This window comes from Pelistega suis (assembly GCF_013133795.1).
Classification (GTDB): Bacteria; Pseudomonadota; Gammaproteobacteria; order Burkholderiales; family Burkholderiaceae_B; genus Taylorella; species Taylorella suis.
Window position 1 is genome coordinate 57,672 of record NZ_JABGBN010000009.1, and the last position, 56,116, is coordinate 113,787.

General features: G+C 41.1%; 51 protein-coding genes (1 of these 51 running past the window's edge). 35 read left to right on the forward strand and 16 right to left on the reverse strand.

Going from position 1 to position 56,116, the window contains the following annotated elements:
- Window positions 1-1,353, forward strand: partial view of an aminoacyl-histidine dipeptidase gene (locus HKX39_RS09645; RefSeq protein WP_171681117.1) — the 3' portion only. Its footprint begins 93 nt before the window's first position; 1,353 of the gene's 1,446 nt are visible here — the last part of the coding sequence; the start codon falls outside the window, past its left edge; it ends in the stop codon at window positions 1,351-1,353.
- Window positions 1,354-1,464: 111 nt separating this feature from the next.
- On the opposite strand, the gene HKX39_RS09650 is transcribed toward HKX39_RS09645, so the two are convergent.
- Both HKX39_RS09650 and glnK read right to left on the reverse strand, forming a co-directional pair.
- Window positions 1,465-2,691: an ammonium transporter gene (locus HKX39_RS09650; RefSeq protein ID WP_171681118.1), complete on the reverse strand. Its 1,227-nt coding sequence runs from the start codon at window positions 2,689-2,691 to the stop codon at window positions 1,465-1,467.
- A 37-nt stretch (window positions 2,692-2,728) separates the two neighbouring features.
- Entirely contained in the window at window positions 2,729-3,067 is a 339-nt protein-coding gene (gene glnK / locus HKX39_RS09655; protein WP_171681119.1) for a P-II family nitrogen regulator, read from the reverse strand.
- A gap of 341 nt (window positions 3,068-3,408) precedes the next feature.
- Here glnK and HKX39_RS09660 point away from each other — a divergent pair, with 341 nt between their 5' ends.
- The 4 genes from HKX39_RS09660 (at window position 3,409) to HKX39_RS09675 (ending at window position 5,906) form a co-directional block, all read left to right on the forward strand.
- Window positions 3,409-3,618 carry a cold-shock protein gene (locus HKX39_RS09660; RefSeq protein WP_171681120.1) on the forward strand — a complete coding sequence of 70 codons (210 nt, stop codon included), beginning with the start codon at window positions 3,409-3,411 and terminating at the stop codon, window positions 3,616-3,618.
- Between the two features lie 180 nt (window positions 3,619-3,798).
- The gene (locus HKX39_RS09665) at window positions 3,799-4,650 is read left to right on the forward strand and encodes an energy transducer TonB (RefSeq protein ID WP_171681121.1); all 852 of its coding nucleotides are present in this window, start codon (window positions 3,799-3,801) and stop codon (window positions 4,648-4,650) included.
- A 14-nt stretch (window positions 4,651-4,664) separates the two neighbouring features.
- A complete protein-coding gene (locus HKX39_RS09670) occupies window positions 4,665-5,450 on the forward strand; it encodes a MotA/TolQ/ExbB proton channel family protein (RefSeq protein ID WP_171681122.1) in 786 nt (261 codons plus the stop codon).
- Complete coding sequence (locus tag HKX39_RS09675) at window positions 5,451-5,906, forward strand: ExbD/TolR family protein (protein WP_171681123.1); 456 nt, start codon at window positions 5,451-5,453, stop codon at window positions 5,904-5,906.
- A 79-nt stretch (window positions 5,907-5,985) separates the two neighbouring features.
- Here the strand turns inward: HKX39_RS09675 and HKX39_RS09680 are convergent, their stop codons facing one another.
- From HKX39_RS09680 to glnE, 5 genes are all read right to left on the reverse strand, one after another.
- Window positions 5,986-6,744 carry an amino acid ABC transporter ATP-binding protein gene (locus HKX39_RS09680; RefSeq protein WP_171681124.1) on the reverse strand — a complete coding sequence of 253 codons (759 nt, stop codon included), beginning with the start codon at window positions 6,742-6,744 and terminating at the stop codon, window positions 5,986-5,988.
- 11 nt (window positions 6,745-6,755) lie between these two features.
- The gene (locus tag HKX39_RS09685) at window positions 6,756-7,472 is read right to left on the reverse strand and encodes an amino acid ABC transporter permease (RefSeq protein WP_171681125.1); all 717 of its coding nucleotides are present in this window, start codon (window positions 7,470-7,472) and stop codon (window positions 6,756-6,758) included.
- A complete protein-coding gene (locus HKX39_RS09690) occupies window positions 7,462-8,244 on the reverse strand; it encodes an amino acid ABC transporter substrate-binding protein (RefSeq protein ID WP_171681126.1) in 783 nt (260 codons plus the stop codon). The genes HKX39_RS09685 and HKX39_RS09690 overlap by 11 nt, the downstream gene beginning before the upstream one ends.
- Window positions 8,245-8,391: 147 nt before the next feature.
- Window positions 8,392-9,060, reverse strand: coding sequence for an epoxyqueuosine reductase QueH (locus tag HKX39_RS09695; protein ID WP_171681163.1), 669 nt, complete (start codon window positions 9,058-9,060; stop codon window positions 8,392-8,394).
- 77 nt (window positions 9,061-9,137) lie between these two features.
- The gene (gene glnE, locus HKX39_RS09700; protein WP_171681127.1) at window positions 9,138-11,903 is read right to left on the reverse strand and encodes a bifunctional [glutamate--ammonia ligase]-adenylyl-L-tyrosine phosphorylase/[glutamate--ammonia-ligase] adenylyltransferase; all 2,766 of its coding nucleotides are present in this window, start codon (window positions 11,901-11,903) and stop codon (window positions 9,138-9,140) included.
- Between the two features lie 84 nt (window positions 11,904-11,987).
- Here glnE and HKX39_RS09705 point away from each other — a divergent pair, with 84 nt between their 5' ends.
- Together HKX39_RS09705 and HKX39_RS09710 are read left to right on the forward strand one after the other, a co-directional pair.
- The gene (locus HKX39_RS09705) at window positions 11,988-15,563 is read left to right on the forward strand and encodes a YhdP family protein (protein WP_171681128.1); all 3,576 of its coding nucleotides are present in this window, start codon (window positions 11,988-11,990) and stop codon (window positions 15,561-15,563) included.
- A gap of 1 nt (window position 15,564) precedes the next feature.
- Complete coding sequence (locus tag HKX39_RS09710) at window positions 15,565-16,938, forward strand: L-serine ammonia-lyase (protein ID WP_171681129.1); 1,374 nt, start codon at window positions 15,565-15,567, stop codon at window positions 16,936-16,938.
- 9 nt (window positions 16,939-16,947) lie between these two features.
- Here the strand turns inward: HKX39_RS09710 and HKX39_RS09715 are convergent, their stop codons facing one another.
- Window positions 16,948-17,376 carry a hypothetical protein gene (locus HKX39_RS09715; protein ID WP_171681130.1) on the reverse strand — a complete coding sequence of 143 codons (429 nt, stop codon included), beginning with the start codon at window positions 17,374-17,376 and terminating at the stop codon, window positions 16,948-16,950.
- A 167-nt stretch (window positions 17,377-17,543) separates the two neighbouring features.
- On the opposite strand from HKX39_RS09715, the gene HKX39_RS10775 reads away from it, so the two are divergent.
- From HKX39_RS10775 to lon, 5 genes are all read left to right on the forward strand, one after another.
- Complete coding sequence (locus HKX39_RS10775) at window positions 17,544-17,675, forward strand: hypothetical protein (protein ID WP_281356484.1); 132 nt, start codon at window positions 17,544-17,546, stop codon at window positions 17,673-17,675.
- Window positions 17,676-17,781: 106 nt separating this feature from the next.
- The gene (gene tig / locus HKX39_RS09720) at window positions 17,782-19,086 is read left to right on the forward strand and encodes a trigger factor (RefSeq protein WP_171681131.1); all 1,305 of its coding nucleotides are present in this window, start codon (window positions 17,782-17,784) and stop codon (window positions 19,084-19,086) included.
- A 2-nt stretch (window positions 19,087-19,088) separates the two neighbouring features.
- On the forward strand, window positions 19,089-19,742 hold the full coding sequence (clpP, locus tag HKX39_RS09725; RefSeq protein WP_171681164.1) for an ATP-dependent Clp endopeptidase proteolytic subunit ClpP: 654 nt from the start codon (window positions 19,089-19,091) through the stop codon (window positions 19,740-19,742).
- A 65-nt stretch (window positions 19,743-19,807) separates the two neighbouring features.
- A complete protein-coding gene (gene clpX / locus HKX39_RS09730) occupies window positions 19,808-21,058 on the forward strand; it encodes an ATP-dependent Clp protease ATP-binding subunit ClpX (protein ID WP_171681132.1) in 1,251 nt (416 codons plus the stop codon).
- Window positions 21,059-21,256: 198 nt separating this feature from the next.
- Window positions 21,257-23,734 (forward strand): endopeptidase La, encoded by a 2,478-nt coding sequence (lon, locus tag HKX39_RS09735; RefSeq protein WP_171681133.1) that lies wholly within the window; start codon window positions 21,257-21,259, stop codon window positions 23,732-23,734.
- A 103-nt stretch (window positions 23,735-23,837) separates the two neighbouring features.
- Here lon and HKX39_RS09740 read toward each other — a convergent pair whose 3' ends face one another.
- Both HKX39_RS09740 and HKX39_RS09745 read right to left on the reverse strand, forming a co-directional pair.
- Window positions 23,838-24,644 carry an amidohydrolase family protein gene (locus HKX39_RS09740; RefSeq protein WP_171681134.1) on the reverse strand — a complete coding sequence of 269 codons (807 nt, stop codon included), beginning with the start codon at window positions 24,642-24,644 and terminating at the stop codon, window positions 23,838-23,840.
- 15 nt (window positions 24,645-24,659) lie between these two features.
- Window positions 24,660-25,949: an SLC13 family permease gene (locus HKX39_RS09745; protein WP_171681135.1), complete on the reverse strand. Its 1,290-nt coding sequence runs from the start codon at window positions 25,947-25,949 to the stop codon at window positions 24,660-24,662.
- A gap of 66 nt (window positions 25,950-26,015) precedes the next feature.
- Here HKX39_RS09745 and HKX39_RS09750 point away from each other — a divergent pair, with 66 nt between their 5' ends.
- The gene (locus HKX39_RS09750; protein WP_216605087.1) at window positions 26,016-26,810 is read left to right on the forward strand and encodes a GntR family transcriptional regulator; all 795 of its coding nucleotides are present in this window, start codon (window positions 26,016-26,018) and stop codon (window positions 26,808-26,810) included.
- A gap of 24 nt (window positions 26,811-26,834) precedes the next feature.
- On the opposite strand, the gene HKX39_RS09755 is transcribed toward HKX39_RS09750, so the two are convergent.
- On the reverse strand, window positions 26,835-27,398 hold the full coding sequence (locus tag HKX39_RS09755) for a hypothetical protein (protein ID WP_171681136.1): 564 nt from the start codon (window positions 27,396-27,398) through the stop codon (window positions 26,835-26,837).
- Between the two features lie 386 nt (window positions 27,399-27,784).
- Between HKX39_RS09755 and thrS the strand changes: the two genes are divergently transcribed.
- The 7 genes from thrS (at window position 27,785) to HKX39_RS09790 (ending at window position 34,561) form a co-directional block, all read left to right on the forward strand.
- Window positions 27,785-29,719 (forward strand): threonine--tRNA ligase, encoded by a 1,935-nt coding sequence (thrS, locus tag HKX39_RS09760; RefSeq protein ID WP_171681137.1) that lies wholly within the window; start codon window positions 27,785-27,787, stop codon window positions 29,717-29,719.
- Window positions 29,720-29,975: 256 nt separating this feature from the next.
- The gene (gene infC, locus HKX39_RS09765) at window positions 29,976-30,539 is read left to right on the forward strand and encodes a translation initiation factor IF-3 (RefSeq protein ID WP_216605088.1); all 564 of its coding nucleotides are present in this window, start codon (window positions 29,976-29,978) and stop codon (window positions 30,537-30,539) included.
- 230 nt (window positions 30,540-30,769) lie between these two features.
- Entirely contained in the window at window positions 30,770-31,726 is a 957-nt protein-coding gene (gene gshB / locus HKX39_RS09770; RefSeq protein ID WP_171681138.1) for a glutathione synthase, read from the forward strand.
- Complete coding sequence (locus HKX39_RS09775; protein ID WP_171681139.1) at window positions 31,727-32,140, forward strand: PTS sugar transporter subunit IIA; 414 nt, start codon at window positions 31,727-31,729, stop codon at window positions 32,138-32,140. It abuts the gene before it with no gap.
- A gap of 27 nt (window positions 32,141-32,167) precedes the next feature.
- Window positions 32,168-32,437, forward strand: coding sequence for an HPr family phosphocarrier protein (locus HKX39_RS09780; RefSeq protein ID WP_171681140.1), 270 nt, complete (start codon window positions 32,168-32,170; stop codon window positions 32,435-32,437).
- 24 nt (window positions 32,438-32,461) lie between these two features.
- Window positions 32,462-34,219 (forward strand): phosphoenolpyruvate--protein phosphotransferase, encoded by a 1,758-nt coding sequence (gene ptsP / locus HKX39_RS09785; RefSeq protein WP_246226162.1) that lies wholly within the window; start codon window positions 32,462-32,464, stop codon window positions 34,217-34,219.
- An 18-nt stretch (window positions 34,220-34,237) separates the two neighbouring features.
- On the forward strand, window positions 34,238-34,561 hold the full coding sequence (locus HKX39_RS09790; RefSeq protein ID WP_171681141.1) for a hypothetical protein: 324 nt from the start codon (window positions 34,238-34,240) through the stop codon (window positions 34,559-34,561).
- A gap of 2 nt (window positions 34,562-34,563) precedes the next feature.
- On the opposite strand, the gene HKX39_RS09795 is transcribed toward HKX39_RS09790, so the two are convergent.
- Window positions 34,564-36,219: a sigma-54 interaction domain-containing protein gene (locus HKX39_RS09795; protein WP_171681142.1), complete on the reverse strand. Its 1,656-nt coding sequence runs from the start codon at window positions 36,217-36,219 to the stop codon at window positions 34,564-34,566.
- Window positions 36,220-36,356: 137 nt separating this feature from the next.
- On the opposite strand from HKX39_RS09795, the gene HKX39_RS09800 reads away from it, so the two are divergent.
- Together HKX39_RS09800 and HKX39_RS09805 are read left to right on the forward strand one after the other, a co-directional pair.
- The gene (locus tag HKX39_RS09800) at window positions 36,357-37,904 is read left to right on the forward strand and encodes an acyl-CoA carboxylase subunit beta (protein WP_171681143.1); all 1,548 of its coding nucleotides are present in this window, start codon (window positions 36,357-36,359) and stop codon (window positions 37,902-37,904) included.
- Between the two features lie 17 nt (window positions 37,905-37,921).
- Window positions 37,922-38,134 carry an acyl-CoA carboxylase biotin carboxyl carrier protein subunit gene (locus tag HKX39_RS09805; protein WP_171681144.1) on the forward strand — a complete coding sequence of 71 codons (213 nt, stop codon included), beginning with the start codon at window positions 37,922-37,924 and terminating at the stop codon, window positions 38,132-38,134.
- A 77-nt stretch (window positions 38,135-38,211) separates the two neighbouring features.
- Here HKX39_RS09805 and HKX39_RS09810 read toward each other — a convergent pair whose 3' ends face one another.
- Window positions 38,212-38,880, reverse strand: coding sequence for an LOG family protein (locus tag HKX39_RS09810; protein ID WP_171681145.1), 669 nt, complete (start codon window positions 38,878-38,880; stop codon window positions 38,212-38,214).
- Here HKX39_RS09810 and polA point away from each other — a divergent pair.
- A complete protein-coding gene (gene polA / locus HKX39_RS09815; protein WP_171681146.1) occupies window positions 38,879-41,599 on the forward strand; it encodes a DNA polymerase I in 2,721 nt (906 codons plus the stop codon). The two genes, HKX39_RS09810 and polA, sit on opposite strands and share 2 nt — an antisense overlap.
- Before the next feature lie 86 nt (window positions 41,600-41,685).
- Here polA and htpX read toward each other — a convergent pair whose 3' ends face one another.
- Window positions 41,686-42,573, reverse strand: a complete 888-nt coding sequence (gene htpX / locus HKX39_RS09820) for a protease HtpX (protein WP_171681147.1) — start codon at window positions 42,571-42,573, stop codon at window positions 41,686-41,688.
- A 173-nt stretch (window positions 42,574-42,746) separates the two neighbouring features.
- Between htpX and HKX39_RS09825 the strand changes: the two genes are divergently transcribed.
- The 3 genes from HKX39_RS09825 (at window position 42,747) to HKX39_RS09835 (ending at window position 45,804) form a co-directional block, all read left to right on the forward strand.
- Complete coding sequence (locus HKX39_RS09825) at window positions 42,747-43,616, forward strand: DMT family transporter (RefSeq protein ID WP_343043448.1); 870 nt, start codon at window positions 42,747-42,749, stop codon at window positions 43,614-43,616.
- A 36-nt stretch (window positions 43,617-43,652) separates the two neighbouring features.
- On the forward strand, window positions 43,653-44,489 hold the full coding sequence (locus HKX39_RS09830) for a sulfurtransferase (protein ID WP_171681149.1): 837 nt from the start codon (window positions 43,653-43,655) through the stop codon (window positions 44,487-44,489).
- 166 nt (window positions 44,490-44,655) lie between these two features.
- Window positions 44,656-45,804: an aromatic ring-hydroxylating oxygenase subunit alpha gene (locus HKX39_RS09835; protein ID WP_171681150.1), complete on the forward strand. Its 1,149-nt coding sequence runs from the start codon at window positions 44,656-44,658 to the stop codon at window positions 45,802-45,804.
- A gap of 120 nt (window positions 45,805-45,924) precedes the next feature.
- Here HKX39_RS09835 and HKX39_RS09840 read toward each other — a convergent pair whose 3' ends face one another.
- A complete protein-coding gene (locus HKX39_RS09840) occupies window positions 45,925-47,046 on the reverse strand; it encodes a metallophosphoesterase (RefSeq protein WP_171681151.1) in 1,122 nt (373 codons plus the stop codon).
- Window positions 47,047-47,219: 173 nt separating this feature from the next.
- Between HKX39_RS09840 and HKX39_RS09845 the strand changes: the two genes are divergently transcribed.
- The 4 genes from HKX39_RS09845 (at window position 47,220) to folE2 (ending at window position 51,497) form a co-directional block, all read left to right on the forward strand.
- Entirely contained in the window at window positions 47,220-47,498 is a 279-nt protein-coding gene (locus tag HKX39_RS09845; RefSeq protein ID WP_171681152.1) for an exodeoxyribonuclease VII small subunit, read from the forward strand.
- Window positions 47,499-47,736: 238 nt separating this feature from the next.
- Window positions 47,737-48,651, forward strand: a complete 915-nt coding sequence (locus HKX39_RS09850) for a polyprenyl synthetase family protein (RefSeq protein ID WP_343043449.1) — start codon at window positions 47,737-47,739, stop codon at window positions 48,649-48,651.
- A gap of 9 nt (window positions 48,652-48,660) precedes the next feature.
- Complete coding sequence (gene dxs / locus HKX39_RS09855; RefSeq protein WP_171681153.1) at window positions 48,661-50,520, forward strand: 1-deoxy-D-xylulose-5-phosphate synthase; 1,860 nt, start codon at window positions 48,661-48,663, stop codon at window positions 50,518-50,520.
- Between the two features lie 176 nt (window positions 50,521-50,696).
- Complete coding sequence (gene folE2 / locus HKX39_RS09860; protein WP_171681154.1) at window positions 50,697-51,497, forward strand: GTP cyclohydrolase FolE2; 801 nt, start codon at window positions 50,697-50,699, stop codon at window positions 51,495-51,497.
- A gap of 143 nt (window positions 51,498-51,640) precedes the next feature.
- Here the strand turns inward: folE2 and HKX39_RS09865 are convergent, their stop codons facing one another.
- Window positions 51,641-51,946: a c-type cytochrome gene (locus tag HKX39_RS09865; RefSeq protein ID WP_171681155.1), complete on the reverse strand. Its 306-nt coding sequence runs from the start codon at window positions 51,944-51,946 to the stop codon at window positions 51,641-51,643.
- A gap of 303 nt (window positions 51,947-52,249) precedes the next feature.
- On the opposite strand from HKX39_RS09865, the gene rpsF reads away from it, so the two are divergent.
- The 5 genes from rpsF to dnaB all read left to right on the forward strand — a co-directional run bounded on the left by rpsF (window position 52,250) and on the right by dnaB (window position 55,431).
- Entirely contained in the window at window positions 52,250-52,627 is a 378-nt protein-coding gene (rpsF, locus tag HKX39_RS09870; RefSeq protein WP_171681156.1) for a 30S ribosomal protein S6, read from the forward strand.
- A gap of 15 nt (window positions 52,628-52,642) precedes the next feature.
- Complete coding sequence (gene priB / locus HKX39_RS09875; RefSeq protein ID WP_171681157.1) at window positions 52,643-52,957, forward strand: primosomal replication protein N; 315 nt, start codon at window positions 52,643-52,645, stop codon at window positions 52,955-52,957.
- A gap of 72 nt (window positions 52,958-53,029) precedes the next feature.
- A complete protein-coding gene (gene rpsR, locus HKX39_RS09880) occupies window positions 53,030-53,305 on the forward strand; it encodes a 30S ribosomal protein S18 (protein ID WP_023951997.1) in 276 nt (91 codons plus the stop codon).
- A gap of 11 nt (window positions 53,306-53,316) precedes the next feature.
- Window positions 53,317-53,772 (forward strand): 50S ribosomal protein L9, encoded by a 456-nt coding sequence (rplI, locus tag HKX39_RS09885; protein ID WP_171681158.1) that lies wholly within the window; start codon window positions 53,317-53,319, stop codon window positions 53,770-53,772.
- Window positions 53,773-53,970: 198 nt separating this feature from the next.
- The gene (dnaB, locus tag HKX39_RS09890; protein WP_171681159.1) at window positions 53,971-55,431 is read left to right on the forward strand and encodes a replicative DNA helicase; all 1,461 of its coding nucleotides are present in this window, start codon (window positions 53,971-53,973) and stop codon (window positions 55,429-55,431) included.
- Window positions 55,432-56,116 lie beyond the last annotated feature (685 nt).

Consider the following 56,116-nt stretch of genomic DNA (forward strand, 5'->3'; position numbering starts at 1 on the left):
GCATTGGGTGATTTTATTGTGCAACAGGCACAGCAAAAGGGTCTCAATGTTCAACGTGATTCGATTGGTAATATTTTAATTAAAAAAGCCGGTACGCAAGGACTTGAAAATCGTGCGCGAGTAGCGATTCAAGCACATATCGACATGGTGGCACAAAAGGGCACGACAAGTATCCATAATTTTGAAACTGACCCTATTCAGATGAGCATTCAGGATGGATGGGTTTTTGCCAATGATACAACGCTTGGTGCGGATAATGGTATTGGTGCGGCGATGGGCTTGGCATTAGCTTTTTCTGATGATATTCCTCATCCACCGATTGACTTAGTCCTGACAGTCGAAGAAGAAACGGGTATGGGGGGAGCGAGAGCGATTTCTGCAGAATGGTTAAGTGCGCCTTATCTGGTTAATTTGGATTCAGAAGATGAGGGAATTTTATTTATCGGTTGTGCAGGTGGTCGTGATGCGACTTTTTCATTACCGTTCCAACCAGTAGCGGGTACAGGTTATGCTTATACCGTGCAAGTATCTGGTCTAAAAGGGGGGCACTCAGGCATTGATATTGATTCGGGACGTGCCAATGCAAATTTATTATTAGCACGAGTGTTGCATGAAATTGCAAAATTGGGTAGCTGGCAATTAGCAGATATTAAGGGTGGCTCACTACGTAATGTGATTCCTCGTGAGGCAAGTGCAACGATTGTATGTGCTTCGCCACTTGCTACGGATGTTTTGACAACTATCACAGCAACGATTAAACAAGAATTAGCGGCAGTAGAACCAAATATTGAAGTCTCGCTAGAAGCTTTAACTGAAGTTCCTCCAGCATGTTCAGCAACGGATAGTCAAAAGATGTTAAACCTCATTCGTAGCATTCCTAATGGTGTATTGCGTATGAGTGATGACTTTAAAGGAGTCGTTGAGACATCTATTAGCATGGGTGTACTCTTGATTAAAGAGGGTGAGTTAGTTATTCGCTGTCTGATGCGTTCGCTATTAGAAACTCCCAAAGATGATGTATCTGCACGCTTGCAGGCTTTGGCAGATTTAGCAGGTGCTAAATTGGTGTTAGCAGCGGATTATCCTGGTTGGAAACCAGAACCTAATTCTCCATTATTAGCACTTTGTCAGGACTTATTTACACGTTTCTATGGACAAGCACCGGCGATTGAAGTGATGCATGCGGGTCTTGAATGTGGTATCTTAAAAGGACATGCCCCACAGATGGAGATGATTTCTTTTGGACCTAATATTCGTGCCGCTCATTCACCACGGGAGTGTGTGGAAATTGCTTCAGTAGAAAAATGCTGGAATGTTTTTTTAGAGTTGATGGCGACGTCACCAGAGAAGTAAGTCTGGTACAAATTATTTGAGTGCCGCTCATACAAAAACTCGGGTTAATTAGATAGCCCGAGTTTTTTTATGAGGCATATGGGAGGGTATGCCTCGGTGATAGGGTGGAGCTTATTTTTGGTAAGCTTGTTCACCGTGAGAAGAGAGGTCAAGACCTTGACGTTCATCATCCACTGTCACACGGATACCACCAGTAATTAGACCAGCAATTTTAAGTGCTACTATTGCAACGACACCACTAATCACGGCTGCAATCAACATACCTTCGACTTGTAACCATAATTGACCTGGGATATCTGCTAATGTTTCTAGGCCGGGACCACCTAGTGGTTTTGCATTAAAGATACCCGTTAAGATACCACCAACAATACCACCAACGCCGTGGATACCGAATACGTCAAGAGTATCATCCGCTTTGAGCAGACGTTTTAGTGTATGAACACCCCATACGCAAGCAGCACCTGTGATGGCGCCGATAATTAAAGCGCCTACTGGACCCACTAGAGCAGCAGCTGGTGTGATGCCTACTAAACCTGCTACAGCACCTGATGCACCACCCAATAATGATCCTTTACCACGTAGTAATGCTTCGCAAGCTAACCATGCTAATACACCTGCTGCGGTTGCAATAATCGTGTTAAAGAAAGCTAATGCCATATCGTTGCTTGCACCTAGTGCAGAACCTGCATTGAAGCCGAACCAACCTACCCATAATAGGCATGCACCGATAAAAGTCATTGGCAGATTATGTGGTTGCATGGCCTCTTTACCATAACCTAGGCGAGGGCCGACATAGTAAGCGGCAACAAGTGCAGCAACACCCGCATTGATATGTACTACAGTACCGCCAGCAAAATCTAATGCATCACCAGCAAGATAGCCATCACCAGCCCAAATCATATGAGCGACAGGGATATAAGCAAACGTCATCCAGATACCAATAAAGATGAGTACAGCACTAAACTTCATGCGTTCTGCAAAACCACCGACAATCAGTGCGCAAGTAATACCAGCAAACGTTGCTTGGAATGAGGCAAAACTTAACTCAGGAATGGCACCAGATAATTCAAAAGTACCGTTAGGAATATCGTACATACCAGAGAAGAATGCACGAGAAAGGTTACCAAAGAATGGAGTGCCTTCTGTAAAAGCAAGTGAGTAACCATAAGCGAACCATAAAACGAGCACTAATGAAAAAACAGCTAAAACTTGTGCTAATACAGAAAGAATATTTTTGGCGCGGACGAGACCACCATAAAAGAGAGCAAGTCCGGGAACGACCATCATTAAAACTAGGACAGTTGAAATACTGACCCATACTAAATCTGCACTGTTCATTTTTACTTCCTTTTAAATAAGTCATTAATCTTGAGGGTTATAGTGCTGAGTCGCCAGACTCTGCTGTACGGATACGAATAGCTTGTTCTAAATGGCTAACAAAAATTTTGCCGTCGCCAATTTTTCCCGTGGTAGCGGATTGGCAGATAGCCTCGATAGCGGAATCGACTTGATCATCACGGATAGCGATTTCTAATTTCACTTTAGGTAAAAAATCGACCACATACTCTGCACCACGGTAGAGCTCTGTATGACCTTTTTGACGACCAAAGCCTTTTACTTCAGTAATGGTTAGGCCTTGGATGCCAACATCAGCGAGTGCCGTACGTACATCGTCTAATTTGAACGGTTTAATAATGGCCGTAACTAATTTCATATAAAACTCCTTAGTAAAAATTGAAGATTGATTTGCTTTACCTTTAGCAAATACCGTGCCAACTTTTAAATGGCCGAAATGAGTAGGAGAGATGTGCATTTATTGGTATCAAATGATTAAAAAGAGTGCGTAAATGCACGGTTTTGGTGCGTTGCGGTGCAAAGTGGTTCAAATTGGTGATAAAACAACAGCTTAGATTTACATTGACTTTCATTCAAATAGCGTGCATAGTGGATACTTGATTTTCAAGTAGTAGCTATACCGCATCTTTGTCGTTGGACCTAATGCTTTTGTTCTCTTGGGGGTCCTTTTTATTATTTATTTTCTCAAGAGGAAAAATTATGTCTGCACAATTAGGCAAAGTGAAATGGTTTAATAACGAAAAAGGTTTTGGTTTTATCACACCACAAAACGGTGGTAAAGATTTATTCGTTCACCATTCTGATATCGTTGTAAACGGTTTCCGTACACTAAAAGAAGAACAAGTGGTTTCTTACATTGTTGCTGATGGTCCAAAAGGTCCACAAGCAAAAGAAGTAACACCACAATAATAATGGAGTAGTGGATTTATCTATGTAGGATATATCCTTTACTGTATTGAAAAAAACCAGTCTTTCTTAGACTGGTTTTTTTATATAAATTTCTAAAATAATAATATCAATAATAATTATTCTCATTTAGTAAAAATTTTGTTATAATCTTTAGCTTTATTTGTTAAGTATTTTATAAATATGTCTGTGGTTCCCCATTCCGGTACGCAAACGCCCCTTATACATCGCTTAATAGCGGCTTTTGGATCTGTTGGTTTAGTGACTGGTATGGGGGCTCTTATAGCGCTAAAGTCAGAGCCGCCGATGGTAGAGGTAAAGCAAGAGTCGGCAGTTTTTGTCTCTTTGATTGAAGAACCCGTGCCAGAATTACCAAAAGGTGAACAGACAGAAAGTTTACCTCCGCCATCAGAAGAGCCTGTATCTGAGCCGGAGCCTATTTCTGAGCCGGAGCCTATTTCTGAGCCGGAGCCTATTTCTGAGCCTGAACCAGAGCCTGAACCAGAACCAGAGCCTATTCCAGAGCCTCCTCCAGAACCAGCTCCTGTAGTGGAGCCTCCACCAAAGCCAAAGCCCAAACCGAAGGTACAAGCTAAAAAGGTTGAAAAAAGGGTAGAAAAACCTAAACCAACAAAAACGCCAGTCAAATCTGTTCCAGTGGCAACGACGAAAACAGATGCGAATGCACAGAATATAAAACCATTTGGAGTGCCTACAGGTAAGCCAAATATTACTCCTATAGGTGGTGCTATTAAGCAAGCTCCTGTTCGGGTGACCACGGTAAATTATGTTGTGAAACCTAAACCTGTTATGCCTCGTTCTTCACAAATGAGGGGAGAAAAAGGTTTAGTCATTATTCGTGTATTGATTGCGACGAATGGTTCGGTGAAAAGTGCGTCTATTCAACAAGGAACACCCTATGATGCCTTAAATAAAGAGGCATTGCGAGCAGTACAGCGAGCACGTTTTAGACCTTATGCGGAAAACGGTGTGCCACGCGAGTCAATGGCAGATATTCCAATTAATTTTAAATAAGAGGAAAATAAAAGATGTTGTCGGAAATTATAAATATTGCGGAACATATTGTTCATGGACTGACTCTACAAATTGCAGAGTCAAGCGCCCCGCAACACGATATGTTGAGCTTTATTAAACAGACAGATATGGTTGGTAAGGGCTTGTTTTGTATTTTAGTGTTAATGTCCGTGATTACATGGTATATCATTATTGTCAAAACTTTAACCAATATACGTCAGTCAAATCGTACAGAAAAGTTTTTACACCGTTTTTGGAATGCTTCGTCTTTACAGCAAGTGGATAAAGACTTACATCAATATGGAGCAGGGGATCCTTTTTCTCGTTTAGCTAATGAAGCCTTGCACGCTCATAATCATTTTAAACGTTATGGTGCGAGCAAATTGGCAGAGGCGGGTGCAGATGGCGAGTTTGTTATTCGTACAATGCGAAAAGTCATTGATGAGGAAACGGCACGCTTAGAAAATGGCTTGACGATGTTGGGCTCTATTGGTTCAACAGCACCATTTGTGGGTTTGTTTGGTACAGTATGGGGGGTTTACCATGCCCTAATAGGTATTGGTTTAACTGACGGAGTATCCATTAATAAAATTGCTGGTCCTGTGGGTGAGGCATTAATCATGACAGGTTTAGGTTTGGCGGTAGCGATTCCAGCGGTCTTGGCGTTTAATACGTTTGTGCGTCGTAACCGCGTTGTGTTGAGTCGTTTAGATGGTTTTGCCCATGATTTATTAGCCTTTTTAACCACAGGACAACAAGTGGATTCAAAAGCACAATTATCAATGAATGAGGATAAATAAATGGCTTTTGGTAGTTTTGATTCGAGTGGGTCAAAAAGTACATCAGGTACGGTATCAGAAATTAATATGGTGCCACTTATCGACGTGATGTTGGTACTCTTGGTCATTTTTATTATTACCGCACCGCTATTAGCACATTCCATCAAGATTGATGTGCCTCAGGTGAGTGCAGAAGCTGTCGCAGAAAACCCAAAATCGGTGGATATCGCCGTTGATGATAAAGGTATTATCCACGTCAATGGCTCTATAATGGAAATCGAAAACTTGAAGGAGTTTTTTGTCAATACAGCAAAAGCAGAGCCAGAAACAGATTTTCGTATACGAGCGGATATAGATGCGCGTTATGAAGTGATTGCACAAATTATGGCAGCGGCTAAAGGGTCTGGCGTGAAAAAATTAGGTTTTATTACTTCACCGAGTACGCAAGAGTCTGCAAAACCCGTGATGTCACCGTGATAAGGTCGTTGATAAAAAAGAATCACCCATTGAACGGATGATATAAAGCGTATATGTCCATACAGACATATACGCTTTTTTAGTTGGAAGCATCAGCGCGGATTTGATGCAGAAATGCTTTGGTGCGCTCATGTTGAGGGTGTTTAAATAGTTGCTCTGGAGAGCCTTGTTCGACAATTTGACCATGGTCCATCACAACCACTTTATCTGCAACATCAAGGGCAAATTTAATCTCGTGCGTAACAACCACCATAGTCCATCCCTCATTGGCAAGCGTTTTCATCGTATTGAGGACATCTTGTACTAACTCAGGGTCAAGTGCTGAGGTGGGTTCGTCAAAAAGCATGAGTTCTGGTTGAATAGCGAGCGCACGTGCAATTCCCACGCGTTGTTGCTGTCCACCAGAAAGTTGGTAAGGATAAAGATTAATTTTATCGGCTAGTCCCACCTTGCTGAGTAAGGCAATAGCTTCCTCTTGAACCACTTTAGGGTCACGTTTTTGCACTTGAATAGGACCTTCCATCACATTTTCCAGTGCTGTTTTATGAGGAAAGAGATTGTATTGTTGGAAAACCATGCCTGATTTTCGACGTAATGCTAGAATCTCTTTTTTGACGGATTTGCTAGCAAAATCAATAAAGAGAGGGTCGCTATTTTGAAATTCAATGGTTCCTTGCTCTGGAAGTTCGAGTGCATTAAGACAACGTAAGAAAGTTGTTTTGCCTGAACCAGAAGGACCGAGAATGACCACCACTTGCCCCTTTTCAATGTCGAGGTCAATCCCTCGTAAAACAGGATTGTCGCCAAATGTTTTATGAATATTGCGAACTTTAATCATGTTCTTTCCTTTTAGCGTGCTACGTAACGATCCATGCGTTTTTCAACACGAGATTGAATAATAAATAGAACAAAGCAGAAGCACCAATAGATTAAACCTGCCTCAATATAGACTGGCAAGAAATCATAAGAAGAGTTGGCTATCTGCTGGGCGACGCGGAACATTTCTGTGACTGTCACGACCGAGGCGAGTGAAGTATCCTTAAATAAACCAATAAAGCTATTACTTAGTGGAGGGACAGCCACACGAAACGCCTGTGGTGCAATGATGCGACGGAATGTTTGGAAATAAGTCATCCCAATCGTAAATCCAGCTTCCCATTGTCCTTTAGGAACGGAGGAAATGGCAGCACGTACTGTTTCAGAGCCATAAGCCCCCACATTGAGTGAGAAACCAATAATAGCAGCAGGTACAGGGTCAATAAAAATATTGAGCGCCGGCAGACCATAGAAAACGACGGAAATCTGTACTAGCATAGGCGTGCCGCGAATTAACGACACATAGCTTTTGACAAAGAAAACTAAAAAACGATGAAAGATACTATTGCTTTGATTAATACGAATTAAGGCAACAGTCACCGCAATAATCATTCCAAAAAAGAATGACACAATGGCAAGCGGTACTGAGACCAGTACCGCTGCTTTAACCATTGGGAGGAACCCGTTGATGACCAATTCCGCACGGGTTTCGGTCATAAAGGGTAGGGAGGCTAAGAAATTATTTAACACTGATATCTTTACCGAAGAATTGTTCACCAAGTTTTTTCAATGTGCCATCTGCACGTAAGTCGTCAATGGCTTGGCTAATTTTAGCAAGTGCTTCATCATTGCCTTTATTTGCAATGAGACCTGCACCTACTTTATCGCTAGCTTCCCAGAATGATTTTAAACCAGACTCAGGGTTTTTCTTTAGGTAGTCTAATAATGCTAGTGAGTCGTTGAAGGTTACATCAGCTTGTTTATTTTGAATAAGTTTTAACGCTTGAGCCATTCCGTCAACAGGAACGATTTTGGCTTCGTATTTTTGTGCTAATTCACCGTAGTTTGAGCTGAGGGTTTGACCAGCACGTAAACCTTTTACATCCTCTACTTTACTGATGCGCGTTTCATCAGCACGAGCAAGTAACATAGCACCACTCCAGCTATAAACAGAAGATTTATCAAATGTTGCTTGACGCTCAGGTGTTGTTAAGGCAACTTGGTTTGCCACTAAATCAAAGCGACCCGCTTTTAAACCAGCGAGCATTGAGTCCCAAGCGGTTTCTTTGAACTCTACTTTAACGCCTAGTTTCTCTGCTACAGCACGAGTAACTTCAACATCATAACCTGTGAGTTTGCCACTACCGTCATGGTAAGTAAAAGGAGCATAAGTGCCTTCTGTGCCAACAGTAATCGTGCCTTTGTTATTAATACGGTCAAGTAAGCTATCTGCAGCGATGGCAGGTGTTGCTACGCTAAAGGCTAAAACAGAAGTCGCTAAAAGGGCGATTTTTTTAAACATGGGATGTACCTCAAAAGCTTTAAAATAATAAAATCTTATAATAAAAAATGTCGTTATGACTATCTCGCATAACGACATCTTAATGACTTCTTCTTAAAAACAAAAGAAATAAAATATTATATTTTTATTACTTTTAATAATAAAAAATTATTCTTCAGCTTTATTAGAGTAGTATTTGACACCAATCTCAATACGTTCACGACCTTGGCTTTGACGATGACGGTTAGTATCACGTAAAGAATAAACACAACCACAGTATTCTTGTTGGTAGAATTCCTCGCGTTTACTAATTTCAATCATGCGTGCAGAGCCACCGCCTTTACGCCAGTTATATGTCCAATAAGCGAGGTCTGGGTAATGGCTAGCAGCTGTGACACCACAACCATTAATTTGATTCATATCTTTCCAGCGAGAAATCCCCAGAGAGCTACTAATACAGTCAAAACCATTCTCGTGGGCATATAAGGCAGTACGTTCAAAACGCATATCAAAGCACATGGTGCAACGCTCACCACGTTCAGGCGCATTTTCTAAGCCTTTAGCACGAGCAAACCAATTATCGACGTCATAGTCGGCATCAATAAATTCAATCCCATGCTTTTCGGCAAATCGAATATTTTCTTGTTTGCGAATCTCATATTCCTTAACGGGATGAATATTTGGGTTGTAAAAGAAAATAGAGTAGTCAATACCAGAAGCTAATAAGGCCTCCATGACTTCACCAGAGCAGGGGGCACAGCAAGAGTGTAAAAGTAATTTTTTACGGCCATCAGGAAGCTCTAATTTAGGGCGTGCTACATCACAAACTTGAACCATAGTCATTAGTGGGATATAAATAAATTAAAACGGTTATTTTAACGTAGATTCATCGCTTTTGATATTGACTGATATCCTTAATAGGCACGATTCGCAAAAACATAACGCCAAAGTGCTTTGACGGCTTCAATTTCATGGAGCATAGTATCAGGAGCCACACGCGCTTTCTCTTGACCTTGCAAGCGGATTTCATGCTGCGTTTTACGATATACGCGATAGGCATCAGCGCATTGTTTAGCTAGGTCATCTGGAATCAACGCTGCTTGTGCCGCAATTTGTAATAGGGCAATATTCCCTAAATTACCGAGTAATTGGTGATGATCTTTACTATGTCCGAGGACAAGATATTGTGTAATAAACTCAATATCTACCATACCGCCAGCGTCGTGTTTAAGATCAAATAACTCTGTAGGATTTGGATGACCGTCACGCATTTTGATACGCATTTCAACAATATCATCTTTTAGTTTTTCTAAATCACGAGTTTGGAGCAAGATGTCCTGACGAATCTTTTCGAACTTATCTCCAACAACTTTGCTACCAGCACTAAAACGACCGCGTGTTAAGGCTTGATGTTCCCATACCCATGCCATTTCATGTTGATATTTGGCAAAACCATCAATGGAAACGGCCAGTAATCCTGCGTCACCGTCTGGACGTAAGCGTAAATCAATCTCATACATACGACCAGAAGAGGTCATTGTGGATAGCCAAGTGCTGAGGCGGCGACCCAGCTTAATATAGGTTTCTGCAGCATAATCACTATCATCATCAAAAATGAGTACTAAGTCTAAGTCAGAGGAGTAACCGAGCTCTTTACCGCCTAATTTACCGTAAGCAATGATTGCAAAGTTAGGTTGTGCTGGCAGAGGGTGTTTGCTGCTTTTACGTAATTGTTCCCAAGTACGGTAGAGGCTTTCTTCTAGTAAAGTATCCGCGAGTGCAGAGAGATAATCCGCTAGATGTTCTACACTGAGTTCACCTTCTAAATCTTGGGCAAGTAATTGGAACTCAATAATTTTTTGTGTATCGCGCATTAAGTTCATTTGTCGTTCGATATCAACTTCGCCCTCGTGAATTAAGCAAGCACTTAAGTCCTGATGCAGCTGTGCAGAGATAGCTTCTAAATCAATGGGCTGTAAGAGGGTACGCCAATCAATTAAGCTATCGAGTAGTAGAGGGTTTTTGATAAGTAGTTGAGCAGCAAAAGGACTGGCCGTCATAATGCGTGCGACACGTTGTAGAATTTCTGGATACTCAACTAATAAGGCAATATAGGCACTACGTTGAGCAATCGTCTCGATGAGTTCGCAGAGGTGATTGCAGGCAAGTAGAGGATTTTTTGTTTTTGATGCTGCCTCCAAAAGAGAGGGAACTAAATTCTCTAAACGCTGACGATTACTACTAGTAAGCTGTTGTACACGATGGTTTTTAAAGAGTAACTCTAAACGATGTTGGATTTGTATTTGAATATCTGTTTCAAATAAACGAGTGGTTAGGGCTTGGCTATCTTGTGTCTCCTCTTCGCTATTTTCTTCTTCGTCTTGCATACCGAGTAAACGGAAAACATTGCGGAACGTTTGCGCTACAAATTGGCGATGCTCTGCTAAGGTCTTATCAAACATGGTGCGACTTAGTCCGACCGCTTGGGCGATAGCATTGAGTCCATCTTCATCGGCAGGAAGAAGATGGGTTTGTGCATCATCTTGATACTGGATAATATGTTCTAGGCGTCGTAAGAAGCGGTAAGCACTTTCGAGGTTTTGTTCGATTTCTGCAGAAATTAAGCCAGCTTTTTGTTCGGCATGCAGAGCCGCAAGTAAAGGGCGCAGTTGTAAGCTTGGCATACGTCCTCCACGAATAAGTTGAATGAGCTGTACAATAAACTCAATCTCTCGAATGCCGCCTTCGCCGAGTTTAATATTTTGTGATGAGTCTAAGCCTTCTTTTGCGTTGACTTTACGGTGCCATTCTTGGCTGATTTGTTCGCGTAGTTTACGTAAAGAGGAGAGTGCATCAAAGTCAAAATATTTACGATACACAAAGGGTTTGCGTAAGCTTTCTAGTACACGAAGGTCATTTTCAGGTTTGCTATCTTCAAAATATTTTACGGGGATAACTCGAGCTTTTAACCATGCATAGCGTTCCCATTCACGTCCTTGCGTAACAAGATAGTTTTCTAATGCTGCAAGACTCCATGCTAAAGGGCTACCGTCACCGTCGGGACGCAAGCGTAAGTCTGTACGAAAAACAAAACCATCGGCATCAGGATCTGAAATAATCGGCATCATACGTTGGGTAAGACGACCATAAAACTCATGGTAGCTGAGTGATCGACGCGCACCTGAGGTTTCGCCTTCGTCGCCATAAAGCATGATTAAATCAATATCTGAAGATACATTAAGCTCTTGTCCTCCCAGTTTGCCCATACCGAGAATAATCATTTCCATCGGTAAACCTGTGCTTGGATCAATAGGAGCACCGAAACTTTCGACTAAATCATGCATGACCGTGCGATAAGCCATTTGTACGGATAAGTCCGCCAAGAAGCTCATGCAGGAGGTCACTTCTTCTAGAGAAGCGAGTTGATTAATGTCGCGCACAATAAGAGAGTAGAGAATACGAGCACGTAGTTTACGTAATTGGCTACGACAAGTGGCCGTATCTGCGGGTGGAAATTGAGTGGGTGAGCCACCGAGTTCAGCTAACCATTCAAGGATTCTGTTAGGGTTTAAAGGCGTTTTTATATCGTCGAGAAGTTGGGGGATTAACTCCGGTCGAGCATCAAGACGACGCTTGAGAAAGTTGGACCAATGTAAAGGTTTTGTTAAGCTTTCCGACATTTTCTGTAAACACCAAAATGAATGATATATCAAACTATATAATACTACTGGAAGAGAAATTATTTGACGAAGTAAGAGTGTTCTGTGCCAATTTTTAGAAAAATAAGTAAGTGGGTTGCTTGGGTCTGTATTAGCATATTGTGTTTGACGGTCGTGATGATTCTAATGGGACGTTATTATTTTTCGCCTCGCATCGATCAATGGCGTCCACAGGTGATTGAATGGTTGCAGAAAAATGCACATCCCCAGTTTAGTTTGGGTGAACTATCGCTAGATTGGCAGTATTGGACGCCTAGCTTACATTTGCAGCAACTAGCTTTAGGGCCAGACGGTACATTTGCGCAAGTAGAGCATTTAACACTTGAGTTAGATATATTTTCTTCTTTATTAAATTTGCAGCCTCACGTACAAAAGGTGAATGTTAAAGGGGCAAATGTCGTGATTGAACGTAATGCCTTAGGTGAGGTACAGGTAGGGGGGAAGGTATTATCCTCGCAGAATGACACCTTAAAGGCAAAACCTATTCAAGCAGAAAGTATCGCTGAACTTCTACTGCCGTGGTTGGACTGGGGATTTGAGCGAGTACCCCGTGATATTCAAGTGCAAGAAGGGCATATCATTTGGCGTGACCAATATCAAGATAATCGCCCAGATTTGTCTTTTGCACCGGTTAATCTTCATGCTAAGCATGATCAGCAACAGTTAGATTTACAGTTAAAGGTGAGCATTGCGGAAGTGGCAAGTAGCGCGATGGCTTTAAATGCACACTTTAATCGTTCAGGAAGTGGGGAATTAAAAGTTGATTGGCAAAATTGGCACCCACAGCATTTAAAAAAGTGGTTACATTTCCCCTTGTTTATGAAAAAAGGGACTATTGAAGAAGCCAATATATCAGTATCTTTTGAAGAGCTTGCACTTAAAAAATTTTCAACTCGCTGGGTATTAAAGGATTTTCAGTTTTTAGAGAAAAGTGATGAGGATAATGGTTTAGTCTTGCAAGGTGACAAGATAACGATTGCAATTAATTCAAACAAAGGTCTTGAGTACCCTTATCATTTTGATATTAATACCCATCAATTGTATGTGCAAGCGAAAGATTTTTTCCGTCACCCGATGGATTTTAATCAAGTGCACATGCAAGGTCTATATCGTCTGAATGAACATCAAAAAACGCATTTAACATTTGATGTATTTAAGGCGCAATTGCCATATGGATCTTTGGATGTAGTAGGTACTTGGGATGCACACCCAGAGAGTGATAATGGCTTTATTCAATTGCAAGGGATGATACATCGGATGGAATTGAATAAATTGCCACATTACTTGCCTAAGGCGATAGCTACTGAATCCTTGGATTGGTTAGAAAAGGCGTTTCTTAAAGGGTATATTGAAAATGCGCAGGTTCGTGTACAGGGTAATGTAGACCATATTCCTTTTGGCTTGCGACCAGAGTCAGGGGATTTTCAAATACAAGGCCCCGTTAAAGATGTAGGTTTGCATTATCATCAATTTCCCGCTAAAGGTAATACATACTGGCCTGATATTTTTGTACCCAGTGCTGAGGTAGATTTTAATCGAGGTACGATAGGGATTAAGGGGGGTAGCTTACAGTTAGATGAGAAATATGGTTTATCGTCTATCCAAGCGAAAAATGCGCAGGTTTCTGTTCAGCATATTGAGAAGAATGCCTTGGTAGATATTCGTGCTGATATTCAAGCAACAGGTGAGAGTTTTTTACAGTTTTATCGTCAATCTCCTTTAAGGACTATCTTGTCAAATGTACTGGATAAAAGCCAGATGGCGGGTAAGGTTGAGGGTAAGTTGCAGATTGCCATTCCTGTGACTAATCCAGACGCAACTACGGTTAAAAGTTTGTTTAATCTAGAACAAGTCAGTTTTCAATTTACGCCAGATCATCCTCAATTAACGCAGGCGTCGGGTACATTAAAGATTACTGAAAAAAACGTTCAGTTAGATAATATTCAAGCGAGATTATTAGGTGGGCAGGCGAAACTGAGTGGTGGCATTGGTGCGAAAGGAGATCGTTTAAGCATAGAGGGTAATGTGACAGCACAGGGGCTTTATGAGTTTTTACCTTTGCCAGGAATCAAAAAACGGGTGAAAGGAAGTGCTTACTATACAGCTGGTTTTGATTTCCTAGGAGGGGATTATATTGATGTCACCATTAAGAGCTCGTTAAAGGGCTTGAGCGTCGATTTGCCACAAGGGTTGAGTAAGGTAAGTGAACAAACGGTACCGTTGGTCGTGCGCTTAAAAGCACCACAACAGGGTAAAGCAGAACAGTTACATGTTGATTATAACAATGCATGGTTGCAGGTGGTGTTAGAGCGTGCTAATCGTCGCTTACGACAATTTAATCGAGGCGTTGTGTCAGTAAATGCAATACCGGTTTTGCCTTCAGAGGATATGAAATTGATCGTTCGTTCTGGTGATTGGGATGTGATGACGTGGTTGGACTTTGTGGATGAGTTTAGTTCATCAAACCCATCATCAGGCAATATTTCTTTATTTCCAATGATGCGTTATTTAGATATGGATGTGGATCGTCTTTCTTTATTTGGTGCTTATATTAATAAAGCTAGTTTAGCTGCTCAACGAGAGAAAGATAATTGGATATTTGATGTAAGTTCTCCTGATGCGAAGGGGAGTGTCGTACTCAGTTTAGGCAAGCGCCTAGTTGATAGAATTCAGCTAAACTTGTCTCAGTTTACACTTCAATTTAGCGAAAAAGAAGATAAGAGTGAGCATGTCCCAACGCGCATCGATTTACCGACGATTGTTGGTGATATCGGTAGGCTTTCTTGGTCGGGCAGCGTATTGGGCAAACTGACAATGAATAGCCAAAAGACTAAAACTGACCGCTGGAATTTAAAGCAGTTAAGTCTTAGTAATGAGGTAGGAACACTTTATGCAACGGGTCATTTGCAAAGCAGCAATCAAATGACGGAGGCTGATATTCGACTGAATGCGAATGCTTTGGATTTTGGTGAGTTTCTCAAATATTTTGGGTATGAAGGTTTTTTAAAGGCAGGTAAAGGTCAGGCTAATATCAATCTACATACAGATGATGTGAGTGATATTTCGCTGAATCGTTTAAGCTTAAAAGGGGATATGCAGCTAGATAATGGTACCTTATTAAAAGTAAATTCTAGTGCGATGAAAGCGTTGGCGTTAATTTCCTTGCAATCCTTATCAAACTTGGGTAATCTGGGCAATGATACGCCAAGTGCTTTTGGTAAAGGTCTAGCATTTGATTATTTACGGAGTAATTTTGAGTTAAAAAATCAATCTGTTTATATCGAAGACTTTCGCTTAAATGGTCCTTTGGTCGCGATTGTAGCCACAGGTAACACGCATATTCCATCGCAAAATTTAAATTTCCATGCGGCCGCCATTCCTAAGATTGAAATGAGTGGGGCTACTGTGTTGACAGGTATTATCGTCAATCCTGTGGTCGGTTTAGGTGCGTTTTTATCACAATGGTTATTGTCTGAGCCACTTAATCGAGCCTTAACAGCGTATTTTAGCGTGAAGGGCACATGGGATAATCCTTTAATTAATAACAAGCCTTTGCCAAGCGAAGAAGATCTTAAAGAAAAGCGTAAGCAACAAGAACTTGATAAATTCTATAGAAATTAATATGACGTTAAGTGTTTTTGATATTTTTAAAGTAGGCGTCGGTCCCTCTAGTTCGCATACAGTAGGGCCTATGATTGCTGCTGTACGATTTGTGCGTCGCTTAGAAGAAGCGAATTTATTGGATTATGTGCATCGTTTACATATTGAATTGTTTGGCTCATTAGGGGCAACAGGTTATGGGCATGCGAGTGATACGGCTGTGATTGTGGGGCTTTTTGGATATTTACCTGATGAAGTAGACCCTGATTTAATTCCTGTGTTAGTAGAGCAAGTGCGTAGCACACAGCAGTTAGATTTATTAAATCGTGTAAAGGTGACGTTTGATTCAGAGAAAGATTTAATCTTTAACTTAAAAGATAGCTTGCCACAACATCCTAATGGTATGCGTTTCAAAGCGTTTAATGCTCAGGGCGAGCAGTTAATGAAAAAAGAATACTATTCGATTGGTGGTGGTTTTGTGATGAACTGTGATGGTTTGAAGGTCAATTTAAGTCCTGATGAACCAGTCCCTTATCCATTTAAATCAGGCAATGATTTATTAGCATTGACGAAGCAGCATAATTTAAGTATTGCACAATTAATGATGGCTAATGAGTTAGTTTACCAAACAGAACAAGAAGTAAGGGCAAAACTCTTGCATATTTGGTCTGTCATGCAAGCCTGTGTGAAGCGAGGTTGTGCTAAAGAAGGGGTGTTGCCTGGTGGTTTTAAGGTCAAACGACGTGCCCCTGCTTTATATCAGCGATTACGTGAACGCCCAGAAGAGTCACTACGAGACCCGTTATCTATGCTGGATTGGGTGAATTTGTATGCGATGGCGGTCAATGAAGAAAATGCTTCGGGAGGTCGAGTGGTGACGGCACCGACCAATGGTGCTGCAGGGATTATTCCTGCTGTATTGCATTATTATGAGCGTTTTATTCCGCATGCGAATGAACAAGGTATTATTGATTTCTTGCTGACGGCAGCTGCTATTGGCATTTTATATAAAGAAAATGCTTCTATTTCAGGTGCGGAAGTGGGTTGTCAGGGGGAAGTTGGTGTTGCTTGCTCTATGGCGGCAGGTGCTTTGGCGGCTGTTCTAGGGGGTACACCAGAGCAAGTAGAAAATGCGGCTGAAATTGGTATGGAGCATAATTTAGGGATGACCTGCGATCCTGTGGGTGGACTGGTGCAAGTGCCTTGTATTGAACGTAATGCCATGGGCGCAGTAAAAGCAATTAATGCTGCACGGTTAGCATTGAGAGGAGATGGTCAGCACCTTGTGTCTTTGGATAAAGTTATTATCACGATGAAACAGACGGGTGCTGATATGATGTCTACGTATAAAGAGACATCTCGAGCTGGTTTGGCTGTCAATGTCCCTGAGTGTTAGAGCCGAACGTTAGTCTTTTGAGCAAGAACGCTTAAATAATAAAGTATCCAAAACGTAAGCACCAAAAATAGCGAGTACAGCGATCGTTGCCCAGTGAGTGTGAGCAAAGTCACTCACAGCTAATAGGGCTGTCGCTGTACCGAATACTGCGCCTGCTACTGCACGAATAGCAAAATAAGCCCAGTTTTCATCATTAAAAGATACCTCACGTTTTATTTGGAAGCGGAGATTTTTGTGGTCTAAGCTGCAAGAAGCAACAGAAAGCATTGTACCTACCGCACCAAAAAATAAGGCAGCAAAGCTAACAGACCAAGTGATGAGCGTCACAAAAAGACCAATCACGATAAGACCAATCACAAAAGTACCGCTACTAAAAAGGGTTTCTTTAGGGGATTCATAAGTTGTATTTTCTGTGTGTTGTTCTGGTGTATTTTCCATAGTAACTCCTTTTGAATGTTCGCTTTCTGGATGGTGAGAGACAGCTATCGCCATCGAAAGTAGCTTGGCAAAACAATATCAAATTATGTCAATATTATAAACAAGGAATATCTTTCTGTGTTTTTTAAGTGTTTAATTAGGCTTAGTCTTTATTTTTAGGAAAAATAATGAAACAAGTAAAAAGAAGTGTAGTTGTGTTATTCATGGCCACTTTATTGAGTGCCTGCACATACGGTGTTGCTGCTGGTGGCGGTACAGGCGGTTTTGGAATGTCTATTGGTACAGGTATGCGCTTTTAAGAGGTTTTTGTTGAAAAAAGGCTTGTCCACTATATTTCTTTTTAAAAATGGGTAAAATAGCGGATTAAGTTCGTATTTTATATTTTGACAACAAGTAGGTTATTAAATGCAACCAACAGTACAAACATTAGAAGGCCTAGAGCGCCAAGTTGATTTAGTTGTGTCTTTAGAAGACATCGAAAAAGAAGTAAAAACGCAATTACAACGCGTAGCACGCACGGCTAAAGTTCAAGGTTTCCGTCCGGGTAAAGCACCATTAGCGGTAATTGAGCGTAGCCACGGCCCTAGCGTTCGTTATGATGTATTAAACCAAAAAGTAGCACAAGCTTTTGACGAAACTGTTAAAGCGGCAGACTTACGTGTTGCTGGTGCGCCTGCTATTGAGCCTAAAGAAGGTGCTGCAGAGGGTACAGTTGCTTTTACAGCAAAATTTGAAGTATTCCCAGAGATTACATTACCTGACTTTGCTGCCTTAGAAGTCACTCGTGTGACAACAGAGGTAGGTCAAGCTGAAGTTGATGGTACGTTAGATATTTTACGTAAACAACGTGCAACATACGATAAAGTAGAGCGCGCTGCGCAAGACGATGATCGCGTGACTGTTGATTTCGTTGGTAAGATTGACGGTGTTGAGTTTGCTGGCGGTAAAGCAGATAACTTCCCATTCGTTTTAGGTCAAGGTCGTATGCTAGCTGAGTTTGAAGCCGCAGCAAAAGGTTTAAAAGCTGGCGAAGAGAAAACTTTCCCACTAACTTTCCCTGAAGATTACCAAGGTAAAGAAGTCGCTGGTAAAACAGCTGAGTTCACTATCACAATGAAAGAAGTGGCGGCTCCAGTATTACCAGAAGTAGATGCAGAATTCGCAAAATCTTTAGGTCAAGCAGACGGTGACGTTGCTAAACTTAAAGAAGAAATCCTTAAAAATATCGAGCGCGAAGCAAAAGCACGTGCATTAGCGCGCACAAAATCTAATGTATTTGATGCCTTGGCTAAAGCTTCTACATTTGATGTGCCAAAAGCATTGGTTAATGATGATGTCAATACCCGTGTTGCACAAGCTCGTGAAGAGTTAAAAATGCGTGGTATGCCAAATGCAGATCAATTCCCTATCCCTGCAGAGACATTTGCACCAGAGTCTGAGCGTCGCGTACGTCTAGGTCTATTAGTAGGTGATATCGTTGAACAACAAAAACTACGTCCAACGATGGAACAAGTGCGTGCTCGTATCGAAGAAATCGCTCAAAACTACGAAAAACCAGAAGAAGTTGTGGCTTACTACTTAAGCAATGCGCAAAGCCGTGCAGATATGGAAAATGTAGTGTTAGAAGACAATGTGATTGAATTCGTTTTATCTAAAGCGAAAGTAACGGAGTCTAAAGTTGATTTCAAAGAAATCATGGGACAAGTATAATGATGCACCGTTTTACCGATTTTTATGCTTCCTTACACGGTGGTGAGTCGGTGACACCGACTGGATTGGGCTACATTCCTATGGTAGTAGAACAATCTGGTCGTGGTGAGCGTTCATACGATATCTATTCGCGCTTATTAAAAGAGCGTATTGTGTTTTTAGTGGGTCCTGTTAATGATCAAACGGCTAACTTAGTAGTGGCACAATTACTCTTTTTAGAGTCAGAAAACCCAGAAAAAGATATTTCGCTATACATTAACTCACCAGGTGGTGGCGTGTATGCGGGTTTAGCCATTTACGATACGATGCAGTTTATTCAGCCAGAAGTATCGACCTTATGTACAGGTATGGCAGCAAGTATGGGGGCTTTTTTATTAAATGCGGGTCAAGCAGGTAAACGTTTTAGTCTACCTAACTCTCGTATTATGATTCATCAGCCTTTAGGGGGCGCACAAGGTCAGGCGACGGATATCGAAATTCAAGCTCGTGAGATTTTGGATTTACGTGAGCGTTTGAACCAAATTATGGCAAAACATTGTGGTCAGCCTATCGAAGAAATCCGCAAGCATACCGAGCGTGATAATTATATGGCTCCCGATGAAGCATTAAAATTTGGCCTAATTGATAAGGTATTAGAAAAGCGTTCTGCGCTGTAATACAGAATACATTTGGGTTTGCAGGGTCGGTGTAATAGCCGACCTCTTTTGTTTATTGAAAATTTATGACGACTAACAAAACATCATCAAAGAATGAGCGTTGCTCTTTTTGTCACAAAACTCGTGCAGAAGTCAAAGAGTTAGTGGCAGGTCCTGCAGGTATTTATATTTGTAATGAGTGTGTAGACGCTTGTTCAGATATGATTAAGAAAGGTCAGGCAGCCAAAGCACAAAAGGCCTCCGCAAGTGAAGCTTTACCAACACCAGCAGAAATAAAGGCTTTCCTGGATCAATATGTGATTGGACAGGATATTCCTAAACGTAATTTAGCGGTTGCTGTATATAATCACTACAAGCGTTTGCGTCATATGGACGCATTGGGTGATGAGAAATCAGATGATGTTGAGTTAAGTAAAAGTAATATTTTACTCATTGGACCTACTGGTTCTGGTAAGACACTATTAGCACAGACTTTGGCTCGTCAGCTGAATGTCCCTTTTGTGATGGCAGATGCGACGACATTAACTGAGGCAGGTTACGTGGGTGAGGATGTCGAAAATATCGTTTCTAAGCTTTTACAAAACTGTGAATACGATGTCGCAAAAGCAGAGCGTGCCATTGTCTACATCGATGAAATCGATAAAATTTCTCGTAAATCGGATAATCCATCTATTACGCGTGATGTATCTGGTGAAGGTGTGCAACAAGCATTACTAAAGCTTATTGAGGGTACAGTTGCTTCTGTTCCTCCTCAGGGTGGCCGCAAACATCCAAATCAAGACTTTATTCAAGTTAATACAACTAATATTCTCTTTATTGTTGGTGGTGCATTTGATGGCTTGGAAAAGGTGATTCAAAATCGAACAGAGAAGTCTGGTATAGGTTTTGGTGCTAGTGTCCAGAGTAAGACAGATAAAGGTGTAGGCGAGCTCTTTAATCAAGTTGAGCCCGAGGATATTATTAAATTTGGTCTTATTCCTGAATTAGTCGGTCGTTTGCCTGTGGTGGCAACCTTGCAGGAACTTGATGAAGCTGCTTTGATTCAAATTTTGACAGAACCTAAAAATGCTTTAGTCAAACAGTATCAAAAACTCCTAGGTATGGAAGGTGTTGAGCTAGAAGTCACCAAAGACGCATTAAGTGCTATTGCGAAAAAAGCGATTAAACGTAAGACAGGGGCACGTGGTTTGCGTTCTATCCTAGAGTTTGCCTTGATGGGGACGATGTATGACTTACCTTCTCAAAAGAATGTGAAGAAGGTGATTTTGGATGAAGCCGCTGTAGAGACTGGACAGCCTAAAATCGACTATAAGTAATCAGACAAATAGCCTTATGATTGACGATAAACGAAAAATTACCTTGATGTTATCGTCAATTATATGAGGGCAATATTTAATGTGAGGGAGGTTAGGTGCCTCCCTCGTATTGTCTATAAAATCTGCATTTTTAGACCTTGAAAATGCTAACTCTGCCACCATATAGCTCCTACTTAGAATAGAATACAAAGGATTTACATGACGACACTAAAAAAAACACCGTCTTCGGAAGTCGTTGAATTACCGTTATTGCCTTTAAGAGATGTAGTGGTGTTTCCTCACATGGTTATCCCACTCTTTGTGGCTCGTCCTCGCTCTGTTGCTGCTTTAAATAAGGCAATGTCAGATAGTTCTAATCATATTATCTTGGTTTCTCAAAAAGCGGCTTCTATTTATGAACCGGGTCCTAATGATATTTACGAAACTGGCGTTTTAGCAAAAGTATTGCAACTTTTAAAACTCCCTGACGGTACGCTTAAAGTACTTGTTGAGGGTTTAGACCGCGTAGAAATCCAAGAGGTCAAAGAAACAGCAGATTACTATAGTGTTAAAGCCACTAAAATAGCGGTTAAAGATAGTCGTAGCGCTAAGGTTCAAGCGTTGATGAGGGCGGTGATTGCTGAGTTTGAGGCTTATGCCAAAGAAAGCAAAAAAATCATGCCAGAGGTATTAAATTCACTGAATACCATGACGAGTGCTAATCGTCTTGCCGATACCATTAGTGCCAATTTACCTGTGCAACAAGATGCCAAACAGAAACTGCTATCAACGCTTGATGTAGCAGAGCGTTTAGAAGGTTTGCTTGGTATGATTGAAGGCGAAATGGATATTATGGAAGTTGAGAGTAAGATTCAAAGTCGCGTTAAAAAGCAGATGGAAAAAAGTCAGCGCGATTATTACCTCAATGAGAAAGTCAAAGCTATTCAAAAAGAATTAGGTGAAGGTGAAGACGGCGCAGATTTAGAGGAGCTTGAGAAAAAAATTCAAGCCGCAGGTATGCCTAAAGAAGCCCATGATAAGGCGATGGCTGAGTTGAAGAAACTTAAGCTAATGTCGCCGATGTCGGCAGAGGCTTCTGTAGTGCGTAATTATATTGAGACACTAGTGGGTGTGCCTTGGAAGAAAAAAACTAAGGTGAATAATTCATTAGTTGATGCAGAAAGTACGCTAGATAGCGATCATTATGGCTTAGAAAAAGTTAAGGAACGTATTCTTGAGTATTTAGCGGTGCAACAACGCGTATCTAAAGTTAAAGCACCAATTCTGTGTTTGGTAGGTCCTCCGGGCGTTGGTAAAACCTCATTAGGTCAATCTATCGCTAAAGCGACTAACCGTCAGTATGTGCGTATGGCTCTGGGCGGTGTGCGTGATGAGTCGGAGATTCGTGGTCATCGTCGTACTTATATCGGTGCGATGCCCGGTAAGATTATTCAAAATATGAGTAAGGTTGGTGTACGTAACCCATTATTCCTTTTGGATGAGATTGATAAAATGGGGATGGATTTCCGTGGGGATCCTGCGGCTGCCTTATTAGAAGTCTTAGATCCAGAGCAAAATCATACTTTCCAAGACCATTATTTAGAAGTGGATTATGATTTATCGGATGTTATGTTTGTGGCAACGAGTAATACTTTGAATATCCCACCAGCATTATTGGATCGTATGGAAATTATTCGTCTATCTGGATATACAGAGGATGAGAAATTGCATATCGCCAAAGATCATTTGATTCCTAAATTGATGAAGAATAATGGTCTTAATGAGGGTGAGCTAGCGATTGATGATGAAGTCATTCGTGATATCGTGCGTTACTATACTCGAGAAGCGGGTGTTCGTTCGTTAGAGCGTGAGATTGGAAAAATTTGTCGCAAAGTGGTCAAAGAGGTGGTTACTCAATCCGCTAAAGCTAAACCTAAGAAAACAGCTGCTCGTACGGTAGCTAAACCTAAAGCGATTCGTATCACTAGTAAAAATCTTGATCAGTATTTGGGCGTACGTAAGTATAGTTTCGGTCTCGCTGAAAAAGAGAATCAAGTAGGACAGGTGACGGGCTTAGCATGGACTGAAGTCGGTGGTGATTTACTCACTATTGAGGCTGCTGTTATTCCGGGTAAGGGCGTTATTCAGCACACGGGCTCTTTGGGTGATGTGATGAAAGAATCAATGTCAGCAGCGCGTACGGTTATTCGTTCACGTGCTCACCGGTTGGGTTTGGCTGATAATGTCTTTGAGAAAAAAGATGTTCATATTCACGTACCAGACGGAGCGACACCGAAAGATGGTCCATCAGCAGGTATTGCAGTGACAACTGCCTTAGTGTCAGCCTTTACGAATATTCCTGTGCGTGCTGATGTGGCGATGACGGGTGAAATTACTTTACGCGGTGAAGTATTAGCTATTGGAGGACTTAAGGAAAAGTTATTAGCAGCTCATCGTGGTGGAATTAAAACGGTGTTAATCCCTCATGAGAATGTTAAAGACTTAGCTGAAATACCCGATAACGTCAAAGCGGATTTGGAAATTATCCCCGTACGTTGGATTGATCAGGTACTTGAAGTAGCGTTGGAAAAATTACCTACCCCGCTAACAGATAAGGAAATTGCGGCATTAGCACGAGAAGCGATGAAACTATCACCAGCGAGCAGTGTGAAGCGCTCATCTTCAAAACTACAGTGATTAGGCAAATAGCCTAAGTAAAAAGACGTTCATTGAATACCTTTGGGTATTTTTTGAACGTCTTTTTTATAGAACAATGAAAATTTAATGCATTATTTAAATATTAAAATTTAAAGAGTTTAATAGCGTTCTCACCTAGAATCATTTTACGTTCTTGTTCATCATTGATAATCGCTGTGAGTAAATCCCAGTTTTTCTCATAAGAGGTATCCTGTTCGTGTTGGGTATGTGGCCAATCGCTTCCCCAAACAATATTCTCTTGCATTTGACGAGCTTTAAGTTCTTGAAGAATTTTTTGTGCTCTGATAATTGCATTACTATCAGAATGAGCAATACGGTATAAGCCAGATAACTTAATCCAGTGTTGAGTTGGATTGAGTAAAGATAAGAATTGTTGGTATTCACTCTCATCTAGATTCTGATTAGCACTAGGGCGGCCTAGATGATCAATCACTACCTTAATGGAGTAGTTTCTTAAGGCGGGTAATAATTGCAAAAGATAACTTGGCGGACAATGTAGTTCAAGCTGCCAGTCTAAATCTGTCAATGTTTTAATAAGTGATGACCATTCTGAGGATAGAAGATTTGGGGGTTCTAAACCAAATAAATTAAGACGAATGCCACATACCCCTAGTTGATGATATTGTAGTAGCGTTTCTTTGCTAATATCTGTATCTACAACAATAACAGCCTTTAATCTCCCCTTAGCCTCTTTAACAGCATTGAGCATATAGCTATTGTCTGTGCCATAAAAGCTCGGTTGAATTAAGACACCATATTGAATATTGTGTTTGTCAAGATTATTTAAGAAGCCTTCCAAAGAGGCATGATAAGACGGAGTATATCGTGCATTCTTGCTGAAAGGACCTTCGGGGCTAAAAACATGTGCGTGAGTATCAACAAAATACATAATATTCTTTTCCAATTAGAGAATAAGTTGGGTGGCAATAATTGCAATGAGAGCAGCAATTACTCCGATAGGAATTGCTTGGAACAACAATTTATTGAGTAAGACATTTTTATCAACATCGGCAGGTGCTGAACTTAGAATGAGGCTTCCCCCAGACGAAAAAGGTGAAATAGATGTTGCTTGAGCACCGACAACAATAGCGATAAAGAGGATGAGGGGATTTATATCTGCTTGTGCAGCAATACTTGGCACAATAGGGAATAAAGTAGGTGCTACTACGCCAAGTGTGCTAGAGAAAATGGACATGATGGCACTAATGACACAAAAGGCAATAGGAATAAGCCATACAGGGACATTTCCAGAAATCCAAGTAGCTAATGTATTGATTACACCAGCTTGTACACCAACTCCGATTAGCATGCCCATACCACAAATCATGATTAATGTATTCCATGGTACAAGAGCAATTACTTTTTTCTCATCAGCTAGTTTCATCCAAAAACTGATGGCTGCAAAAATAATAGCTAAGAAACCAATATCTAATTTTTTATTAATCCATGAGATGGTTAGATTGTCAGGAAATATAATTTTTAAAATAGGAATAATGAGAACAATACCCATTAAAAGAAGTATGAGGTAGATGGATTGCTTTTGTTGTTGTGTAAAGGGTTCAGGCTTTTCGGCTTGAATTTCAATGGAAGATGATTGAAAGCTCCATAATGAGTAAATACTCAATAGAACAATAGGGAGCAATAAAGTAGCGATAAAGATTCCAGAGCTGTAACTAAAAGCAGTTGTTTGCGGAATATGATTGGTTTCTAATAACCCGCGAAAAATAATGCCACTTTGAGAGGTCATAAAGTTAGCACCTGCTAAGGCACCATAATTCAAAGCCATGCTACCAATGACTAAATTCATTTTTGTTTTAGTGCAGAGTAGTAGAGTTAGGGGAGCCATAAAAGCGAGAACAGTGTAAAAACCAGCGCCTAAACCAGCAATAATGGTTGCTGCAGCAAAAAGAGCTAAAGGAAGTGCATTTGGGATATTGCGGCAATGATAAAGAAGATGGTTTGCTAGCTTTTCTAATGCGCCGTTGGCTAGCGCAATATTGTAGAAAAGACTTAGAGAAAAAATAACAAAAAATATTTTAACTGGCCATTGTTTAATTAAATCATTGATGGATAAATCCATCATAAAAGCGCCGATTAGATAAGCAGCTGCAATAGCGAAAAAGCCAATGTTGATTTTTGTTATATAGCCTACTGCAATAACTAGCAGAATACTCAATAAAATAATACTAATCATTGATAAAGAGCTCCTTTAATTTTAATTGACATAATAATCTAGTCATTTAAACATATATATGATTATATGACAATACTTATCAATGATATGCTATCCTATGCTTTTGTTAATATCCTAGAAAAGAGTATTGAGCAAATGCAGAATAGTATTGTTGAGAAATTACCACGCTATGAGCAAGTACGTTATGATCTTCAGCAAAAACTCATCGCTCAGATTTGGGGGAGTGACGAGTCTATACCTAATGAGCAAGAATTAGCGGATGAATATCAAGTATCGGTGGGTACTATTCGCAAAGCAATTGATTTGTTAGTTGCCGATGGTCTATTGGTGAAACAACAAGGAAAGGGAACGTTTGTTCGATATCCTGATTTTTCATCGTCTTTAATACGTTTTTTTCGTTATCGAAACTCAACAGGAAAGCAAATAATTCCAGAGGGAGTTGTTCATAAAGTTACATACTTAGAGAATGGTGATGAAAGAATTAATGGTGTAATGCATAGGCTCATACAAGCCCCTTTGATTTATATTGAAAGAACGAGAGAGATTGGCCAAAAAGTTTTAGTCAGTGAAAAAATTTGGTTGCCTAAAGAGCATTTTTTTCAGTTATTGAATATTCCATTAAGTAACTTTGATAATTTGCTATACCCCATGTATAGAAGGGAGTGCGGTCAGCTTGTTGTCAGTGCCAAAGAGCAGTTGTCTTTTTTAACCAATTATTTTGATACGTATCTACCGCTACAACAGACAGAGTCTGCTGTGAAAATTTGTCGTTTCGCTTATGGGATCAATGGGGAGTTGCTAGAGTATCGCGAGTCTTACGGAAGAGCGTCTGAGTTTTTTTATGAAACGTTTATCCATTAGACTCGCAGAGAGTAGTCTCTCTTTTTAATTAATCGGGGCAGGAAAGCTATTATTGCTCCCTTGGCTTGGTGTAGGGAAATTGCTATTGCCGCTGTTGGATGGGGTAGGAAAGCGACTATTGCCACTACTTGGTGTCGGGAAGTTGCTATTAGCTCCATCGTTATTACGTACATTTCCGTTATTAAGAGGAATGGCCTCGTCATTGCTGTTAATTGGACGGAATCTTCTTGTGCTAGAGGATGATGTTGTGCTTTCGGTTGCCGCTGGTGCTTCTGGTACAGGCGGGAGTGCTTCACGAAGTGTAGGATTTTCTTCTAGTACTTTGCCTGCCTCTTCGTTAGTGCTTTCTGTAGTTTGCGTATCTGGAATATTTTCGGTGGGAATGGTACTAGGCGTGCTTTCAGTTGTGCTTGGTGGGGGCACTGGTGTTGTACCTGTGATTTCGCCACTAACTGTCGAGCTTGGGGTAGGCTCATTGCTGGGTACGCGATGTTCTCGCGTAAATGCACTATAAAAAGCGTTGACGATAAAAAGAATAATACTAATTGATACCAACAAGAGTACGATGTTGGTCGCACGTTTAGACATAACGAAAATCCTTTAAAGGGTATTTATTATTATAGGCAATATACCACTAAAGTAAAAAAGAGAATAAATTAGAACTTTACATTGTAAGGGTTTGTGATAAAAAACGCTTATCTATGTTAATCCAATACCACAGAACTTTACAAAAATTAGTGGTTTTTATTGCTTTAAAAAGGCTAAGTCGTGAATATCCCAAGGAAAACTGTTAAAATTCTAATATTAATTTTTAGACTTGAGACCGATATATATGAGTTATTCAACGACACGAACGATGCCTAGATTATTTTAATTCTTGTGGCCGCTCGTGCATTTGTTTTTACTCAGCATTGGTCTAATGGTAACGCGGCTACCTTGATGGTGTCGCGTTTTTTATTTTTTAAGGTTTATTCATGATTCAAATTACTTTACCCGATGGTTCAAAACGAGAGTTTGAACAGTCTCTTACTGTTGGTGAGGTGGCAAATGCAATTGCACCTAGCCTTGGCAAAGCTGCTTTAGCAGGGAAGATTAGTTTAGCGACGGGTGAGACAAAGTTAGTGGATACGAGCTTTGTTATTGGAGAAGATACGGCATTATCAATTATCACCGCTAAGGATCCAGAGGGTTTAGATTTGATTCGTCACTCAACAGCGCATTTACTGGCATATGCGGTGAAATCTTTATTTCCCGACGCGCAAGTTACTATTGGCCCTGTGATTGATAATGGCTTTTATTATGACTTCTCTTATAAACGCCCATTTACGCCAGAAGATTTAGAAAAAATCGAAAAGAAAATGGCTGAGTTGGCTAAAAAGGATGAGGTGGTTGTTCGTGAAGAATGGTTGCGTGATGATGCCGTTGCTTTCTTTAAAGAACAAGGCGAGCATTATAAAGCAGAAATTATTGCTTCAATTCCAAGCAATGAAACCATCAGTCTATACCGTGAAGGTGACTTTATCGACTTATGCCGTGGTCCTCACGTACCGTCAACAGGTAAATTAAAAGTATTTAAGTTGATGAAAGTCGCGGGTGCGTATTGGCGTGGTGATTCTAATAATGAGATGTTGCAACGTATCTACGGTACAGCGTGGGCAACCAAAGAAGACCAACAAGCGTATTTAACGATGCTTGAAGAAGCAGAGCGTCGTGATCACCGTAAATTAGGTAAAGAACTTGATTTATTCCATTTCCAAGACGAAGCGCCGGGTTTAATCTTTTGGCATCCAAAAGGTTGGAAAATTTGGCAACAAGTTGAGCAATATATGCGTAAAGTCTATGTGGATAATGGTTACCAAGAAGTTAAAGCCCCACAAATTCTTGATTTGAGCTTGTGGAAGAAAACAGGTCATTGGGATAACTATAAAGAAAATATGTTTACGACAGATTCGGAAAACCGTGAATATGGTTTAAAACCGATGAACTGTCCGGGACATGTTCAGATTTATAATGCGGGCTTACATTCTTATCGTGAGTTACCAATTCGCTATGGTGAGTTTGGGCAATGTCACCGTAATGAACCGTCAGGTTCTTTGCATGGTATGATGCGTGTTCGTGGCTTTACACAAGATGACGGTCATATTTTCTGTACTGAAAATCAATTACTAGAAGAGTGTGCAAATTTCACGGCATTATTGCAAAAAGTGTATAAAGACTTTGGGTTTACTGAAGTGCTTTATAAAGTGGCGACTCGTCCAGAAAAACGTATTGGTTCGGATGAGATTTGGGATAAAGCAGAAGAAGCCTTGATGTCTAGCTTACGCCAATCAGGTTGTGAGTTTGAAATCTCGCCAGGAGAAGGTGCATTCTATGGACCTAAGATTGAGTACACCTTAAAAGATGCCATTGGTCGTCATTGGCAATGCGGTACAATCCAGGTGGACTTCTCAATGCCAGCTCGTCTAGGTGCTGAGTACGTAGATGCGGATGATCAGCGTAAGACCCCCGTGATGTTACATCGTGCGATTTTAGGTTCTTTAGAGCGCTTTATCGGTATGCTGATTGAGAACTTTGCTGGTGCAATGCCTCCATGGTTAGCACCTGAGCAAGTGGTCATTTGCCCAATTTCAGAGCAATTTAATGAATACGCTCAAAGTATTTGTGACCAACTAAAAGCCAAGGGCTTTAGAGTAAATGCGGATTTACGTAATGAGAAGATTACCCGTAAAATCCGTGAGAATAGTATGCAGAAAATCCCATACATTCTTGTTGTTGGCGAGAAAGAGCGAGAAGCAAATGCCGTCGCTGTTCGAGCAAGAGGCAATTTAGACCTAGGCGTACTTCCAGTAGAAGATTTTATCGCTCGATTAACTAACGACGTTGAACAGCGCATTGATGTAAAAGCGTAAGCTTTTCGGCGAACAGGTCTTCTTTGAAGACCTGTTCGTCAAAATATAAAAAGAAAGCGGAGGCTTTTTAGGAGAAAGCGGAGGCTTTTTAGGAGAAAGCGGAGGCTTTTTAGGAGAAAGCGGAGGCTTTTTTAGGAGAAAGCGGAGGCTTTTTTAGGAGAAAGCGGAGGCTTTTTTAGGAGAAAGCGGAGGCTTTTTTAAGCGTAAGCTTGATTGAATTGATAGGAGTTCTTTACGAGAAAGTGAAGAACATTCTTTGCAAAGGCAAAGAGATTTTTTTAACTTTTTAAGGAGTGCTAACATCGCAGCCGAAAAGACACACCAAATTAATGGTGAAATTCGTAGCCCTGAAGTTCGTTTAATTGGTTTAGAGGGCGAACAATTAGGTGTTGTTTCTATTAAAGAAGCATTAAGTAAAGCAGAAGAGGCAGATACTGATTTAGTTGAAATTGCCCCGAATGCCTCACCGCCAGTATGTCGTTTGATGGATTATGGTAAGTTCCGTTACCAAGAGCAAAAACGCTTACAGGAAGCCAAAGCTAAACAAAAAGTTGTACAAGTGAAGGAATTAAAATTCCGTCCGGGTACAGACGAGGGTGATTACCAAGTTAAGTTACGTAATCTAAAACGTTTTATTGAGGATGGTGATAAGGTCAAAGTCACACTACGCTTCCGTGGTCGTGAAATGGCTCACCAAGAACTCGGCATGAAAGTGTTAGAACGAATTCGTGACGATTTAGGCGATTTAGTTGCTGTTGAAGCTATGCCAAAACTCGAAGGTCGTCAGATGGTGATGGTGGTTGCTCCGAAGAAGAAATAACTTCGGTGAGCGAAGCGAGCCAAAGTTCTTTTTCGAGAGAGTAGTCGGTTGTCATGGTATAGCAGGTTGCTCCGAAGAAGAAATAACTTCGGTGAGCGAAGCGAGCCAAAGTTCTTCTTCGGATTGAGGGGGGACTTCGGTGAGCGAGAACATGAGGAGTGCTGGTTGCTCCTTACTTAATCAAGGGTAGCGTTTAACGGTTACCCTGTTTGTGTTGGTGGGAAAGTACGATGCAAGTATTGTTTGTGATTGATCCAATTGCCTCTTTAAAAGCGTATAAAGATAGCTCTGTTGCGATGATGTACGCCTTTGCAGCGAAAGGACACGAAATTTTTATTACTGAGCAACAAGACTTGTATATTAAAGGACAAGTATGGGCTCGTACTCAAGCTATTCAAGTTATTGAGCAAGCTAATTTAGAGGAGCATGCTTGGTGGCAAGAGGTAGGGAGTGTACAAGAGCGTAATTTGGCTGACTTTGATGCTGTGATTATGCGCAAAGATCCTCCTTTTGATATGGAGTATGCGTATAGTTGTCATTTGCTTGCTTACGCTGAGAAGTTTGGTGCAAAAGTCTTTAACTCTGGTGTCGCCATGTTAAACCATCCTGAGAAATTAACGATTACCGAATTTTCTCAGTTTACGTCCCCCACATTGGTCACACGTGATATGGCACGTGTTAAAGCATTCCATCAAGAGCATGAGGATATTGTGGTTAAGCCTCTTGACGGTATGGGGGGAATGGGTATTTTCCGTTTGCAGAAAAAAGAACCCAATTTGAGTTCTATCTTGGAAATGCTTTCTCGCAATGGTCAAGAGACAATTATGGCACAACGTTATATCCCTGATATTGTGAAGGGAGATAAGCGTATTCTTATTATCAATGGAAAACCTGTTCCGTATTGTTTGGCACGCATTCCGCTTGCAGGCGAAACACGAGGAAATTTAGCTGCAGGTGGGCGAGGTGTGGCTCAACCATTGAGTGAGCGTGACTGGGAAATTGCTAATACATTAGCACCTATTTTGAAGGAACGAGGTTTATTCTTGGTAGGGCTAGATGTGATTGGTGATTACCTAACTGAAGTTAACGTGACAAGTCCAACGTGCTTTGTAGAGATTACGCAGCAAACTGATTTTCATGTGGCGAACTTTTTTGTTGAGCAATTAGAAAGCGTGTTAGGTGCTTAAATGAATACCTTGATTGTTGTTGTTATGCATACGCCATTAGCCTCAGCTTTAAAGGACGTAGCGTTACATGTTTTTCCAGCAGCCAAAGATGTATTGGTTTATGATATTTTGCCAGAAGATGATCCAGATGTTATGCAAGAAAAGATTGTGAATGACATCAGAATGCAATACGCTTCTGTGCAAAATATACTATTGTTTAGTGATTTAATTGGTGCGACACCAGCAAATATTAGCATGCGTATTGCTAAAACATTACATCAACAGGGGAAGCAAGCTGCCTTTTTTGGTGGTACAAATGTTTGTATGTTGTTAAATGCTGTACGTTATGAGAATTTATCCATCGAAGAATTAAGGACTAAAATTCTTGAGGGTGGGCAAAAGGGAATGCAATCCTTGGATTGCTCCTGTTATTAAAAAAAGAATAAGGTTTTGGAGTTTATTATGCCTTCCGTAAATATTGAGATTATTAATCGTTTGGGCTTACATGCACGTGCGGCCTCAAAATTAACCCAATTAGCCTCTACGTTTAAAAGTGAAATCTTTATTTCTAAAGCACAACAACGCGTGAATGCTAAGAGCATCATGGGGGTGATGTTGCTAGCTGCAGGTAAAGGAATGACGGTTACTGTGGATGCTGAGGGCGAAGATGCTGAGCAGGCTTTAGAAGCAATTGCGGCACTATTTAATGACCGTTTTGGTGAGCCAGATTAATTTGTAGATACATAGGTGCATTATATGGAGCAAACAGTAGCAAAAATACCAGATATGGTAATGGCGTTACACGGTAAAGGCGTTGCCAAGGGAATTGCTATTGGTCATGCTGTGATTATGGGTGCTGCGTTACTTGAAGTAAAGCATCATCTTGTTTCTGTTGATGATATTGAGAGTGAATGTACTCGTCTTGATCAGGCTTTGCAAGCAGTAGCTGCGGATCTTGACTATATCAAGAATAATTTGCCTGAAGATGCACCGATTGAATTAGCCCCTGTTTTAACAGTACATAGCCTATTGCTTGCTGACCCTATGCTAGCAAGCGAAACCAAACAAATTATTCGGACACATCGTTACAACGCAGAGTGGGCCTTATCGACACAAGGGCAAATGCTAGCGAGTCAGTTTGGGCAAATGGAAGATGAGTATTTGCGTGAACGTGCTAGTGATGTGAATCAAGTGATTGAGCGCGTATTATCTTTTATGTCTGGTGTTAAAAGTTTTGATTTAAAAAACTTACCGGCGACGTGTGAAGATGATTTTCCTTTTATCGTTGTAGCGCATGATATTTCACCAGCGGATATGTTGAATTTGCGTGAGAAGCATTTTGCTGCGTTTATCACAGATGCTGGTGGCCCAACCTCTCATACCGCTATTGTGGCACGTAGTATGCATGTACCTGCGGTAGTCGGGATGAAAAATGTCCGTTCTTTAGTACGCGATCGAGAAATATTGATTGTAGATGGCGATGAAGGTTTAGTGATTGTCAACCCATCACCACTCATTCTGGAACAATATCGTCAGAAACAGCGTCAATACCAAACAGAGCGAGAGTTTTTACTCCTACAGAAAGATGAGCCAGCGGTAACAGTAGACGGTGTACATATTGAATTAGAAGCGAATATTGAATTACCAGAGGAAGCCGATGCGGCCTTGGAAATGGGTGCCACAGGGATTGGACTTTATCGTAGTGAGTTCTTGTTTATGAATCGCGAGACACTGCCTAGTGAACAAGAACAATATGAGGCGTATTCGCATGTATTAAAAACGATGGGTATGGATAAACCAGTCACCATCCGTACATTGGATATTGGTTCAGATAAAACCTTGCATAATGAGGCGACAGTTGCGGTCAATCCCGCATTAGGTTTACGAGCAGTACGCTATTGTCTCGCCCATCCAGAAATGTTTCTCACACAATTAAGAGCCTTATTGAGAGCCTCGGTGCATGGACGTTTGCGAATTCTGATTCCTATGATTTCACATTTGCATGAGGTCTATGAAGTCAAACGTTATCTGACTCAAGCACAAAATGAATTAATGTCAGAGGGATATGCGATTGGTGAGAAAGTTGAGTTAGGTGCGATGGTGGAAATTCCAGCTATTGCGATTGCTATTGAGCCCTTTCTCAAAGAGCTAGACTTTGTTTCTATCGGTACGAATGACTTGATTCAATATACCTTGGCAGTTGACCGTGTAGACGATGAAGTAGTGAGCCTTTATGATTCTGTACATCCAGCGGTATTACGTTTGATTCACAATACTATCCAAGCAGGTGATCGAGCGGGTAAGCCTGTATGTGTCTGTGGTGAAATGGCTGGTGATACCAATTACACAAAATTATTATTAGGTTTGGGATTAAAAAGTTTTTCTATGCATCCTGCACATATTCCAGAGGTTAAGCAGATTGTTCGTCATGCGCATACGAATGTTTTACGCACGCGAGTGGCTCGGACATTGAACCATGGTGAAATCATTGACTTGGATGCGGTGAATGCCTAGAAATAGTGGTATATGATGATGAAAAAGACTATTCGCTATCTATTGCCATTGAGCCTATTGCTGTTATGTAGTGCTTGCTCCCGTATCCTTTATGAAGAAACGGATATACATTACGTAGAGCGTTGTGACACACAGTCTTGTGATAATGCTTTAGCGCGTTTGAAATCGCAATGTCATGGTGAGGTGGTAGATGCCTACTTTAAACGGAAATCTGCAATTGTCCAATGCCGTCCTGCTAAACCTGTCGATCCTAAGGCACAAGGGACACCTGAAGTCAAACCTCAGGATGCTCATGTTACGCCCAAAGTGGAAGAGGCGGTAAAGAAAGAGATTCAGAAATAGTGCTAGTCTTTTTCATAGAGTTTGAGGATTTTATATAAATAAGAGCGAGAAATGCCTAAACTCTTGGCCGCTTTGCTTTTATGCCCTTGAAAGCGTTGAATAGCCTCAACGATGGCATGATACTCTATTTGTTTAATAGGTTTAGGTTGAGAATATTCTGCGTCTATTTTATGGTCTAAAGAGGTGGTAGATGCCGAGGGTACCATCTCAAATGGTGCGCCTCTTTCAAAGTTTTCTATGAGCAGTTCTTTACTATCACAAAAGACTAAAGCCTCTTCGATTTTTTGTTTGAGTTGACGAATATTCCCAGGCCATTCTTTTTGAGCTAAATAACGATAAATGCTGGGTGAACAGCAAGGAGTGGGGAGGTTATTACGACGGCAAAAGTTCTGAATAAAATGAGGGACGAGTAAAGGAATATCTTCTAAGCGTTGTTGTAGCGCCGGTAAGCGGAGAGTGACACCGCTAATACGATAAAATAAATCCAGACGGAATTTGCCTGCCTCGATAAGTTCTTGAATATTTCGATGCGTGGCGGTTATAAGTCTGAAATTTACTTTTTTCGTTTTATTTGAGCCAATTTTCTGTATGGTTCTGTCTTCCAAGACGCGGAGTAGCTTTAGTTGAATTTCTAGAGGAATATCGCCAACCTCGTCTAAGAAAAGTGTGCCACCTTCAGCTTCTTCGAATTTGCCTTTTTGACCTTCTTTTTTACCCCCTGTAAATGCCCCGGGTTCATAACCAAATAGTTCTGCCTCAATAAGTGTGGTGGGAATAGCCGCTAAATTTAAGCTAATCATAGGTTTGTCTTGATGGCCGTGAGTTGCTTCATGAATGGCTTTAGCAACCAATTCTTTTCCTGTGCCACTATTACCTAAAATCAGTACCGAAACGTCTAAATTAGAAATCGTTAAAATTTCTCTTTTGATGCGTTGAATAGGAGGGCTTTCACCAATAATGAGCGATAGAGCGGGTTGTATTTGCTTTTTTAAATTCGCGACGGTTTTTTCATAGGTTTTTAATTGTTCTCGCATATTCGCAAATTCTTTTGGCTCGGTAAACACAAGCTGTCCAATCGCCCCGACGACTTTACCCTCTTGACGAATAGGAATGCGATTGACAATTCTAGATTCTCCGTCCAGTACTTGTAGCTGTGCGAGTTCAGCTACACCGGATTTTGCTACTTCATGTAAGCGAGAATTTGGGATAACTGTCTTAGCAGATTGATTAATTGCTTCGCCTCTGGAGAGTTGCCAATAGGCTTCATTAGACGTGCTTAAATAAGAAATTTCTCCTTTGTGATTGGCAACACTCAGGGCGATATGGGGGCTACTGACAAAATAATTCAAGATGGGTAAAGCAAAAGGTACTGCAGCAATAAAGTCAACTAACTCATGTTCTGTTTTTGCCTCTCTAATAAAGATAATTTGCATATCTTCACTGCTTAATGATATGCATACGTAGGGAATAGTTACCTCATTGACAGTAATATGAATAGTGTTGAGTGAGGCTTTTTCCGGTGTAAAAGAGGAAGGTCGCTTCAACGTTAGCACTTCTTGTTGAATATGGCTATCCGTGCCAAGCCCAAGCGCAAAGCAAATATGTTGTTCAGCATTCAAAACAATCAGTCCAAGAGAATTTGTCTTTATTGAGGACATTTTTGTCTCCTTTTTTGTCTTTATTAAATACATTACTGTAGAAAAATAGCGTTGTCATTAAGGGATTACCTTATAAAAAGAGTTTGGCACGCTATTTGCTTGAGGTTGTATCGTAGACAATAAGGAGGAAGACAGATATGTCATGGCAACCAGAAATCGACGAGCTTGAATATAGAAAAAAGTTGGCACTGGCTTTAGGAGGACCAGAAAAGGTTAAACGTCATAAAGACGCAGGGAAGCTGACTGTTCGCGAGAGAGTGGATTTATACGTTGATAAGGAGTCTTTTCGTGAAATAGGTAGCCTAACAGGGCGAGGACAATATGATGCACAAGGCAAGTTAGTCGGATTTACCCCTTCTAATTTAGTCATGGGACGCGCGATGGTAAATGGCTCCCCAGTAGTCGTTGTTGGCGATGATTTTACGGTGCGTGGAGGTGCAAATGACGGTGTCGTAGGGGACAAATTAATTTATGCCGAACGGATGGCTCATGATTTGCAAATACCGATGGTGCGATTAGTAGATGGTACAGGAGGTGGTGGTTCTGTTAAAAATATTGAACTCAAAGGGCATACATTAATTCCAACGATGAAAGTTTGGGAACATGTGGTTGAGAACTTGATGACCGTACCCGTTGTTGCGATGGCTTTGGGGTCTGTAGCGGGTATGGGGGCAGCCAGAGTAGCAGCTAGTCATTATTCCGTTATGGTGAAAGGGACGTCACAATTATTTAATGCCGGTCCACCTGTCGTCGCCAAAATCGGTGAAGTAATTGATAAAAATGATTTAGGTGGCAGTCAAATTCATACACGAAATGGCGTAGTGGATGATGAAGTCAATAGCGAGCAAGAAGCTTTTGAACGGACAAGAAAGTTTTTGTCCTATTTGCCGAAGTCGGTATTCGATTTAGCACCAAGAGCCGAGGTACAGGATGATCCCTATCGTCAAGAAGAGTGGTTGATTGAAGCCATTCCTAGAGATCCACGTAAAGTTTATAAAATTAGACCTATTGTAGAAGCGATTGTGGATAAGGGAAGCTTTTTTGAGATAGGTAAACATTGGGGAAAAGCTATCGTAACGGGCTTAGCGCGCGTAGATGGTTGGAGTGTGGCTATCGTGGCTAGTGACCCGTATTTTTATGGGGGTGGCTGGGATAAAGATACGACTGAAAAATTTACACGCTTTATTGATTTAGCCCAAACCTTTCATATACCAGTCATTAATTTTGTAGATATTGCAGGTTTTCAGATTGGGTCTGCAGCAGAAAAAGCAGGCATTATGCGTTATGGGGTCAGAGCCTTATCAGCGGTGTATCAAGCGACAATACCTTGGTGTTCATTTATTATCCGAAGAGCCTATGGCGTAGCTGCTGCTGGACATCAACATATGGGACGACATAATTTCCGCTATGCATGGCCTTCGGGGAATTGGGGATCTTTGCCGATTGAGGGAGGGCTTGATGTCGCTTATAAAGCAGAAATTGAGGGAGCAGATGATCCTGTTCAAAAAAGACAAGAAATTGAGCAAAGAGTGCGTCGCTTAACATCCCCATTTTTAAGTGCAGAAGCGTTTGTTATTGAGGATATTATTGATCCTCGAGAAACTCGACGCTTGGCGTGTGAATTTGTGAATACGGTGATTCCTTTATTAAAACCGGGAAGAAATCAGTTTGGATATAGACCTTAATGTTGTAGGAGATTTAAATGAAAAAAATAGAAAGTATTGTTAGTGGTATCGTGGTCAAAATTATGGTGCAAGAAGGTAGCGTCTTAAGTGCGGGTGATGAAGCATTGATTGTAGAATCAATGAAAATGGAAATCCCTTTGGAGGTTGAGGTATCTGGTGAAGTAGCAGAAATCTTAGTCCAAGAGGGGGATATGGTAGAAGAAGGGCAGGAGCTCATACGGCTTAAGTAGTTTGTTTCGTAAGCCGTTTAAGCAAAGTCATAAAGGATTTTTCCCAGATGCTTGCTGAGGGAAAAATCCTTGTTCCATCAACATAATCCCAAGCAATGTGGCCCCTTGGCGTTTTCTTCAACCGCTTTTTTCACAATATTGACGACTTCCTGTGGGCAATCGGTAACATGATAAAGGTCTAAATCATGAGGAGAAATATAACCATTGCCGAGTAAACCTTTTTCAAAGAAGTTTAATAAATCCTGCCAGAATTCTTTGCCGACAAAAATAATAGGGGCTTTATTTGCTTTACCCGTTTGAATTAAAGTAAGGGCTTCAAATAATTCATCTAATGTCCCAAATCCTCCGGGCATAATAATATATGCCCAGCTATTCATAAAGAAGGTTGTCTTACGAGAAACGAAGTATTTAAAGTCAATGCTATGGGATAGGTAAGGATTGTTATGTGTTTCAAAAGGAAGTTTGATATTTAAGCCGATACTCGTACCATCAGCCTCATAACATCCTTTATTGGCTGCTTCCATAATACCGGGACCGCCGCCTGATATAATAGCAAAACCAGCGTGTACAAGTTGCTTACTAATTTCAACAGTTTTATTGTAGTAAGGGTTGTCTGGTTTTGTACGTGCACTTCCGAAAATACTGACAGCATTTGAGACATCTTTAAGGTGCTCTGCTGCGGTGTAAAGCTCTTCGGAAATTTCTTTAATTTGTCCTTGAATAGTCGATGCTCTTAAATCAATCATGAAAAATAAAACCTTATTACTTGTTGATGGTTCTAGTTACTTATACCGTGCTTATTATGCGATGCCAAATTTGCGTAATAAAGCAGGGGAGCCAACAGGAGCAATCTACGGAATAATTAATATGATGCGTAAAATTAGTCAGGATTTTAATCCTGATTATATGGTATGTGTCTTTGACGCACCGGGTAAAACTTTCCGTGATGACCTCTATCCTGATTATAAGGGGCAACGTCCACCAATGCCAGATGATTTGCGTGTACAAATCGAACCGATTTATGAAACGATTGCCGCCTTAGGTTGGCACATTATCGCCCAGCCTGGAGTAGAGGCAGACGATATCATTGCTACTTTAGCAGAAATTGCAAGACAAAATGATGTCAAAACTGTTATTTCGACGGGGGATAAAGATATTGCGCAATTAGTTAATGAGCATATTAGTTTGATTAATACGATGACGGGTGAGCGACTTGACCGAGAGGGGGTTAAGGATAAATTCGGCGTATTTCCAGAGCAGATTATCGATTTTCTTATGCTTGTTGGGGATAAAGTGGATAATGTTCCCGGTGTAGAAAAAGTGGGTGAAAAGACGGCAGCGAAGTGGCTAAATGAATATGGTACATTGGATAATCTCATTGCTCATGCGGATAAATTGAGTGGAAAAATTGGCGAAAATTTCCGTCAAGCAATGGCTCAGTTTGATTTAACGCGTCAACTTATCACGATTAAAAAAGACTGTGATATGCATGAGTTTTATCAAGGTCTAGAGAGTTTACAGCCCAAAGAAGTAGACAACACTAAGTTAATTGAGTTATTTAATCGTTTTGGATTTAAAACTTTTTTACGTGAAGTTAGTGGGGATACAGAGGCAGTGCCTACACAAGATAGTCGAGTGGATGATGCTTTACCTGCGATACCAACGGACATCAACTATCAAATGGTGAATACGCCAGCGCAATTACAAAATTTGTTAGAGACCATTCAGTCGGCAGAACTCGTTGCTTTTGATACAGAGACTAATAGCATTGACCCTATGCAAGCAAAATTGGTGGGTATGTCTTTTTCGGTGAAAGTGGGTCAGGCATGGTATGTGCCATTAGCTCATATGGGTCTTTTAGATGAACAATTAGATAAAGCACAGACATTGACCTTATTAAAGCCTTGGTTAGAAGATACAACGGCTCGTAAGGTTTTACAAAATGCGAAATTTGACACACATGTTTTGGCCAATGAAGGTATTCAATTAAAAGGTGTTAAGCACGATACGATGTTGATGGCTTACGTCTTGGCTTCCAATAAAAAGGTCGCTTTAGAAGAGTTGGCTAGTCGTTATTTGGGTCGTCAAGGTTTAAGTTTTGAAGAGATTTGTGGCAAGGGTGCCAGTGCGATTACGTTTGATTATGTACCTTTGGATAAAGCAACCCAATATGCGTGTGAAGATGCTGATTTTACCTTTCAACTCGCACAAGTACTTGCTCCTAAAATTGAGGCTGTAGCAGGATTTGCAGCAACGTATGATTTGGAAATGCAAGTCTGGCCTGTGCTTTATGCGATGGAGCGGGTGGGTGTAAAACTGGATGAGCGAGAATTACATCAACAATCTGGGGAGTTAGGTGATACCTTAGCAAAACTGGAAAAACAGGCCTATGAATTGGCAGAGCAAGAGTTTAATCTTAATTCCCCTAAGCAGTTAGGTGAGATTTTATTCGATAAGTTGCAATTACCTGTTGTTAGCAAAACAAGCAAAGGAGCACCCTCTACGGATGAGGAAACATTAAGTAAGCTTGCTGAGGATTATCCATTACCTAAACTGATTTTAGAATACCGTAGTTTAGCGAAGTTAAAGTCGACCTATACGGACAAATTACCGAAAATGGTATTTACTGGAACGGGTAGAGTGCATACGAATTATGCACAAGCTGCGGTGGTAACAGGACGTTTATCGTCTTCAGACCCAAACTTACAAAATATTCCAGTACGCACAGAAGAGGGACGACGAGTGCGTAAGGCCTTTATTGCAGAGCCCGGTTATCACCTAATGTCAGCGGACTACTCACAAATTGAGTTACGTGTGATGGCGCATATCTCTGGGGATGAAAATTTACAAAAAGCGTTTGCTGAAGGTAAGGATATTCACCGAGCAACAGCGGCGGAGGTCTTTGGTGTTGAATTGGAAGCCGTAAGTAGCGAACAACGACGCGCAGCGAAAGCGATTAACTTCGGTTTAATCTATGGTATGGGAGCGTTTGGTCTGGCGGCTAATTTGGGCATCTCACGTGATGCCGCCCAAAACTATATCGCACGCTATTTTACGCGCTATCCGGGGGTAGCTTCCTATATGGAAACGACACGAGCTAAGGCGAATGATGATGGTTATGTTGAGACTGTCTTTGGTCGTCGTCTGTGGTTGCCAGAAATTCAGGGCGCAAAAGGACCTCGTAGGGCAGCCGCAGAGCGAGCGGCGATTAATGCACCTATGCAAGGGACGGCTGCGGATTTAATTAAAAAAGCAATGGTAGCTGTTCAGCAGTGGTTGGTAGAGCAAAAAATGCAGTCTCGTATGATTATGCAAGTGCATGATGAATTGGTGTTAGAAGTGAAGGATGAAGAGGCAGCATTGGTCAAAGAGCAATTACCCAAACTGATGGCAAGCGTGGCTGAGTTAGCTGTACCTTTATTGGCGGAAGTTGGTGAGGGAGAGAATTGGGAGCAGGCGCATTAGATTTATGCTTTAATGTGCGAAGTGATAAAAAAGGAGAGCTTTTAGACGGCTCTCCTTTTAATTGCTATCATGAGTTTAAACCGTGATTAACCTGCATTTAAACTTTGCAGTGCGCGGATGCGCTGTTCCATCGGTGGGTGTGTTGAGAATAAGGCAGCCACGCCCATTTTGTCACTAATCCCCATCGCTTGCATACCTTTGGCTAATTCACCTGGCTCTAAATTACCTAGGCGTGCTAAGGCATTAATCATAGGTTTTGTAGAGCCTAATAATTGTGCTGATCCTGCATCTGCACGGTACTCACGTTGACGAGAGAACCAAGCGACAATGATAGAGGCAAGAATACCGAATGCGATTTCACAGACAATGCTGGTGATGTAATAGCCAATACCTACACCGTCACGGTTTTCATTTTTAAGTAGAACGCGATCGACAAAGAAGGCGGCAATACGAGCGAAGAAAACAACGAAGGTATTCACAACGCCTTGGATAAGCGTGAGGGTTACCATATCGCCATTGGCAACATGGGCAACTTCGTGACCAAGTACCGCGGCTACTTCTTCTTCATTCATATTTTGGAGTAGGCCGGTAGAAACGGCAACGAGTGCTTCATTTTTAAAAGCACCTGTGGCAAAGGCATTAGGAGCTCCTTCATAGATACCTACGTCAGGACGGCCAATACCTGCACGATCGGCTAATTGATGCACAGTATCAACTAACCATGCCTCCGTATTGTTACGAGGTTGGCTTGGGTCGATGAGCTGAACATTCATACTCATCATCGCCATTTTTTTGCTCATTAGTAGTGAAATGATGGAGCCTGTAAAACCAACAATGGCAGAGAAGATAAGGAGTTGTTGGTAGTCAATGCCATTGGCTGTTAGATAGCGATTCGCCCCCGTAATGGATAGTGTCACGCTTAGGACAACCATAACAGCAAGGTTAGTAAGTAAAAATAAAAATACACGTTTCATTAATAATGATTCCTATGAATAATGAATTTGTGATGGATTAAATGAGGATAAGTCTGAAAATTTCTAGTGCCATTATAAAAGTAGAAAGTTTATCATTGACGAAAAAAGTAGAAAGACTACAATATTTAAATTTTTCAATATACTTCAAATTTATGCAGTCTTTTTGGAATCTCGTGGCCTCAATTATGTTCGCATGCATGGGGGCAGGGGTGAAATACTCATTAGAAAATGGTGCATCACTACCAGCAGTGATTATTTTTCGTTCATTTCCTTCAGTTGCGTGTATCTTGGTATGGGCGTTATTGACTCAGCATAGTCTTAAGACACAGCATCCAGTGGCACATTTGAAACGTAATTTCTTTGGTGTTTCGGGGATGTGGTTATCTTTTTTTACTTTAGGGGTATTACCACTAGCTACGAGCACTAGTATTAATTATACCTCCTCATTGTTCATTGGCTTGTATGTGGTGTGGAGTGCTAAGCATATCACAACGGACTTGGTGCGTTTATGTGCGGTATTGCTGGGTTTTGCGGGAGTGACCTTGGTGTTAAAGCCGAGTATTAGTGCTGATTTATGGTTAGGGGTCGTGACAGGGTTAGGCGCTGGCTTTGTATCGGCTTGTGCCATGTTCCAAGTTAAAGCATTGGGTAAGCTAGGTGAGCCAGTTTGGCGGACAGTATTCTATTTTTCGACTTTGGCAACCTTGACGGGCGTATTAATGCTCGAAAAAGGGGATTTGGATAATGTCCCTATCCAAACATGGATTGTTCTTGTGTTAACGGGACTTTTTGGTATGTTTGGGCAGTTGGCGATGACACAAGCTTATGGTACGGGGTCTCCTATTATTGCTGCGGTTTTGCAATATTCGACGATTATTTTCTCTGCTTTACTCGGTATCTTGTTCTGGGATAACATACCAGATATGCTAGCATGGTTAGGAATGCTAATGATTATTACAGCGGGTGCTGGGATTGTTTTAGCGGATCAACAAGAAGCATTGAAACGTAAGTTCAACACGATTGTGCATAAAAAGCACGAATAATCGGTATTTTTTATAGAGCGGCTAGAGGAGACGTTGATGTCTAAGTATTTAGTAAGTGCAACAGAATTAGTAAGCAATCCTTCTGCGACACGACAATTTATTGATGCACGACATGATTTAATTAATCATCAGTTAGGTGCTCAACAATATGTTGAAGGGCATATTCCTAGTGCGGTATTTTTAGACCATGAAACGGATCTCTGTGCAGAAAAAACAGGTAAAAATGGTCGTCATCCTCTACCTAAACGAGAGGTTTTTGCTGAGCTATTAGCCAAAAGAGGCATTGATATTAACCGTGAAATCATTGTGTATGATGCGGATAATATGATGTTTGCTGCTCATGTATGGTGGATGTTGCGCTGGTTGGGATTTGATAATGTACGTGTATTAAATGGTGGTTTTAAAGCATGGAAAGCCGCTGGTGGTGCTGTGGAGACTGGTGTAGCAACACCGTTACCGCCAGTGGAGTGGTCGGCTAAACCAAGTTTAGTGACGATTTATACCGCGGATGATGTATTAGCGAATCTAAAGGAGCCTCGTTTTACCGTGTTAGATGCTCGTGCTCCTGAGCGCTATCGTGGTGATGTAGAACCGATGGATCCTGTGGCAGGTCATATTCCCGGTGCGATTAATCGACCTTTTGCAATGAATTTAAACGCGGATGGTTTGATGAAATCAGCCGATGAATTAAAAGCAGCTTTTGCACAATATAATCAGCATGATTTGATTGTGCATCAATGTGGTTCAGGTGTGACTGCCTGCCATAATGCTTTAGCGATGGAAGAGGCCGGTCTGACAAATTATGCTATTTATTCTGGCTCTTGGAGTGAGTGGGTGGCAGACCCGTCTCGTCCTGTTGCCACCGGAGAATAACGCTTATTTCTAGTATATCAAAAAGGGGAGTTTCATAAAATTGCTTTAAACTAAAAAGAAATACCCCTTTTGAAATATTTGGGCTATAATCTAAAATTCCTTTTAACTCCACGACTTATGACCCTTGGTAAGTCGTTTTTTCTTTTTTAAAGCGGGGGGCTCTAAAATGTCAGACATCGGCAAAAAATTGCATGTCACTCCAGGTAAATCGCAATTAGCGGTGAATGCCTATTTCGATGAAGAAATTTTTGCTCTAGAAAAAGAGCATATTTTTAAAAACTCATCTATCTATATTGGTAATGAAAAAGCGGTTCCTGAATTGGGTGATTGGCGTACGCTAGCTCAAGAAAATGCAGGTCGTGTTCTCGTGCGTAACGAGCATGGTGTAGAACTTATTTCAAATGTTTGTTGTCATCGCCAAGCCATTATGTTGGGTGGACAAGCAGGTAATGTAACAGACCCTAATAATAATCGCGGTAATTTGCGTGATACGGGTGGTAATATTGTTTGCCCACTACATCGCTGGACGTATGACAATACGGGTGATTTAATTGGTGCACCACATTTTGAAGCAAAGCCAGCAAGACGTCTTACTCAGTTTCCATTAAAGAATTGTCATGGTCTTTTGTTTGAAGGTCCTCGTGATCCTGCGCAGGATATGGCCTCTTTGTTCAAGTTACCGAATTTTGATTTTTCAGATTATGTGCTTGATCATGTTGAGGTTCATGAGTGCAACTATAACTGGAAAACATTTATTGAGGTTTATTTAGAAGATTACCATGTAGAGCCTTTCCATCCAGGTCTTGGTAAATTTGTGACCTGTTCTGATTTGACATGGGAGTTTGATAAATGGTTTAGTGCACAACGAGTAGGTGTACATCAGGCCTTGGCTAATCCAGGTTCTAAAGTTTACCAACGTTGGCATGATGAGCTTTTAAAATTCCGTGGTGGTGAAAGCCCAGATTTCGGAGCGGTGTGGGTCACATACTATCCAACGCATATGATTGAGTTATATCCTCATGTGTTGGTGTTGTCGACTTTATACCCAGTGAGTCCTCAAAAAACCATGAATATTGTTGAGTTCTACTATCCAGAAGAAATTGCGGCGTTTGAGCGTGATTTTGTCGAAGCACAACGAGCAGCTTATATGGAAACAGCCATCGAAGACGATGAAATTGCTGAGCGTATGGATGCTGGGCGTTTAGCTTTGATGAGCCGAGGTACTAATGAAGTTGGTCCTTATCAATCGCCGATGGAAGATGGTATGCAGCATTTCCATGAATGGTATCATCGTGTGATGAAGAGTGAAGGATAAGTCCCTCTTTTAACGAAGAGCAAAACTGCTAAGTGAAAATAGCCCTGTAGATTTTTTCTGCAGGGCTATTATTTTGTGGATAGCTATTAAGCTATCTGACCAGATTGGGTGGAGGGGGTGTTATGAGGCTTTTTTCAAAATGAGTACGGTAATTTCGCTAGGCACACCAATGCGGATAGGGAAACCATTCCACAAACCCGTACCATTGCCTTGATATAACCAACCATTGCCTACTTTATAAAGTCCTGAAACAAAGCCTTGGTTAAAGGCACGGACGATTTCGGTAAAGCCGATAATCATACCTCCATGCGTGTGTCCTGAGAGTTGCAAGTCTACACCTGCTTGGATATTGGTGCGTGTATTTTTAGGACGATGATCCATCAAGATAATCGGGGCAGAAGTAGGGGCATTGTTAAGTGCTTTGGTTAAGTTAGGGCCCTCTAGATGAAAGCGCTCGGCCACTTCATCATTGACACCTGCTATCACAATCGACTGTCCTTGATGTTCGATAAGCTGATGCGCATTTTCTAAAACATGCATCCCCATATTTTGAAAGGTTTTTGCCCATGCTGGGCCGTCATAATAGTACTCGTGATTACCCAAACTCATAAAAACACCATAACGTGCTTTTAGCTCTTTGTATGCATCAATGTCAGGTAAACGATTTTCTACAAAACCATCAATTAAATCACCAGAGATGGCAATCACATCGGGCTGTGTATCGTTAGTACGCTTAACCACTTCATTTAACCAATCGTGTTTAAATAAATGACTGACATGTAAATCGGTAAGATGAGTGACTTTAAAACCATCTAACTCAGCGGGCAAATCTTTGATGGGTACTTCAACGGTACGAACGTCGGGGACTTGAATCGCTTGATGTACACCAAAAACAGTTAATACCACGCTTAAACCCATAATAGCAAAGCGAGCGCTTGTCGTGAGTTTGGCATGTTTTTGACGAAGAATAAAGCGTCTAATGAGATAGATAATATCACCTACTAAGGTGAGCAATAAGAGGACGACGAAGCCTGCAAATAATCCGCCGAGGATTAAGACGGCCCAAGTGGGGAGCTCTGGTGAGAACATATTCCCCCAAATCCATAGTTGTAGCCAATGGTATTTAGAAATAAATAAAAGAAATAAGCTTAGTATGACTTTACTCAGTCGAGAATAAGGTAAAGGTAAGACTAAACGCCAAACTAAATAGAGAAAGGCGATAAATAAAGCAATATGAAACACAATAAATCCACATGAATAATTGAATGGACTCAAGTGTATAACAATCCCATAAATGAAAACAATCCGATTTCGATGTATATATTTTTCATCAAATTTCGAGAGGGGGCATTTCCATCGATAGCTATCTCGCATTAAAATAGAGCATTATGTATTTTTAAAGAAAGGCTTTGTATATGGCAAAAGCAAGTGTGAAGTTACCAGTAAGTTTTGAAGAGGCTTTAGAAGAACTAGAACGCATTGTTCAAAGTATGGAAGACGATGTGCTGTCGTTAGAAGAGAGCTTAAAAGCCTATGAGAGAGGCGTATTGCTTACTAAGGTTTGCCAAGAAAAGTTAGATGCTGCCAACCAACAAATTCAAGTATTACAGAATAATTTATTGCAGCCTCTGGAGAAAGTTGCTGGTGAGGATAGCGATGAGGAGGTGGATATAGATGATGGAGTGCCTTTTTAAGGGGGCTGAGATAATTTGAGTGATTAATTATCTTAAATTATTTAGGGTTATAACCATAAAAACTTAAAATTTATCCCTATTTTTAGGGAAATAAGCAGAATATAAAGCGACATCAAAATTCTGTCGTCCTTTTTGTACCATTATTCAGTCTTTTACAAAAAATCCCCCCTTTATCGTTCTTGAGTAGCCCGTAAGCGTGTAAAATAGACAAGTTTATTTTAAGGTAGATATTGTTGTGATAAATGATTCTGCACTTCCTTTTGTATCATGGTTAAGCCAAGCTGTTAATCAAGTAGAAATAAGTTTGCAGCAACAGTTGCCAACCGAGGATGTTTTACCGGGTGTATTGCACGAGGCAATGCGTTATGCTGTATTAGGTCCGGGAAAAAGAGTTCGTGCGGCACTCGTTTATGCAGCGGGATTAGCGTGTGCACCTCATGGACGTTTAGATGCGACACAATTGAAATCCTTATCGTTGGCTGCATCGGCTGTCGAGCTGATTCATGCTTACTCGTTGGTACATGATGATTTACCTTGTATGGACGATGATGATATGCGTCGTGGTCGTCCCACTTGTCATATTCAATATGGTGAAGCAATGGCTTTATTGGCTGCGGATGCTTTGCAACCGTTAGCCTTTCAGCAATTGGCGCAGATGCCTATTTCTCCGGCACTGATTGTGCAATCCATTCATGTGTTGTCAAAAGCTGCAGGTAGCTTAGGTATGGTGGGTGGTCAGGTGATTGATGTGGCCAACGTAGGTAACTTACTTGAGTTGTCGCAGTTGCAACAGATGCATCGCATGAAAACAGGTGCTATGATTGAAGGTAGTGTGGTGTTAGGTGCGATTGCTTTAGGTGCCAATTCAGAGGTTAGACAATCTTTGGATACTTATGCTGCGGCAATAGGTTTGGCATTTCAGGTGGTAGATGATATTTTGGATGTCACGGCCGACAGTCAAGCGTTAGGTAAAACAGCAGGTAAAGATGCTCAAGCGAACAAACCCACCTATGTCTCTATTATGGGCTTAGACGCTTCCAGAAAATTTGCCGAGGATTTATATCAAAAAGCGGTGGATGCCTTGTTGCCATTAGGACAGTCAGCACAACGTTTACGCGAATTGGCGGATTTTATTATTCGCCGTCATTATTAATTAGAGTTTATGACCCAGTTATTATCAACTATTCAGTCACCGGCCGATGTGCGACGTTTGAGTCGTACGCAATTAAGCACTCTTTCGGATGAGTTGCGTCAATTTCTTATTGAATCGGTCTCAAAAACAGGTGGGCATTTATCGTCCAATTTGGGTACGGTAGAGCTGACGGTGGCATTGCATCATGTGTTTAATACGCCGCATGATCGTATTATTTGGGATGTAGGGCACCAGTCTTATCCACATAAAATCCTAACAGGTCGTCGTGATGAGATGGCTCAATTACGTCAGGCTGGGGGTATTTCTGGTTTTCCTAAGCGGAGTGAGTCAGAGTATGATGCTTTTGGTACCGCACATTCCTCCACTTCTATATCAGCTGCCTTAGGTATGGCAGTAGTATCACGCAATATGTCTATCCCTCGACAACATATTGCGGTGATTGGTGATGGGGCGATGACGGCGGGTATGGCATTTGAAGCGTTAAATAATGCAGGGGTGACGCAGGGAATCAACCTATTAGTGATTCTTAATGATAATGATATGTCGATTTCGCCTCCTGTAGGGGCGTTGAATAAATACTTGACACGCCTTATGTCTGGTAGTATTGCCAAAGATGCGCATGATTTGGGTAAAGCCGTATTGGAGCAATTACCGAGTCCAGTGATGGAGTTGGCACGTAAGGTCAAGGGGCATGCGAAAGGGATGTTGGGGCCTGCTACGTTGTTTGAAGAGTTAGGTTTTAATTATTCGGGCCCTATTGACGGTCATGATTTAGATGCGTTAATTCCTACCTTGGAGAATTTGAAAAAGCTTGGTGGATTACAGTTCCTGCATGTGATTACAAAAAAAGGTCAAGGATATAAGTTGGCAGAGGCTGATCCGGTGCTTTATCATGGTCCCGGTAAGTTTGATCCAAGTCTAGGTATTCAAGCGAAAACAGGTGTGTCGAAACCGACTTTTACACAAGTTTTTGGTGAGTGGCTGTGTGATCAAGCACAGGCGGATGAACGCTTGATGGGGATTACGCCGGCCATGCGCGAGGGTAGTGGCTTAGTTGAGTTTGAAAAACGATTTCCAACGCGTTATTTTGATGTAGGAATTGCAGAGCAACACGCTGTAACTTTTGGTGCAGGGATTGCCTGTGAGGGATATAAGCCAGTAGTGGCGATTTATTCGACTTTCTTACAGCGTGGTTATGACCAGTTAATTCATGATGTTGCCTTGCAGAATCTTGATGTTACCTTTGCTCTTGACCGTGCAGGTATTGTAGGTGCAGACGGTGCAACACATGCCGGTAATTATGATATTGCATTTTTGCGATGTATCCCCCATATAGTAGTAGCGACCCCTTCAGATGAAAATGAATGTCGCTTGCTATTAAATACGTGTTACCAATATCCCGGTCCTGCGAGTGTGCGTTATCCAAGAGGTGCGGGTGTTGGTGCAGAAGTGCTGAAGACTTTAGAACCCGTCGCTTTAGGTAAAGGTGTCATCAAGCGTGAGGGTCAGTCTGGTGTGGCGATTTTGGCGTTTGGTACTTTATTACATCCAGCGCTCGCTGCGGCAGAGGGATTAGACGCAACAGTAGTCGATATGCGTTTTGTCAAACCACTGGATGAGACCTTATTACGCAACTTAGCTAAAACTCATAAAGCATTTGTGACAGTCGAAGAGGGCTGTATTATGGGTGGTGCTGGTAGCGCGGTGACAGAGTTCTTTAATCAGTCTGCGATAACATGTCCGGTATTGCCGTTGGGGCTGCCTGATGTGTTTATTGACCACGGAGAGCAGCAAGCGATTTTATCTGGGCTTGGTCTAGATAAAGAGGGTATGCAAGAGCGTATCGCTGCATGGTTAAAGACGATATAAAATATATCTATTAATCTTGTAAATATTTTAAATTGTATCTTTTAGGTAGTTTAAATTTAAAATAGCGACAAGTTGATAATCATTATGCAGATGCGTAGGATTGACTAGCATCTGCATTTGTATTTTTGTTGTGTTGATTTTTAGAAGTAGACATAACGATAAAAAAGGATAATAAAATGAGTGAAAATTTAGACACAATGATGCCTGATGTACAAAGTAGTTATGACCCACGTCATATTGCCATTCAACGCGTGGGTATTCGTCGCGTGAAGTCACCAATGTTATTGCAGTTGGATGATGGTTCTGTCCAAGCAACCGTAGGTGAATGGACTTTTACGGTCTTTTTGCCCGAAACAGAAAAAGGCACGCATATGTCACGTTTTATGGCATTGTTGAGTGACTATCGCCAGAAACCAATGACGATTGATGTATTTAAGCAGATGACGGCTGAGATGTTGCCTTTATTGCATGCTGAAAAAGGTGATATTACCGTCGAGTTCCCTTATTTTATTAATAAGAGTGCCCCAGTGTCCGGTGTCCAAAGTTTGATGGATTACCAAGTCACTTGGTTTGCTAAGGCTGAGCGTGAACAAGTTGAGTTTGAGTTAAATGTGGTTGTGCCAGTGATGAGCTTATGCCCTTGTTCTAAGGCAATTTCTGAGTATGGTGCACATAATCAACGCTCGCATATCACAGTGCAATTGGTCTCTCGTGAGAACTATAATATGGATGATGTTATCCGTACTATTGAGAAGCAGGCATCAAGTGAGTTATGGAGCTTATTAAAACGACCTGATGAAAAATATGTCACTGAATTCTCTTATGATAATCCTAAATTTGTCGAGGATTTAATTCGTGATGTGGCAGGTGCAGTGAAAAAGCTACCGGGTGTACTTCGCTATAAAATTGAAGCGGAGAACTTTGAGTCTATTCATAACCACTCAGCATATGCCGTGATTGAAGAAGTGCTAGCTTAGTTTGCTGAGAGGGTGTTTGGATAACACCTGACACGATAGAGTAGCTTGCGTATTGATAGTATTTAATCGGTGCAAGTATTAAAAAAGGCGAGTATGAAAACTCGCCTTTTGCATTCTCCATAAGGTGAAGAATTAAACGCTGATTATTTTAGCGATAAAATCCAATCTGCTAATGTTTTCGCTTCATCATCGCTAACTGGGTTAGCTGGCATAGGTACTGGACCCCATTTGCCTGTACTGCCGTTTTTGATACTTGCAGCAACTGTTGCAGCATCACCAGCATACTTCGCAGCGATTTCTTTAAAAGCTGGACCGATGACTTTGGCGTCAACATTGTGACAAGCCATACAGGCTTTAGAGTTAGCAAGTGCTAAACCGTCTTGAGCATAAGCACCAGAAGCGGCTAAAAGAGAAGCAGCAACAATAGCTGATTTAACGATAACTTTCATATTAATCCCCTTGAATATCAATGTGATTTAACTTACTGCTAACTTTAACATAAGAATTAAGACAGTAAATTGACAAATCTCAAGAATGCCTGAGGATTTCTCTCGGTTATTAAAATTTGACCTAATTTGTTGTATGTCAGCGTCATGTCAGTAGAGAAACAGGGCAAATGTATCGTAAAAGCCGAAAAGCATTTGATTTTTATAAGAAAACTCTCTAAAATTGATAGTTTCTTGCTCGACTAAGGGTGTGTTGCTAGTTAGCAACTGGCTTTAGCGGGCTGTTTTCATCCATAAGGAGTTAATATGCGTCACTACGAAGTAGTGTTTATTGTGCACCCTGATCAAAGCGAACAGGTTCCTGCAATGACAGAGCGTTACCAATCTATGGTAACTACTAACGGTGGTAAAGTTCACCGTTCAGAAGATTGGGGTCGTCGTCAATTGGCTTACCCAATTCAAAAACTAGTTAAAGCTCACTATGTATGCTTAAACATCGAGTGTGATCAAGCTACATTAGACGAATTAGAACATTCTTTCCGCTATAATGATGCTGTTTTACGTCACTTAGTGATTAAAGCGAAAGCAGCACAAACAGCACCGTCAATTATGATGAAAGCTGTTGAGCGTGAAGAGTCTCGTAAAGTTGCTGCTGAAGCAGCTTTCGATTCAGACGAAGAATAATTTAGAAGGACCCACTTGAACCAGACTTATTTACAGGTACGTGTTGTAGAGATTAAACCATTGAGGTTTACACCAGCAGGTATCCCGGTTCAAGAATTGATACTTGAGTACTGCGGAGAGGTAATCGAAGCAGGATATACGAGAAAAGTAGAATTTGTAATAGCAGGCTGTGCGATTGGTGGAATTGCTAATCAACTACAAGAAGTAGGGTTAGGCACAGTGATTCGGGTAGAGGGCTTTTTAGCACCAGCACGTAAGAACTCATCGAAGTTAGTGCTCCATATCCAATCAGTACAATTTCCTCGTGCTCCATCAAGTATTGTGGTCTAGGTAGCGAAGTAGTAATACTTTGATTAACAAGATATAGGGGTTTTACCCCGCTAATGTTTAAAGGCAAATACCATGGCTTTCATGAAAAAAGGCAAGGAAAAACGCAGCAAATTTACGCAGCAAAATCCATTGTTTAAACGTCGCAAATTCTGCCGCTTCTCAGCAGCAGGCGTTGAAGAAATCGATTACAAAGATGTAGACACATTACGTGACTTCATCACAGAGACTGGTAAAATCATTCCAGCTCGTTTAACAGGTACTAAAGCTAACTACCAACGTCAATTAGACACAGCGATTAAACGTGCTCGCTTCTTAGCTTTACTTCCATACACCGATAACCACAAATAAGGATTACTGAGATGCAAGTTATTCTATTAGAAAAAATCGGCAAACTAGGTAACCTAGGTGAAATCGTTAAAGTACGTGACGGCTTTGCTCGTAACTACTTAATCCCTCAAAAGAAAGCTCGTCGTGCGACTGAGCAAGCGATTGCTGAATTCGAAGCACGCCGTGCAGAATTAGAAAAAGCTCAAGCTGAGCGTTTAGCTGCAGCTCAAGAAGTAGCAGCTAAATTAAACGGTTTCCGTTTAGTAATGTCTCAAAAAGCAGGTGTTGACGGTCGTTTATTCGGTTCAGTAACCTCTATGGACATCGCTGCTGCTTTAGTAGGTGCAGGTTTCCCATCTGTAACTAAACAACAAGTACGTTTAACTGAAGGTGCGTTAAAAGCTGTTGGTGAATACCCAGTGTCTTTACACCTACAAGCTGACGTTGATGCAGACATCACTGTTGTTGTTCAAGGTGAAATGGCTTAATTAAATAGTTCATCTATTTAATGCGATATAAGACCCTCTCTTCGGAGAGGGTCTTTGCTTTTGTGGAAAAGAATAATGTTTACTGTAAAACGATAGGAAGCGTATGGTATGCCATTACATTAAAGAGACTATAATGGATGTGCGTCTATAGCTTAAAAATGCTAGAATAGTAGGCTAAATTTTCAATTTTCATTTGCTATGACGACGCCAGATATTCCTTTTGATGATGTACCACCAGTGGAGCCTATTCTTGATACTCCAGTAGTTTCTACATCATCACTTACACCTGATCACTCTTTAACCGATATTCGTTTACCGCCACAGTCTATTGAAGCAGAGCAGTCGGTTTTAGGCGCTTTATTAATTGAGAATCGAGCACTTGATCAGATATCAAGTGTTCTTTCTGAAGATGATTTTTATCGTCATGATCACCGTTTAATTTGGCGACATATTCATCAGTTAATTAGTCTGGATCGTGAAGCGGATGTTATCACGGTGGCTGAATCTTTACGTTTGGTCAATAAAGAGCAAGAGGTAGGCGGTTTAGAGTATCTCAATGCACTTGCCATGAATACTGGTTCTGCCGCTAATATTGAGCGTTATGCTGAAATCGTACGCGAACGAGCGATGTTACGTCAGATGTTATCCGTAGCCGATGAAATCTCAACGATGGCATTTCAGCCTAATGGACGACAAGCGCGTCAATTATTAGACGAAGCAGAAGCAAAAATCTTTAAAATCTCTCAAGAGAATGGAGAGGGGAATAAAGATTTCCACTCTATGCCTGAAGTGATGATTCAGGTGATTGAAGAGCTAGAAAAACTTGCCGAACGTGATGATGATTCTGATGTGACAGGAATCAGTACAGGTTTTGCAGACTTGGACTCTCGTACTGCAGGTATGCATAGCGGTCAATTAATCATTGTAGCAGGTCGCCCAGCGATGGGTAAGACATCTTTTGCGATGAATATTGTGGAGCATGTGGCGATTCATGAACAATTGCCTGTGGCGGTGTTCAGTATGGAGATGGATGCTACTCAGCTAGGACATCGTTTATTGGGTTCGGTTGGTAAAGTTAACCAACAGCGTATGCGTACTGGTAAGCTGTTAGATGAGGATTGGCCTAAGATTACCCATGCGACTTCTTTATTGCAAAATGCCAAAATTTTTATCGATGAAACCCCAGCGCTAACACCGATTGATTTGCGTGCACGTGCGCGTCGCTTAAAGAGTAAAGAAGGTGAGCTTGGTCTGATTGTGGTCGATTACTTACAGTTAATGTCGGGCTCTGGACGCAATGATAACCGTACCGCAGAAATTTCTGAAATTAGTCGCTCGCTTAAGCAATTAGCACGTGATTTAAAATGCCCGATTATTGCACTATCGCAGCTTAACCGTGGTCTAGAACAACGTACCAACAAACGCCCAATTATGTCTGACTTGCGAGAGTCTGGTGCGATTGAGCAGGACGCCGACGTGATTTTATTTATCTATCGTGATGAAGTGTATAACCCAGATTCGCCTGATAAAGGGATGGCTGAAATTATTATTGGTAAGCAGCGTGCGGGTCCAATTGGTACGGTGAAATTGACCTTTGCTGGCGAGTTTACCAAATTCCTTAACTATACAGGTGCTGGTGCAGCGTTTGTGGGGGAGTAAGGGGTAATTAATAGAATTTAATTGAGTTCTGTGCTACTTTAGTGTACTATTTTATTAACAAGACGTACGAGCAGGATTGAGCATTCAGCGTCTGTCCGACCTTTATGGTTACAAGCCCAAGAGCAGTTATAAAGCGATTCCTGTACAAGCCCCTAGCGAGATTTCTTACTAGGGGCTATTCCTTTTTATATGGGTTTTCTGATTTTTTTATTGTGTAGTGTATTGTGAAGCAAAATAAAGAATGAAATAGGCTTTCGCTTTTGGTGTTTAAGTGCATTTGTGCGAGGATATGCGCTATTGATGAAAATATGAATATCTGTGTTTGGTTGTGTAGATTTTTTAAGAGAAAAGTAGATTTCATACTGAATTGTTTTATCTTGTGTAATTAATTCAACGGTCAAGAATTTATCGTCTGCAGAGGTGAAGAAACATTTATGTTTATCTAAATTTCTTAAAATATCAGGTAGATATTTAGAAAGTGTGTATCGTTCAGTACAAAATAGTCGCGTTTCTTTTTTATCGTTATAAATTAATCCAGATGGTACAGAATGTATAGATGGTTCTGTTGCAAAGTTTTAAATAAAGAATAAAATTCCTTACGGTATCTATGATTTAAGCTGGGATTCCCAATAATACCTTGATTTCAGTACAGACCGAAAACCCGAAGAGAGTGCCTTCTTTTCGG

Excerpts from the sequence above, each read along its gene's own strand:
- HKX39_RS09835 (WP_171681150.1), top strand. The coding sequence starts at position 44,656 with ATGTCAGACATCGGCAAAAAATTGCATGTCACTCCAGGTAAATCGCAA.
- HKX39_RS09800 (WP_171681143.1), top strand. The coding sequence starts at position 36,357 with ATGTCATGGCAACCAGAAATCGACGAGCTTGAATATAGAAAAAAGTTG.
- HKX39_RS09710 (WP_171681129.1), top strand. The coding sequence starts at position 15,565 with ATGACGTTAAGTGTTTTTGATATTTTTAAAGTAGGCGTCGGTCCCTCT.
- rpsR (WP_023951997.1), top strand. The coding sequence starts at position 53,030 with ATGGCTTTCATGAAAAAAGGCAAGGAAAAACGCAGCAAATTTACGCAG.
- HKX39_RS09665 (WP_171681121.1), top strand. The coding sequence starts at position 3,799 with ATGTCTGTGGTTCCCCATTCCGGTACGCAAACGCCCCTTATACATCGC.
- clpP (WP_171681164.1), top strand. The coding sequence starts at position 19,089 with ATGCACCGTTTTACCGATTTTTATGCTTCCTTACACGGTGGTGAGTCG.
- HKX39_RS09695 (WP_171681163.1), bottom strand. The coding sequence starts at position 9,060 with ATGGTTCAAGTTTGTGATGTAGCACGCCCTAAATTAGAGCTTCCTGAT.
- lon (WP_171681133.1), top strand. The coding sequence starts at position 21,257 with ATGACGACACTAAAAAAAACACCGTCTTCGGAAGTCGTTGAATTACCG.
- gshB (WP_171681138.1), top strand. The coding sequence starts at position 30,770 with ATGCAAGTATTGTTTGTGATTGATCCAATTGCCTCTTTAAAAGCGTAT.
- folE2 (WP_171681154.1), top strand. The coding sequence starts at position 50,697 with ATGAGTGAAAATTTAGACACAATGATGCCTGATGTACAAAGTAGTTAT.
- dxs (WP_171681153.1), top strand. The coding sequence starts at position 48,661 with ATGACCCAGTTATTATCAACTATTCAGTCACCGGCCGATGTGCGACGT.
- glnK (WP_171681119.1), bottom strand. The coding sequence starts at position 3,067 with ATGAAATTAGTTACGGCCATTATTAAACCGTTCAAATTAGACGATGTA.
- HKX39_RS09780 (WP_171681140.1), top strand. The coding sequence starts at position 32,168 with ATGCCTTCCGTAAATATTGAGATTATTAATCGTTTGGGCTTACATGCA.
- ptsP (WP_246226162.1), top strand. The coding sequence starts at position 32,462 with ATGGAGCAAACAGTAGCAAAAATACCAGATATGGTAATGGCGTTACAC.
- HKX39_RS09675 (WP_171681123.1), top strand. The coding sequence starts at position 5,451 with ATGGCTTTTGGTAGTTTTGATTCGAGTGGGTCAAAAAGTACATCAGGT.
- clpX (WP_171681132.1), top strand. The coding sequence starts at position 19,808 with ATGACGACTAACAAAACATCATCAAAGAATGAGCGTTGCTCTTTTTGT.
- HKX39_RS09690 (WP_171681126.1), bottom strand. The coding sequence starts at position 8,244 with ATGTTTAAAAAAATCGCCCTTTTAGCGACTTCTGTTTTAGCCTTTAGC.
- HKX39_RS09845 (WP_171681152.1), top strand. The coding sequence starts at position 47,220 with ATGGCAAAAGCAAGTGTGAAGTTACCAGTAAGTTTTGAAGAGGCTTTA.
- tig (WP_171681131.1), top strand. The coding sequence starts at position 17,782 with ATGCAACCAACAGTACAAACATTAGAAGGCCTAGAGCGCCAAGTTGAT.
- HKX39_RS09680 (WP_171681124.1), bottom strand. The coding sequence starts at position 6,744 with ATGATTAAAGTTCGCAATATTCATAAAACATTTGGCGACAATCCTGTT.
- dnaB (WP_171681159.1), top strand. The coding sequence starts at position 53,971 with ATGACGACGCCAGATATTCCTTTTGATGATGTACCACCAGTGGAGCCT.
- htpX (WP_171681147.1), bottom strand. The coding sequence starts at position 42,573 with ATGAAACGTGTATTTTTATTTTTACTTACTAACCTTGCTGTTATGGTT.
- glnE (WP_171681127.1), bottom strand. The coding sequence starts at position 11,903 with ATGTCGGAAAGCTTAACAAAACCTTTACATTGGTCCAACTTTCTCAAG.
- polA (WP_171681146.1), top strand. The coding sequence starts at position 38,879 with ATGAAAAATAAAACCTTATTACTTGTTGATGGTTCTAGTTACTTATAC.
- HKX39_RS09790 (WP_171681141.1), top strand. The coding sequence starts at position 34,238 with ATGAAAAAGACTATTCGCTATCTATTGCCATTGAGCCTATTGCTGTTA.
- HKX39_RS10775 (WP_281356484.1), top strand. The coding sequence starts at position 17,544 with ATGAAACAAGTAAAAAGAAGTGTAGTTGTGTTATTCATGGCCACTTTA.
- HKX39_RS09745 (WP_171681135.1), bottom strand. The coding sequence starts at position 25,949 with ATGATTAGTATTATTTTATTGAGTATTCTGCTAGTTATTGCAGTAGGC.
- HKX39_RS09660 (WP_171681120.1), top strand. The coding sequence starts at position 3,409 with ATGTCTGCACAATTAGGCAAAGTGAAATGGTTTAATAACGAAAAAGGT.
- HKX39_RS09715 (WP_171681130.1), bottom strand. The coding sequence starts at position 17,376 with ATGGAAAATACACCAGAACAACACACAGAAAATACAACTTATGAATCC.
- HKX39_RS09795 (WP_171681142.1), bottom strand. The coding sequence starts at position 36,219 with ATGTCCTCAATAAAGACAAATTCTCTTGGACTGATTGTTTTGAATGCT.
- HKX39_RS09830 (WP_171681149.1), top strand. The coding sequence starts at position 43,653 with ATGTCTAAGTATTTAGTAAGTGCAACAGAATTAGTAAGCAATCCTTCT.
- rpsF (WP_171681156.1), top strand. The coding sequence starts at position 52,250 with ATGCGTCACTACGAAGTAGTGTTTATTGTGCACCCTGATCAAAGCGAA.
- HKX39_RS09670 (WP_171681122.1), top strand. The coding sequence starts at position 4,665 with ATGTTGTCGGAAATTATAAATATTGCGGAACATATTGTTCATGGACTG.
- HKX39_RS09810 (WP_171681145.1), bottom strand. The coding sequence starts at position 38,880 with ATGATTGATTTAAGAGCATCGACTATTCAAGGACAAATTAAAGAAATT.
- HKX39_RS09775 (WP_171681139.1), top strand. The coding sequence starts at position 31,727 with ATGAATACCTTGATTGTTGTTGTTATGCATACGCCATTAGCCTCAGCT.
- HKX39_RS09750 (WP_216605087.1), top strand. The coding sequence starts at position 26,016 with ATGACAATACTTATCAATGATATGCTATCCTATGCTTTTGTTAATATC.
- HKX39_RS09740 (WP_171681134.1), bottom strand. The coding sequence starts at position 24,644 with ATGTATTTTGTTGATACTCACGCACATGTTTTTAGCCCCGAAGGTCCT.
- HKX39_RS09865 (WP_171681155.1), bottom strand. The coding sequence starts at position 51,946 with ATGAAAGTTATCGTTAAATCAGCTATTGTTGCTGCTTCTCTTTTAGCC.
- rplI (WP_171681158.1), top strand. The coding sequence starts at position 53,317 with ATGCAAGTTATTCTATTAGAAAAAATCGGCAAACTAGGTAACCTAGGT.
- thrS (WP_171681137.1), top strand. The coding sequence starts at position 27,785 with ATGATTCAAATTACTTTACCCGATGGTTCAAAACGAGAGTTTGAACAG.
- HKX39_RS09805 (WP_171681144.1), top strand. The coding sequence starts at position 37,922 with ATGAAAAAAATAGAAAGTATTGTTAGTGGTATCGTGGTCAAAATTATG.
- HKX39_RS09755 (WP_171681136.1), bottom strand. The coding sequence starts at position 27,398 with ATGTCTAAACGTGCGACCAACATCGTACTCTTGTTGGTATCAATTAGT.
- HKX39_RS09650 (WP_171681118.1), bottom strand. The coding sequence starts at position 2,691 with ATGAACAGTGCAGATTTAGTATGGGTCAGTATTTCAACTGTCCTAGTT.